Source organism: Nocardioides ultimimeridianus (assembly GCF_054777895.1).
In genome coordinates this window covers 282229-338216 of the sequence record NZ_BAAHAB010000021.1, presented here as the reverse complement: position 1 = coordinate 338216, position 55988 = coordinate 282229, and the positions used below count along the sequence as shown (strand labels likewise).

At 72.1% G+C, this 55988-nt stretch carries 54 protein-coding genes (2 of these 54 only partly in view); 24 read left to right on the top strand and 30 right to left on the bottom strand.

What is annotated here, in order from left to right:
* Nucleotides 1-364 carry the 3' portion of a hypothetical protein gene (locus tag ACYU8V_RS19595; protein WP_460849744.1) on the top strand. 161 nt of this gene lie to the left of the window's left edge, so only the last 364 of its 525 coding nucleotides appear in the window; its start codon lies off the left edge, out of view; the stop codon is at nt 362-364.
* Nucleotides 365-455: 91 nt separating this feature from the next.
* Here the strand turns inward: ACYU8V_RS19595 and ACYU8V_RS19590 are convergent, their stop codons facing one another.
* Together ACYU8V_RS19590 and cysD are read right to left on the bottom strand one after the other, a co-directional pair.
* A complete protein-coding gene (locus tag ACYU8V_RS19590) occupies nt 456-1712 on the bottom strand; it encodes a sulfate adenylyltransferase subunit 1 (RefSeq protein WP_460849743.1) in 1257 nt (418 codons plus the stop codon).
* Nucleotides 1712-2626: a sulfate adenylyltransferase subunit CysD gene (gene cysD, locus ACYU8V_RS19585; RefSeq protein ID WP_460849741.1), complete on the bottom strand. Its 915-nt coding sequence runs from the start codon at nt 2624-2626 to the stop codon at nt 1712-1714. Before cysD ends, ACYU8V_RS19590 begins: the two co-directional genes overlap by 1 nt.
* A gap of 139 nt (nt 2627-2765) precedes the next feature.
* On the opposite strand from cysD, the gene ACYU8V_RS19580 reads away from it, so the two are divergent.
* Both ACYU8V_RS19580 and ACYU8V_RS19575 read left to right on the top strand, forming a co-directional pair.
* Nucleotides 2766-3506: a DUF4143 domain-containing protein gene (locus ACYU8V_RS19580; RefSeq protein ID WP_460849739.1), complete on the top strand. Its 741-nt coding sequence runs from the start codon at nt 2766-2768 to the stop codon at nt 3504-3506.
* Between the two features lie 51 nt (nt 3507-3557).
* The gene (locus ACYU8V_RS19575; RefSeq protein ID WP_460849738.1) at nt 3558-5018 is read left to right on the top strand and encodes a hypothetical protein; all 1461 of its coding nucleotides are present in this window, start codon (nt 3558-3560) and stop codon (nt 5016-5018) included.
* Here ACYU8V_RS19575 and manA read toward each other — a convergent pair whose 3' ends face one another.
* A complete protein-coding gene (gene manA / locus ACYU8V_RS19570; protein ID WP_460849736.1) occupies nt 5019-6200 on the bottom strand; it encodes a mannose-6-phosphate isomerase, class I in 1182 nt (393 codons plus the stop codon).
* Between the two features lie 101 nt (nt 6201-6301).
* Between manA and ACYU8V_RS19565 the strand changes: the two genes are divergently transcribed.
* Nucleotides 6302-7468, top strand: a complete 1167-nt coding sequence (locus ACYU8V_RS19565) for a nucleotide sugar dehydrogenase (RefSeq protein WP_460849734.1) — start codon at nt 6302-6304, stop codon at nt 7466-7468.
* Between the two features lie 215 nt (nt 7469-7683).
* Here ACYU8V_RS19565 and ACYU8V_RS19560 read toward each other — a convergent pair whose 3' ends face one another.
* Nucleotides 7684-8688 carry a sulfite exporter TauE/SafE family protein gene (locus tag ACYU8V_RS19560; RefSeq protein ID WP_460849730.1) on the bottom strand — a complete coding sequence of 335 codons (1005 nt, stop codon included), beginning with the start codon at nt 8686-8688 and terminating at the stop codon, nt 7684-7686.
* A complete protein-coding gene (gene cysC, locus ACYU8V_RS19555) occupies nt 8688-10484 on the bottom strand; it encodes an adenylyl-sulfate kinase (RefSeq protein ID WP_460849729.1) in 1797 nt (598 codons plus the stop codon). The genes ACYU8V_RS19560 and cysC overlap by 1 nt, the downstream gene beginning before the upstream one ends.
* Before the next feature lie 125 nt (nt 10485-10609).
* Between cysC and ACYU8V_RS19550 the strand changes: the two genes are divergently transcribed.
* The 3 genes from ACYU8V_RS19550 to ACYU8V_RS19540 all read left to right on the top strand — a co-directional run bounded on the left by ACYU8V_RS19550 (nt 10610) and on the right by ACYU8V_RS19540 (nt 12090).
* Nucleotides 10610-11068 carry a helix-turn-helix domain-containing protein gene (locus ACYU8V_RS19550; protein WP_460849727.1) on the top strand — a complete coding sequence of 153 codons (459 nt, stop codon included), beginning with the start codon at nt 10610-10612 and terminating at the stop codon, nt 11066-11068.
* Between the two features lie 5 nt (nt 11069-11073).
* The gene (locus ACYU8V_RS19545) at nt 11074-11700 is read left to right on the top strand and encodes a hypothetical protein (protein ID WP_460849726.1); all 627 of its coding nucleotides are present in this window, start codon (nt 11074-11076) and stop codon (nt 11698-11700) included.
* A 72-nt stretch (nt 11701-11772) separates the two neighbouring features.
* A complete protein-coding gene (locus ACYU8V_RS19540; protein WP_460849725.1) occupies nt 11773-12090 on the top strand; it encodes a DUF2516 family protein in 318 nt (105 codons plus the stop codon).
* 65 nt (nt 12091-12155) lie between these two features.
* Here the strand turns inward: ACYU8V_RS19540 and ACYU8V_RS19535 are convergent, their stop codons facing one another.
* The 3 genes from ACYU8V_RS19535 to rfbB form a co-directional block, all read right to left on the bottom strand.
* A complete protein-coding gene (locus tag ACYU8V_RS19535) occupies nt 12156-13172 on the bottom strand; it encodes a hypothetical protein (protein WP_460849723.1) in 1017 nt (338 codons plus the stop codon).
* A gap of 99 nt (nt 13173-13271) precedes the next feature.
* Entirely contained in the window at nt 13272-14657 is a 1386-nt protein-coding gene (locus ACYU8V_RS19530; RefSeq protein WP_460849720.1) for a sugar nucleotide-binding protein, read from the bottom strand.
* A complete protein-coding gene (rfbB, locus tag ACYU8V_RS19525; protein ID WP_460849719.1) occupies nt 14657-15655 on the bottom strand; it encodes a dTDP-glucose 4,6-dehydratase in 999 nt (332 codons plus the stop codon). The genes ACYU8V_RS19530 and rfbB overlap by 1 nt, the downstream gene beginning before the upstream one ends.
* A gap of 19 nt (nt 15656-15674) precedes the next feature.
* Between rfbB and rfbA the strand changes: the two genes are divergently transcribed.
* Together rfbA and galE are read left to right on the top strand one after the other, a co-directional pair.
* Entirely contained in the window at nt 15675-16544 is an 870-nt protein-coding gene (rfbA, locus tag ACYU8V_RS19520; RefSeq protein ID WP_460849718.1) for a glucose-1-phosphate thymidylyltransferase RfbA, read from the top strand.
* Nucleotides 16545-16567: 23 nt separating this feature from the next.
* Complete coding sequence (gene galE / locus ACYU8V_RS19515) at nt 16568-17572, top strand: UDP-glucose 4-epimerase GalE (RefSeq protein WP_460849717.1); 1005 nt, start codon at nt 16568-16570, stop codon at nt 17570-17572.
* On the opposite strand, the gene ACYU8V_RS19510 is transcribed toward galE, so the two are convergent.
* On the bottom strand, nt 17563-19395 hold the full coding sequence (locus ACYU8V_RS19510) for an O-antigen ligase family protein (protein WP_460849716.1): 1833 nt from the start codon (nt 19393-19395) through the stop codon (nt 17563-17565). The genes galE and ACYU8V_RS19510 overlap by 10 nt on opposite strands.
* 215 nt (nt 19396-19610) lie before the next feature.
* Between ACYU8V_RS19510 and ACYU8V_RS19505 the strand changes: the two genes are divergently transcribed.
* Complete coding sequence (locus ACYU8V_RS19505) at nt 19611-23723, top strand: carboxypeptidase regulatory-like domain-containing protein (protein WP_460849714.1); 4113 nt, start codon at nt 19611-19613, stop codon at nt 23721-23723.
* 23 nt (nt 23724-23746) lie between these two features.
* The gene (locus tag ACYU8V_RS19500; protein ID WP_460849713.1) at nt 23747-24601 is read left to right on the top strand and encodes an N-acetylmuramoyl-L-alanine amidase family protein; all 855 of its coding nucleotides are present in this window, start codon (nt 23747-23749) and stop codon (nt 24599-24601) included.
* A 3-nt stretch (nt 24602-24604) separates the two neighbouring features.
* Here the strand turns inward: ACYU8V_RS19500 and ACYU8V_RS19495 are convergent, their stop codons facing one another.
* The 3 genes from ACYU8V_RS19495 to ACYU8V_RS19485 form a co-directional block, all read right to left on the bottom strand.
* Nucleotides 24605-24757 (bottom strand): hypothetical protein, encoded by a 153-nt coding sequence (locus tag ACYU8V_RS19495; protein WP_460849712.1) that lies wholly within the window; start codon nt 24755-24757, stop codon nt 24605-24607.
* Nucleotides 24758-24859: 102 nt separating this feature from the next.
* The gene (locus ACYU8V_RS19490; RefSeq protein ID WP_460849711.1) at nt 24860-25762 is read right to left on the bottom strand and encodes a dihydropteroate synthase; all 903 of its coding nucleotides are present in this window, start codon (nt 25760-25762) and stop codon (nt 24860-24862) included.
* On the bottom strand, nt 25759-26496 hold the full coding sequence (locus ACYU8V_RS19485; protein ID WP_460849710.1) for a dihydrofolate reductase family protein: 738 nt from the start codon (nt 26494-26496) through the stop codon (nt 25759-25761). The genes ACYU8V_RS19490 and ACYU8V_RS19485 overlap by 4 nt, the downstream gene beginning before the upstream one ends.
* A gap of 126 nt (nt 26497-26622) precedes the next feature.
* Here ACYU8V_RS19485 and ACYU8V_RS19480 point away from each other — a divergent pair, with 126 nt between their 5' ends.
* From ACYU8V_RS19480 to ACYU8V_RS19470, 3 genes are read left to right on the top strand one after another with little or no spacing between them, the layout of a single operon-like run.
* Nucleotides 26623-27123, top strand: coding sequence for a sigma-70 family RNA polymerase sigma factor (locus ACYU8V_RS19480; RefSeq protein ID WP_460849709.1), 501 nt, complete (start codon nt 26623-26625; stop codon nt 27121-27123).
* Nucleotides 27120-27752 (top strand): anti-sigma factor family protein, encoded by a 633-nt coding sequence (locus tag ACYU8V_RS19475; protein WP_460849707.1) that lies wholly within the window; start codon nt 27120-27122, stop codon nt 27750-27752. Before ACYU8V_RS19480 ends, ACYU8V_RS19475 begins: the two co-directional genes overlap by 4 nt.
* 34 nt (nt 27753-27786) lie before the next feature.
* A complete protein-coding gene (locus ACYU8V_RS19470) occupies nt 27787-28536 on the top strand; it encodes an enoyl-CoA hydratase-related protein (protein ID WP_460849705.1) in 750 nt (249 codons plus the stop codon).
* A 3-nt stretch (nt 28537-28539) separates the two neighbouring features.
* On the opposite strand, the gene ACYU8V_RS19465 is transcribed toward ACYU8V_RS19470, so the two are convergent.
* The 3 genes from ACYU8V_RS19465 to typA form a co-directional block, all read right to left on the bottom strand.
* Nucleotides 28540-29544 carry a TIGR03617 family F420-dependent LLM class oxidoreductase gene (locus ACYU8V_RS19465; protein ID WP_460849704.1) on the bottom strand — a complete coding sequence of 335 codons (1005 nt, stop codon included), beginning with the start codon at nt 29542-29544 and terminating at the stop codon, nt 28540-28542.
* Between the two features lie 48 nt (nt 29545-29592).
* Nucleotides 29593-31488: a hypothetical protein gene (locus ACYU8V_RS19460; RefSeq protein ID WP_460849703.1), complete on the bottom strand. Its 1896-nt coding sequence runs from the start codon at nt 31486-31488 to the stop codon at nt 29593-29595.
* Between the two features lie 387 nt (nt 31489-31875).
* Complete coding sequence (gene typA / locus ACYU8V_RS19455; protein WP_460849701.1) at nt 31876-33792, bottom strand: translational GTPase TypA; 1917 nt, start codon at nt 33790-33792, stop codon at nt 31876-31878.
* A gap of 75 nt (nt 33793-33867) precedes the next feature.
* On the opposite strand from typA, the gene ACYU8V_RS19450 reads away from it, so the two are divergent.
* Nucleotides 33868-34557, top strand: coding sequence for an aspartate/glutamate racemase family protein (locus tag ACYU8V_RS19450; RefSeq protein WP_460849699.1), 690 nt, complete (start codon nt 33868-33870; stop codon nt 34555-34557).
* A 13-nt stretch (nt 34558-34570) separates the two neighbouring features.
* On the opposite strand, the gene ACYU8V_RS19445 is transcribed toward ACYU8V_RS19450, so the two are convergent.
* The 3 genes from ACYU8V_RS19445 to ACYU8V_RS19435 are packed head-to-tail and all read right to left on the bottom strand — an operon-like array spanning nt 34571 to nt 36157.
* On the bottom strand, nt 34571-34849 hold the full coding sequence (locus ACYU8V_RS19445; protein ID WP_460849697.1) for a PqqD family protein: 279 nt from the start codon (nt 34847-34849) through the stop codon (nt 34571-34573).
* 6 nt (nt 34850-34855) lie between these two features.
* Nucleotides 34856-35743, bottom strand: a complete 888-nt coding sequence (locus ACYU8V_RS19440; RefSeq protein ID WP_460849696.1) for a phosphoenolpyruvate carboxykinase (ATP) — start codon at nt 35741-35743, stop codon at nt 34856-34858.
* A gap of 9 nt (nt 35744-35752) precedes the next feature.
* Nucleotides 35753-36157: a lasso peptide biosynthesis B2 protein gene (locus ACYU8V_RS19435; protein WP_460849826.1), complete on the bottom strand. Its 405-nt coding sequence runs from the start codon at nt 36155-36157 to the stop codon at nt 35753-35755.
* A 290-nt stretch (nt 36158-36447) separates the two neighbouring features.
* Here ACYU8V_RS19435 and ACYU8V_RS19430 point away from each other — a divergent pair, with 290 nt between their 5' ends.
* On the top strand, nt 36448-37629 hold the full coding sequence (locus tag ACYU8V_RS19430; RefSeq protein WP_460849695.1) for a nucleotidyltransferase family protein: 1182 nt from the start codon (nt 36448-36450) through the stop codon (nt 37627-37629).
* Here the strand turns inward: ACYU8V_RS19430 and ACYU8V_RS19425 are convergent.
* Nucleotides 37583-38323 (bottom strand): SDR family NAD(P)-dependent oxidoreductase, encoded by a 741-nt coding sequence (locus ACYU8V_RS19425; protein WP_460849693.1) that lies wholly within the window; start codon nt 38321-38323, stop codon nt 37583-37585. The genes ACYU8V_RS19430 and ACYU8V_RS19425 overlap by 47 nt on opposite strands.
* A gap of 101 nt (nt 38324-38424) precedes the next feature.
* Between ACYU8V_RS19425 and mshA the strand changes: the two genes are divergently transcribed.
* Nucleotides 38425-39687, top strand: coding sequence for a D-inositol-3-phosphate glycosyltransferase (gene mshA / locus ACYU8V_RS19420; protein ID WP_460849691.1), 1263 nt, complete (start codon nt 38425-38427; stop codon nt 39685-39687).
* Nucleotides 39684-40199, top strand: a complete 516-nt coding sequence (locus tag ACYU8V_RS19415) for a type III secretion system chaperone family protein (protein WP_460849688.1) — start codon at nt 39684-39686, stop codon at nt 40197-40199. Before mshA ends, ACYU8V_RS19415 begins: the two co-directional genes overlap by 4 nt.
* A gap of 39 nt (nt 40200-40238) precedes the next feature.
* On the opposite strand, the gene ACYU8V_RS19410 is transcribed toward ACYU8V_RS19415, so the two are convergent.
* From ACYU8V_RS19410 to ACYU8V_RS19385, 6 genes are all read right to left on the bottom strand, one after another.
* Entirely contained in the window at nt 40239-41894 is a 1656-nt protein-coding gene (locus ACYU8V_RS19410; protein ID WP_460849687.1) for an AMP-dependent synthetase/ligase, read from the bottom strand.
* Nucleotides 41895-41913: 19 nt separating this feature from the next.
* On the bottom strand, nt 41914-43077 hold the full coding sequence (locus ACYU8V_RS19405) for an RNA polymerase sigma factor (protein ID WP_460849686.1): 1164 nt from the start codon (nt 43075-43077) through the stop codon (nt 41914-41916).
* Entirely contained in the window at nt 43077-43496 is a 420-nt protein-coding gene (locus ACYU8V_RS19400) for a YciI family protein (RefSeq protein WP_460849684.1), read from the bottom strand. Before ACYU8V_RS19400 ends, ACYU8V_RS19405 begins: the two co-directional genes overlap by 1 nt.
* A gap of 40 nt (nt 43497-43536) precedes the next feature.
* Nucleotides 43537-44478, bottom strand: a complete 942-nt coding sequence (locus ACYU8V_RS19395) for a DMT family transporter (protein WP_460849683.1) — start codon at nt 44476-44478, stop codon at nt 43537-43539.
* An 80-nt stretch (nt 44479-44558) separates the two neighbouring features.
* Entirely contained in the window at nt 44559-45236 is a 678-nt protein-coding gene (locus ACYU8V_RS19390; RefSeq protein ID WP_460849681.1) for a response regulator, read from the bottom strand.
* Entirely contained in the window at nt 45233-46375 is a 1143-nt protein-coding gene (locus tag ACYU8V_RS19385) for a sensor histidine kinase (RefSeq protein ID WP_460849679.1), read from the bottom strand. The genes ACYU8V_RS19390 and ACYU8V_RS19385 overlap by 4 nt, the downstream gene beginning before the upstream one ends.
* 123 nt (nt 46376-46498) lie before the next feature.
* On the opposite strand from ACYU8V_RS19385, the gene phoU reads away from it, so the two are divergent.
* Entirely contained in the window at nt 46499-47143 is a 645-nt protein-coding gene (phoU, locus tag ACYU8V_RS19380; RefSeq protein ID WP_460849678.1) for a phosphate signaling complex protein PhoU, read from the top strand.
* Nucleotides 47144-47239: 96 nt separating this feature from the next.
* On the opposite strand, the gene ACYU8V_RS19375 is transcribed toward phoU, so the two are convergent.
* From ACYU8V_RS19375 to ACYU8V_RS19365, 3 genes are all read right to left on the bottom strand, one after another.
* On the bottom strand, nt 47240-47989 hold the full coding sequence (locus ACYU8V_RS19375; RefSeq protein ID WP_460849676.1) for a phosphoglyceromutase: 750 nt from the start codon (nt 47987-47989) through the stop codon (nt 47240-47242).
* Nucleotides 47986-48597 carry a hypothetical protein gene (locus ACYU8V_RS19370; RefSeq protein WP_460849675.1) on the bottom strand — a complete coding sequence of 204 codons (612 nt, stop codon included), beginning with the start codon at nt 48595-48597 and terminating at the stop codon, nt 47986-47988. The genes ACYU8V_RS19375 and ACYU8V_RS19370 overlap by 4 nt, the downstream gene beginning before the upstream one ends.
* 64 nt (nt 48598-48661) lie before the next feature.
* The gene (locus tag ACYU8V_RS19365) at nt 48662-49669 is read right to left on the bottom strand and encodes a UbiA family prenyltransferase (RefSeq protein ID WP_460849673.1); all 1008 of its coding nucleotides are present in this window, start codon (nt 49667-49669) and stop codon (nt 48662-48664) included.
* Nucleotides 49670-49910: 241 nt separating this feature from the next.
* Here ACYU8V_RS19365 and ACYU8V_RS19360 point away from each other — a divergent pair, with 241 nt between their 5' ends.
* Both ACYU8V_RS19360 and ACYU8V_RS19355 read left to right on the top strand, forming a co-directional pair.
* Nucleotides 49911-50396: a CarD family transcriptional regulator gene (locus ACYU8V_RS19360; RefSeq protein WP_460787616.1), complete on the top strand. Its 486-nt coding sequence runs from the start codon at nt 49911-49913 to the stop codon at nt 50394-50396.
* A 6-nt stretch (nt 50397-50402) separates the two neighbouring features.
* Complete coding sequence (locus tag ACYU8V_RS19355) at nt 50403-50981, top strand: 2-C-methyl-D-erythritol 4-phosphate cytidylyltransferase (RefSeq protein WP_460849671.1); 579 nt, start codon at nt 50403-50405, stop codon at nt 50979-50981.
* Nucleotides 50982-50988: 7 nt separating this feature from the next.
* Here the strand turns inward: ACYU8V_RS19355 and ACYU8V_RS19350 are convergent, their stop codons facing one another.
* The gene (locus tag ACYU8V_RS19350) at nt 50989-51672 is read right to left on the bottom strand and encodes an IspD/TarI family cytidylyltransferase (protein ID WP_460849670.1); all 684 of its coding nucleotides are present in this window, start codon (nt 51670-51672) and stop codon (nt 50989-50991) included.
* Entirely contained in the window at nt 51669-52142 is a 474-nt protein-coding gene (gene ispF, locus ACYU8V_RS19345) for a 2-C-methyl-D-erythritol 2,4-cyclodiphosphate synthase (RefSeq protein WP_460849669.1), read from the bottom strand. The genes ACYU8V_RS19350 and ispF overlap by 4 nt, the downstream gene beginning before the upstream one ends.
* Nucleotides 52143-52206: 64 nt before the next feature.
* Here ispF and ACYU8V_RS19340 point away from each other — a divergent pair, with 64 nt between their 5' ends.
* The 3 genes in view from ACYU8V_RS19340 to hrpA are tightly spaced (at most 35 nt apart) and all read left to right on the top strand, a layout consistent with a single transcriptional unit that may run on beyond the window.
* Nucleotides 52207-53745 (top strand): molybdopterin-dependent oxidoreductase, encoded by a 1539-nt coding sequence (locus ACYU8V_RS19340; RefSeq protein ID WP_460849667.1) that lies wholly within the window; start codon nt 52207-52209, stop codon nt 53743-53745.
* A complete protein-coding gene (locus tag ACYU8V_RS19335) occupies nt 53742-54479 on the top strand; it encodes an SDR family oxidoreductase (protein ID WP_460849666.1) in 738 nt (245 codons plus the stop codon). The genes ACYU8V_RS19340 and ACYU8V_RS19335 overlap by 4 nt, the downstream gene beginning before the upstream one ends.
* Nucleotides 54480-54514: 35 nt before the next feature.
* Nucleotides 54515-55988 carry the start of an ATP-dependent RNA helicase HrpA gene (hrpA, locus tag ACYU8V_RS19330; protein ID WP_460849664.1) on the top strand. The gene runs 2279 nt beyond the window's last position, so the window shows 1474 of its 3753 coding nt (coding positions 1-1474); it begins with the start codon at nt 54515-54517; its stop codon lies off the right edge, out of view.

Sequence of the window (55988 nt, the reverse complement as noted above, 5' to 3'; positions counted from 1 at the left end):
GCAAGAGTTCTACCTCATCGCCTACCCCGCCGGCGTGCCCGCCGGAGTGCACCCGCTGTGCAACTCCGACTGCCCCGGCCCTCCCGGGATCCCGCCGGTGCGCGACGTCGTGCTGGCCGGCGCGCCCGGGTTCGGGATGAACGGCACTGCCAACGCCTACAACCCGATCTGGCATGTGGTCGGCCTGATGTACAGCCCGGCGTGGGTGGCGGACCCGCACTTCATGCCGGCGACCAGCGAGGCCGAGGTGGATGCCGGCGAGGCTGCCGGTCACTTCCTCCCGATCAACCAGGGCGGCGACAACGAGTTCGAGGTCGACACGGGCATCCAGTTCCTCTGCGTCCTCGTGTCGAGGAACGCCTGAGCCGCAGCGCCGCGCGGGCGCCGATCGCACGCGGCGAAAAAGCAGGCGGCGCGCTCCTGGGGGGAGCGCGCCGCCTGACTCTGGCTGTCGGTCAGCCGTTGATCATGCCGGCGCCGACGGTGACGCCGGTGGCCTCGTCGATCAGGATGAACGAGCCCGTGGTGCGGTTCTTGGAGTACGGGTCGCACAGCAGCGGCACGGTGGTGCGCAGCTGGACGCGGCCGATCTCGTTGAGCTCGAGCTTCCCGGCCTCCTGGTCGCGGTGCAGGGTGTTGACGTCGAGGCGGTACTGGATGTCCTTGACCAGCGCGCGGCCCGTGCGGGTCGTGTGCTTGATCGCCAGCTTCTGCCGGGGCTGCAGCGGGGTGTTGGTCATCCAGCAGACCATCGCGTCGATGTCCTGGCTCGGCGTGGGCGCGTTCTTGACCCGGGCGATCATGTCGCCGCGGCTCACGTCCACGTCGTCCTCGAGCCGCACCGTCACCGACATCGGCGGGAACGCCTCGGGGATCTCGCGGTCGAACAGGTCGATGCCCGCGATCTTCGAGGTCATGCCCGAGGGCAGTACGACGACCTCGTCGCCCGGCTTGAGCACGCCGCCGGCGACCTGACCGGCGTAGCCGCGGTAATCGTGGTGCTCGTCGGACTTCGGGCGCACGACGTACTGCACCGGGAAGCGGGTGTCGACCAGGTCGCGGTCCGAGGCCACGTGCACGTGCTCGAGGTGGTGCATGAGCGTCGGGCCGGAGTACCACGGCATGTTCTCGCTGCGCGTCACGACGTTGTCACCGTTGAGCGCGGAGATCGGGATGACCTCCAGGTCCGGGATGTTCAGCTTCGTGGCGAACTGCGTGAACTCGGCGTGGATCTTCTCGTAGGTCTCCTGCGAGTAGTCGACGAGGTCCATCTTGTTGATGCACAGCACCAGGTGCGGCACCCGCAGCAGGGAGAGCAGTACGGCGTGGCGCCGGCTCTGCTCGGTGAGCCCGTGCCGCGCGTCGACCAGGACCAGGCCCAGGTCGGCGGTGGAGGCGCCGGTGACCATGTTCCGGGTGTACTGCACGTGGCCCGGGGTGTCGGCGATGATGAACTTGCGGTTGGGCGTCGCGAAGTAGCGGTAGGCCACGTCGATGGTGATGCCCTGCTCGCGCTCGGAGCGCAGCCCGTCGGTCAGCAGCGAGAGGTCGACGTAGTCGTGCCCCTTCGCCGAGGACGTCGCCTCGATGGCGTCGAGCTGGTCGGCGAAGATCGACTTGCTGTCGAACAGCAGCCGGCCGATCAGGGTGGACTTGCCGTCGTCGACGGAGCCCGCCGTGGCGAACCGCAGGAGATCCATGTCGGTGCTCATCAGAAGTAGCCTTCCTTCTTGCGGTCCTCCATGGCAGCCTCGGAGAACCGGTCGTCACCGCGGGTCGCGCCACGCTCGGTGACCCGGGCGGCGGCGACCTCCTCGATGATCTCCTCGATCGTGGACGCGGTGCTCTCGACACAGCCGGTGAGCGTGATGTCGCCGCAGGTGCGGAACCGGACGGTCCGCTCCTCGACGACCTCGCCCTCGCGGCACGGGTTGAGCGGGGTCTCGCTCATCAGCATGCCGTCGCGCTCGAACACGCGACGCTGGTGGGCGAAGTAGATCTGCGGGATCTCGATGCCCTCGCGGCCGATGTAGTCCCAGATGTCCAGCTCGGTCCAGTTGGAGATCGGGAAGATCCGCATGTGCTCGCCCTCGTGGATGCGCCCGTTGTACAGGCTCCACAGCTCGGGGCGCTGCATCTTCGGGTCCCACTGGCCGAACTCGTCGCGGTGGGAGTAGACGCGCTCCTTGGCGCGGGCCTTCTCCTCGTCACGACGCCCGCCGCCGAAGGCCGCGGTGTAGCCGCCCTCCTCGAGGGCGTTGAGCAGGGTGCCGATCTGCATCCGGTTGCGACTGGTCTTGCCGTCGTCGACGATCACGCCGTTGGCGATGGCGTCGTCGATGCTCGCCACGTGCAGCTTCACGCCGAGTCGGTTGACCCAGTTGTCGCGGGTCGAGATGACCTCGGGGAAGTCCAGGCCGGTGTCGACCTGCAGCACGGGGAACGGGATCTTGGCGGGGAAGAAGGCCTTCTCGGCGAGGCGCAGCATGACGATGCTGTCCTTGCCGCCGGAGAACATCAGGACCGGCTTCTCGAACTCGGCGGCGACCTCACGGAAGATGTGGATCGACTCTGCCTCGAGCTGGTCCAGCTGGCTCAGCCGATAGTCGCTATGGGTCTGTGTCATGCGGGGTGGTGCCTTCCTTTCAACCGGTGTGAACAGAAGTCAACCGGAGGTTGAGGTCGCCCCATGGTGCCATGCGCGTCAATCCACCCGGACATCGCCGCGAGGGACGTAGACAAATCGACGAGTTAGGGTGGCGGCGATGTCGGACTTCCTCACCCTGCTCGCCTCCCGCGCCACCGTGCCGGGCGAGGTGCGCTCGACCTGGACCATCGCGGAGTACGTCGGTGCGCTGGCCGCCCGCCCGCCGCTGCCCGTCCTCGACGGCGTCGGACGGCTGGACCGCTCCCGGCTGCAGGCGCTGCTGCGGGCGCTGGCGCGCCCACCGGCGGCCGAGCTCAACCACGCACGGCTGGGTTCCGCGGCGGGGATCCCGGCGACCACGCTCCCGCCGTACGTCGCCACGCTGGAGCGCCTCGGACTGGTGCGGCTGATCCCGGGCACCCGCTCGCCGGTCGCCAAGCGGGCGATCGCCCGCCCGCGCGTCGTCTTCGCCGACGCGGCGCTCGCCCGCGAGCTGGGCGGCGCTGCCGCCCCCGACCTGCTGCAGATGGGCGGCCGTCCCCGGCTCGTGCCGCTGCTGTACGGCGTGGTGGCGGTCGCGCTGCAGGACCAGAGCCTGCGCATCACCCACCTGCGCGAGCGCAACGGCCTCAAGGTCGACCTGCTCGTGGAGCTCCCCGACGAGACGGTCTACGGCCTCGAGGTCCGGACCGCCGCCGGCGTACGACCGCACCAGTTCGCGGCGCTCGAGGCGCTCGCGACGCGGGCCGGGGAGCGGTTCCGCGGCGGGGTGGTGCTCAACACGGCGCCGGTCGGGCACGAGCACGGCCACCGGCTGTGGTCACTGCCGATCTCCTCGCTCTGGGAGGCCGAGGGCTAGCGTTCGGGTGAATCTCCTGACGGCCGGAGCCGACCTTCCTAGACTGCGCCGGTGGAGCCGAAGCGCAGACTTGCTGGATCAGCCTCGACGGTCGCCATCGTGGCGGCTGTGCTGCTGGCCCTCGTGGGTGGCTCAGCCTCGCCTGCCGCCGCCGACAGCGTGCACAAGGTGTGGCTGCACGACTTCTCCGCGATGGTCGTCGACGAGGCCCACGGCCGCGTCTTCATCAGCCAGGGTCGAGGCACGCGGCGCCTGGTCGTCACCGACCTACAGGGAAACAGGACGGCGGAGCTCAACATCGTCGGCGCCGAGGCGATGGTGCTGGCGCCCGACCACGCCAGTGTCTACGTCGCGTCGAATGCCACGGCGGCCCACCAGGGGCAGATCGTCCAGATCTCCACCGCTGATCTGTCGGTGCGTCGCTTCCGGATCGCCACGATCGCCGTCGGTGACGTCGATCCGGCCGGTGGCTGTCCGCGCGGGCTCGCTGTGCTGGATGGCTGGGTCTGGTTCACCGACCGGTGTCCGCCCCCGCAGAGCGGATCGTGGAGCGACAGCCAAGACGTCGGATCCCTGCGGGCCCTCGATCCGCGCACCGGCACGGTCACGGGTCAGCTCGCGCCAGACTGGCACTTGGCTCTTCGGGCGGATCCGAGCACCCATCGTCTCTACTCCGGTCTCGACTTCGCAGGCCCCCGCTCCGCGAACGGCTACGCGCTCACGGCGTACGACGCCACGGCTATCCCCAGCCCAAGCGTCGTGCAGCGGTGGAGGGTCGAGGTCCCGTCCGGGGGTGAGGGTTCCGGCTCCATGTCCGACTTCCGTCCGATCCTCGGAACCGGCGAGCTCGTGCTGAGCGAGGGGCAGTTGATCGACGGGGCGACCGGAGCCCTCGATGGATGGTTGTCCGGAGGGCGCATGAACCCGGGTGCGCTCTCGGTTGCGACGCGCGCCGACGGCGCGATCGCACTCGGTATCGGCGGTGACGACGGAGCGTGGTTCCCGTTGGAGACCTATCTTCCGATCTCACGCCTCCTCCAGCGCTCGTACGTCTTCAACATCAATCAGGACGCTCCCCCGATCCACGTCACGCCGTTCTGCTTCGGGAGCATGTCCTTCGGAGCGCGGAAGCTGTACGCGCTGCAGTACGTCTCAGGGCCGCCTGGTCCCGCATATCCGAGCCTGTTCCGCGTGATCAGCCCGCGTCCAGCGTCCGCGCTCCACGTGCGGATGCCGGTGGGGCCGTTCCACCGCGGACAGGTCATCCGGGTCAAGGTCCGCTTCTCCGGACCGTCATTGCCCGGCAGGAAGGTCCATCTGCAGGTGACCCGCATGAACCTGCAGACCTACGCCAGGCGGGAGAGCGACGTCAGGATCCGGCTCGGGCCCGCAGGTCGCGGATCAGTCGAGGTGACCATCACGTCGGACTTCACGAGCTTGTTCGCGTGGGTCGATGACCACACGGACACCGTCGCGGCGCCGGAGCGGCCCGTGATCGAGGTCCCGCGCTGATCAGACGAGGTCGGTCAGGACCCCGACGGCCTCGTCGCTGGGTCGGTAGGCCTGGGCGACCTCGCCGGTGCCGAAAAGGTGCAGGTCGCCGTCGGCCTCCCCGGCGTACGCGACGTCGCCGCGTTGCAGGCGCAGGGTGTCGCCGTCCCGGTTGGTGAGCGTGACCTCGCCGCCGGTGCACACGATCAGCCGGTCGCCGCGGGCCGGGAGCAGCACACCGTCGGGGTCGGCGGGGGAGCACTGGGTCAGCGAGAGCGCGAAGTCGCCCTGACCCGGGGAGAAGACGTCGGTCGAGAGCCCGAACAGCCGCGGGGTCACCCGCGCGACGCGGGACATGCCCTTGTCCAGGCAGCGCACCAGCTCGTCGGGCTGGACATGCTTGCTGGTCAGGCCGGCGCGGAGCACGTTGTCGGAGGCCACCATCACCTCCAGGCACATCCCGGACAGGTGCGCGTGGATGATCCCCGCCTCGAGGTACGCCGCCTCGCCCGGCTGCAGCGTGAGCCGGTTCAGCATCAGCGAGATCAGCACGCCCACGTCGCCGGGGAAGTGCTCGGAGATCTCGATGGCCGTCGCGTAGGCGCGCTTGACGTCGATGCCCTGGTCGAGCGCGCGGCGGCACTCCTCGACCACGGACGCCACGCCCTCCTTGCTCGGCGGCTGGTCGAGCAGTCGCTGCACGACCCGCACGATGCCGCGGAAGCCCGGATTGCGGCGCAGGTAGCCTGCCTGCGCCTGGACGACCGGCGAGGACAGCGGCGAGAGGACGCGCAGGATCTCGGCCGTCGGGCGGAAGCCCACGAGGGTGTCGAAGGTCGACAGGGCGTAGACCATCTCCGGCTTGGGCCGGGGGTCCTTGAAGACCCGCTGCGGCGCGTCCAGCGGTACGCCGGCGGCCTCCTCCTCGGCGTACCCCTGCTCGGCGCGGGAGGCCTGCGGGTGCACCTGGATCGACAGCGGCCGGGCCGCGGACAGGATCTTCATCATGAACGGCAGGTCGCCCGTGATCTCCGACAGCGGCCGTGGCCCGTCGGCGGTCAGCGCGCGGGCGGGCCCGAGCGGGTGGGTCCCCATCCACACCTCGGCGAGGGGCTCGTCACCGGCGGCGGCCCGGCGGAAGAACCGGATCCCGTCGGTCGTACCCCAGTCGTATCCCTGCGTTGCGCAGTCGAGGGCGAACATGTGGCCGGAGGCTACCGGACGGTACGGCTGTTCGTCGGACCGTCTGCCGGCGTACACCTCGAGGTGGCCGTGCCGTGCGTCTGCGTCGTCACCGTCGAACCATGAAGATCGCAGTGGTGGGACTCGGCTACGTCGGCCTCTCCAACGCCGTCATCCTCGCTCAGCACAACCACGTGTGGGCCGTCGACGTCGACGCCCGCCGGGTCGAGCTCGTGGCGAACGGCGAGTCGCCGATCGTCGACGCGGAGCTCGAGGAGTACCTCCGCTCACGACCGTTGGACCTCACCGCCACCCAGGACGCGCGGGCGGCGTACGAGGAGGCGGCGTACGTCGTCGTGGCGACGCCCACGAACTACGACCCCGCGACCAACTACTTCGACACCAGCTCGGTCGAGGCGGTGACGGCCGAGGCGCTGGCCGTGAACCCGCACGCCACGATCGTGATCAAGTCGACCGTGCCGGTCGGCTACACGAACAAGCTGCGCGACCAGCACCCCGGCGCCTCGATCGTCTTCAGCCCCGAGTTCCTGCGCGAGGGGCGGGCGCTGCACGACAACCTGTACCCCTCCCGCATCGTCGTCGGCTCCGACACCGAGCCCGGCCGGCTCTTCGCCAAGCTGCTCCAGCAGGGCACCGTCGACGGCACCGCCCCGGTGCTGTTCACCGGCTCCACCGAGGCGGAGGCGATCAAGCTGTTCTCCAACACCTACCTCGCGCTGCGGGTCGCCTACTTCAACGAGCTCGACACGTACGCCGCCACGCACGGCCTCTCGACCGCGCAGATCATCGAGGGCGTCGGCCTGGACCCGCGGATCGGCTCGCACTACAACAACCCGTCCTTCGGGTACGGCGGCTACTGCCTACCGAAGGACACCCTGCAGCTGCAGGCCAACTACCGCGACGTCCCGCAGAACCTGATCAGCGCGATCGTGGAGGCCAACACGACCCGCAAGGACTTCATCGCCGACGACGTGCTGCGGCGCGACCCGAAGGTGGTCGGCATCTACCGGCTCACCATGAAGGCCGGCTCGGACAACTTCCGGGAGTCCGCGGTCCAGGGCGTGATGAAGCGGATCAAGGCCCGGGGCGTCAAGGTGATCGTGCACGAGCCCGAGCTGCGCCAGCCGCGGTTCTTCAACTCCAAGGTCGTCAACGACCTGGAGAAGTTCAAGCAGAAGGCCGACGTGATCATCACGAACCGGCGTACCGACGCGCTGGCCGACGTCGCCGAGAAGGTCTACACCCGCGACATCCACGGCCGCGACTGACCGCCGTCGGGACCTTGGTCCCAGGAATGGCGGACCGAACGCATCCTGGAATCCGTCGGGTCGCAGGCGTTCAATGGTGGTGAGCCCTCCGGCTCACCGGCAGAAGGAGCCCGCGATGATCGTCATCGGCGCAATCGTGCTGTTCGCGCTGGCGACGGCGCTCCTCGCCGCGGTGTCGCGCGGTGCGACGCACGACGGGTGGCGCCTCGACGAGGTCAGCTCGCCGGCTCGCCTGCCCGTCGGTCGCCCGGCAGCTTCTCCAGCTCTGCCACGGTAGGCGCCCCCATCATCGGCAGCCCCTCGCTGCGCCGGATGACGCCCCAGATCAGCGGCACCAGGACGAGCATGGCGATGCCGACCAGGCCTACCAGGATCGGGTGGGTGGTGTGTGCGCCCAGCGGCTTCCAGCCCGACTTGTCGAGCAGCGCGACGCCCGACATGGTCAGCACCACGACGATCCCGCGACGCAGGTAGGACTGCGGCACCCTCGGGGCGATGCGGCTGCCGAGCATGGTGCCGGGCACCGAGCCGAGGATCAGCGGGAGCGTGATCGACCAGTCCAGGCCGTTGATGGCGATGTTGGAGATCGCGGCCGACAGCACCAGCGGGACGGCCTGCACCAGGTCGGTGCCGACCAGCTTCACCGCGGACAGGCCCGGGTAGAGCATCAGCAGCGCGATCATGATGACCGAGCCCGAGCCCACGCTGGTGATGCCGACGAGCAGGCCGCCGAGCGCGCCGACCAGGAAGGTCGGCAACGGGCGGATCCGCGGGTCGGGATCGCCGCCGTCGCCGCCGCGACGGACCCGGCGCAGGTTCAGGTACAGCCGCAGTGCGTACGTCGACGCGGCCAGCAGGAGCGCGAAGCCGATCGAGAGCTTGAGGGTGAAGTCGAGCTGATCCTCGTTGGTCGTGAAGTGGTGCACCAGCCACGGCCCGAGGAACGCCATCGGCACCGAGCCGGCGATCAGCCAGCCGGCCAGCTTGAAGTTCGGCGCACCCACCTTGGCGTGGACCAGCGCGCCGCCGGACTTGTAGATGGCGGCGGCGGTGAGGTCGGCGGTGACGATGGTGGCCGCCTCGCCGCCGCCGATGCCGAGGAAGATCAGCGCGGGCGTCATCAGGGCGCCGCCGCCCATGCCGGTGAGGCCGACGATGATGCCGACGAAGAACCCCGCGGCGACGATCGAGAGGGCGGTCCAGGTGAGGAGGTCGTGCATCAGAGGGCCTTTCCGGTGAGCCTGCTGAGGGCGATCTGCAGAAGACCGTCGATCTGGTCCGCGCAGTCGGAGGCGGCCTCGAGTCCGCGTCGGTAGGGGTCGGAGATGTCGTGGGTGGCGGTGGTCATGGCCCGGCTGTGGCCGATGGACGCGACCAGGTCGTGGCCGGTGAGGCCGGGGTCGATGCGCCCGAGGGACTCGGCGAACTGGCCGAGGGTGAAGACCTTGCGGAACGCGCCGGGCTGCTCGTCGAGCAGGAACTCGCGGTGGCTGGCCTCGGCGGTCAGGACGAGGTCGGCCTCGGCGAGGATCGCGGCGTCGATCCGGCGGCTGCGGAAGGCGTCGATGGCCGCGCGGTCGATCCCGCGGGTGCGCATCACGTTGGCCATCGTCCGGTCCGCGTGGGCGCTGTCGAAGCCATGCGTGCCGGCGCTGGTGAACCGCACCGCGGGGTCGTCGCCGACCATGGCCTGCGCCTTGAGCAGCATGTACGGCGACCGGCAGATGTTGGCGGTGCAGACGAACAGCACGTTCACCGGGCGGCCCGGGTTCGGGGCGAGCACCTCGACCGGCGCGGAGTCCTCGGGGAGCGCGAGGCCGAGGTCGAGGTAGCCGGCCCGGTGCAGCCCCTCGATCACGTCGTCGAGCGCGTCCTCGATGGTGCGTCCCGTGGTGTCGACGCGGACGTCGGCGTCCTCGGGCTCCTCGTACGGCGAGGAGATGCCGGTGAACTCCGGGATCTCGCCGGCACGCGCCTTGGCGTACAGGCCCTTGCGGTCGCGGCGCTCGCACTCCTCGAGCGGGGTCGCGACGTGCACCAGGAAGAACGCGCCACCCGCGTCCTCGACGTACCTGCGGACCTGCTGGCGGGTCTCGTCGAAGGGTGCGATCGGGCTGCAGACCGCGATGCCGCGGTGCCGGGCGATCTCGGCGGCCACCCAGCCGATGCGGCGGATGTTGGTCTCGCGGTCGGCCTTGGAGAAGGTCAGGCCCGCGGAGAGGTTGCGGCGTACGACGTCGCCGTCGAGGCTGGTGATGCTGCGCCCGCCCTGCTCCAGGATCCGGTCCATCAGGGCCCGCGCCAGGGTGGACTTGCCGCTGCCGGACAGGCCGGTGAAGAAGAGGACGAGCCCCTGCTCGCTGCGGTCCGGGTACTCCTCGGCCACGATGTCGGCGAGCTGCGGGAGGGGCTGGCCGCCCGGGTCGAGGTCGAGGACGGGGTCGTCGTCGGCGTAGTTCTCCACGACCAGGGTGCGCAGCTGCGGGTCGGACCGGCCGTGCGAGGCGAGGGGTACGGCGACCACGACCGCGTCGAGGCCCTCGACCGCGCGCAGCGTCGCACGCAGCAGACCGACCGGCGACATGGCGGGGGTGCCGGCGCCGACCAGGGCCAGCACGACCACCGGGCCGGCCTGCTGCACCTGGGCCAGCTGGCGGTCGCTCAGGACGTCGGCGACCGGGACGAACGTGCGCCCGGCGTACTGGTCGCGGACCTGGGCGGGGTTGAGGTAGAGCCGCCGGAACGGGCCGTACTGCGCGTGGGTCAGGGCGGTGACGGTCAGGCTGTGGTCGGCGGCGCGGGTGACCCGGGCGAGGGGGAGACCCTCGGGGTCGACCAGCTCCACGCTGCGGCCGGCGTCCAGGTCGGCGTCGGCCGCGGGCGGGAGGGTCAGCGTGATCGGGCTGCCGAACTCGTCGAACCCCTCGATCGGGGAGAACGCTCCACCGGTGAGCAGCTCGAGGTCGTCGAGCTCGCGCGGGGTGGGGCAGTGCTGCAGATCGGCCACGGGGAGCATCCTGCCAAACAAACCTGAATTACCCCTGTTTGGTCGGCGGATCTCGACACTCGGCCACTGTCGTGTGAGGGGCTTCACCCGGCCCCCGCTTGCTATTGCAAGCACCAGTTAGCAACAATGGGGTCATGGCAATAGGGAAGGTCGGGAAGACCGTCGAGTCACTGGGTGACTACCTCAAGGAGCAGCGCACCGGTGCGCGTCTGTCCTTGCGGCAGCTCGCCGACCTCGCGGGCGTCTCCAACCCCTACCTCAGCCAGATCGAGCGAGGGCTACGCAAGCCGTCCGCCGAGGTGCTCAACCAGATCGCCAAGGCGCTGCGGATCTCTGCGGAGCAGCTCTACGTCCGGGCCGGGATCCTCAACCCGGCAGACGGGGCGGGCGGTTCAGTCGAACTCGCCATCCTCGGCGACACCGGCCTCACCGAGCGACAGAAGCAGTCGCTGCTCGATGTATACGCGTCGTTCCTGGCGCTCAACGCCGCCGACGAGTCCGAGGGCTCACCCGAGCCCGAGGTGGCGACCGAAAGCGGGCAGGAGCACGCCGGTGCCCCGTCCGAGATCCACCCCAACACCATCGAAGGATGACAACAATGCCGAAGCTCGAGCTCCCGAAGATCGACATCAAGTCCATCGACCTGCCCAAGGTCGACCTCAAGTCCCTCGACCTGCCCAAGGTCGACTTCAAGTCCATCGACGTCCCGCCGGTCGTCGAGAAGCCCCTGTACGCCGGTGTCGGCGCCGCTGACCTCGCCTACGAGACCGCCAAGGGCTACGTGACCGAGGTCCAGGCCCAGGCCAAGACCCGCATCGCCGACGCGCAGAAGGCCGTCAAGGGCATCGAGGTGCCCCAGCCGAAGTCGCTGCAGGGCAAGGCCCAGGCCCGCCTCGCCGAGCTCCAGGCCGACGCCAAGAGCCGCTTCGCCGAGCTGCAGGCCGACGCCAAGGCCCTCCCGGCCAAGGTCCAGAGCACCGTCAAGACCGCCGTGGACGAGAACCGCGCCCAGGTCACCTCGACCTACGCCGACCTGGCCAAGCGTGGCGAGGCCGTCGTCGTGAAGTTCCGCTCGGGCGAGGCCCCGGCCGCGAAGAAGGCCACCCCGGCCAAGACCACCGCCAAGAAGGCCCCGGCCAAGAAGGCCCCGGCCAAGAAGGCTCCGGCCAAGAAGGCCGCCGCCAAGAAGGCTCCCGCGAAGAAGGCCCCGGCCGCCAAGGCCTGATCCTCCCCGCACCACCGAAGGCCCCCGGGATCTCCCGGGGGCCTTCGTGCTGCCTGGCCGTAGGATCGGGGCGTGGATTTCGTGCCGAGCGGCGACAACCTCCTGGTGTTCACCATCGAGGGCTGGGTCGGCGTGGGCGTCTTCGCCGTGCTGCTGATCATCAAGATCTTCGCCCTGGTCTGCTCGCTGCTCTACTCCAACGAGTCCTACCTGGCCGCCGACAAGCGCAACAAGGCGACCTGGAGCGCGTTCCTCGCCGTCGCCGTGGCCATCCAGCTGCTGCCGTTCAACGCGCCGGGGATGTCCCTGGTGCAGATGGGCCTGCTCGTCGCGGCGTGCGTGTTCCTCGCCGACGTACGCCCGGCGCTGTCGAGCCTGCGGCGCCGCTGATCCGTCCCCGGAGGCGTCAGAAGCGTCATCCGGCGCCTGATCGAGGCGCTTCCCACGACTCGGCGTCAGGTGGGCAGTCCCCAGGCGTCCAGGATCTCGTCCGCGGTGAACGGGCGGGCCCGGCCCTGCGGTGGATCGAGCGTCCAGCGGCGGTCGGAGGCGGGACGCCGGAGCGCCCGCCCGCGCGCCGCCGCCATGCGGTCGAGCTGCACCTGGGGGCCGTCGCCCGCGACCACCACGAATCCCTCGAGGCCGTGCTCCCGGAGTCGCTCCATCCGAGCGACGTCGCTGCGGTAGCGGTCGCGCGCACGGTGGAGAGCGCCGTTGTACTCCCCGAAGACACCGTGCACCGGATCCATCAGGTCCGGGCGGCCGATGAACCGGCCCTCCAGATCGAACACGTCGCGGTTGACCTGCGGCGCCGGCCAGCCCGCATCCAGCGTCCAGGTCATCCGCATCTCGACCTCGGGTGGGGAGACGGCGTGCTCGCTGGCGTGGGCCAGAGCGGTGCGGACGCGCCGGGACACAGGGCCGCGCCGGTCCAGCCACTCACCGAACCGTCGTAGCGACGTGACCGGGGCGGCGCAGGCCATGTCGATGGCGGCCACCATCGCCCGCAGCTGGTCGGTGGGTCCCTGGGCGTCGCGTCGGAGGAGCTCGGCGTACAGAGCGGCCGCGGGAGAGACCACCCGGACGCCCGCGACGATCCAGATTCCGGTGGCTGCAGCTCGTGAGGCCGTGCTGTCCGGGGTGTCGGCGAGGTGGTGGGATGAGACGAGCGGGACCGGGAGCACGGCGGCGCCGGCATGCGTGGTGCCGTCGAAGAAGGCCGCGCCCCACATCCGGAGCGCTGCCCAGCCGGTCACCGCACCATCGGCGGCGACCCGCCCGGCCTGCTCGACGATCCGCTGCTCCACGCGCGAACGATCGGTGCCCGCGGGGACGTAGAGGTTGTGGGCGACGCGCTCCCACCGGCCGCGACGAGCCTGGTGGCGGGTCGGGCCGGCCTGCCCGGCCGGGTCGATGGCCGCCGGCGCGACCAGGTCGCGTGGCGGTGTGCAGCGAGGGCGCCAGTCGTTCATGGCATCCGCCTGCCCGGTGGATCCGTGGGCCAACCACGCCGCTGCGGCGCCTGTGGAGAGTCGTCAGAAGCGCCGGCTCGAGCCCGCCGGAGGCGCCTCTCACGCCTCCGCGGGCAGGGCCGAGAGGTAGGCGGCGAGGGCGGTGTCGGCGTCGGTGCTGACGAAGCCGGTGGCGGCGAGCTTGGACAGGTCCAGGGCGGAATGGGCGGGACGGGGCGCGAGGGCCCGGCCGGCGGCGTACTGCTCGGTGGTGGTGGGGGTGACGTCCTCGGGGCTCCGGCCGGACAGCTCGAACACCCGTCGTGCGTACGCCGCCCACGACCGGACCTCGCCCGCGTTGGTGCAGTTGTAGGTGCCGTACGCCGCCGAGCCGTCGACCAGGTGGCGGATGGCGCGGGCGAGCTCGTCGGTGAACGTGAGACGGCCGAGCTGGTCGTCGACCACGGAGGGCGACACGCCGTCCATCGCGAGCCGCCGCATGGTGCGCACGAAGTTGGAGCCGTCGCCGATGACCCAGGACGTGCGCACGACGTAGTGCCGCGGCACGGTGGAGACGGCGATGTCGCCGGCGGCCTTGGACTGCCCGTAGACGCTCAGTGGCGAGAACGGCTCGTCCTCGCTGTGGAGCTCGACGGTGCCGTCGAAGACGTAGTCGCTGGACACGTGGACGAGCGTGAGCCCGTGCGCGATCGCGGCCCGAGCGAGATGGGCGGGGGCCGCGGCGTTCGCGGCCCAGCAGGCCGGGCGGCGCTCAGCGGTCTCCGCGGCGTCGACGGCGGTGGAGGCGGCGGCGTTCAGGACCAGGTCGTGGTCGCGCCACGGCCACGCCGCGACGGCGTCACCGTCGGTGACGTCGAGCTCGGCGAGGTCGACCAGGTCGGCCTCCGGGAACTCCGCCTGCAGGGCGCGGCCGAGCTGGCCGTGGGCGCCGACGATCAGGGTCCGCTTGGCCCGCATCGGGGTGACGTCGGCCAGGCGCGGGTTGGCACGGTCCTTCTCCGAGATGTCCGCGGCATCCAGCGGGATCACCCACGGGATGGCGACGGTCGGGTCGGCCAGGTCCAGCGCGGGATACGCGTGTCCCGGCTCGTAGTGGTCGTTGACCAGGTAGGAGTAGACGGTGCCGTCCTCGAGCGCCTGGTAGGAGTTGCCGACCCCGCGCGGCACGAAGACGGCGACCGACTCGTCGATCTCGGTCCAGTACGTCGCGCCGTACGAGGCGCCCTCCCGGAGGTCGACCCAGGCCGCGAACACGCGGCCGGTGGCGACCGAGACCAGCTTGTCCCACGGCTCGGCGTGGATGCCGCGGGTGGCGCCCCGGTGCGCGTTGAGGCTCATGTTGTTCTGCACCGGGCCGAAGTCGGGCAGGCCGAGGTCGACCATCTTGGCGCGCTGCCAGTTCTCCTTGAACCAGCCGCGGGAGTCGCGGTGGACGGGGAGACGCACGACGAGCAGGCCGGGGACGGGCGTCTCCTCGATCTCCATCACTGGCCCCGGGTGGCGTACTTCGCCTCGGTGGCCGCCTTGGCGGGGCGCCACCAGTCCGCGTGCGTCCGGTACCAGTCGATGGTGCGCTCGAGTCCGGCGTCGAAGTCGGCGTACCGCGGCCGCCAGCCGAGCTCGCGGCGCAGCTTGTCCGCGTCGATGGCGTAGCGGCGGTCGTGCCCGGCGCGGTCGGTGACCCACTCGATGTCGTCCTCGGGCCGCCCGAAGTGGCGCAGGACGGCGCGCACGACGTCGACGTTGGACCGCTCGCCGTCGGCACCGATCAGGTAGGTCTCCCCGATCCGGCCGCGCTCGAGGATCGCCAGCACTGCGGAGGAGTGGTCCTCGGTGTGGATCCAGTCGCGCACGTTGAGGCCGTCGCCGTAGATCCGCGGCCGGCGGCCGTCGATCACCTCGGTGATCTGGCGGGGGATGAACTTCTCGACGTGCTGCCAGGGCCCGTAGTTGTTGGAGCAGTTCGAGATCGTCGCGCGGACGCCGAAGGAGCGCACCCAGGCCCGGACCAGGTGGTCGGAGCCGGCCTTGGTGGCGGAGTACGGCGAGGAAGGCCGGTACGCCGTGTCCTCGGTGAACCGCTCGGGGTCGTCCAGGTCGAGGTCGCCGTACACCTCGTCGGTGGAGACGTGGTGGAAGCGCACGTCGTGGCGACGTACCGCCTCCAACAGCGTGAACGTGCCGACGATGTTGGTGTGGACGAACGGTGCCGGGTCGGCCAGCGAGTTGTCGTTGTGCGACTCGGCGGCGTAGTGGACCACGACGTCGTGCGCGGCCACGAGGCCGTCGACGAGCACGGCATCGGCGACATCGCCCTCGACCAGCCGGACCCGGTCGTCGGGCAGGCCCGCGATGGCGTCGGGGCTCGCGGCGTACGTCATCAGGTCGAGGACCGTCACCGCCGCGTCGGTGTGGCGGACGAGGTGGTGGACGAAATTGGAACCGATGAAACCGGCTCCGCCCGTGACCAGGATGCGTTCCACGTGCGGCAGTCTAGGGAGCATGCGCGGAATCATCCTGGCGGGCGGCACGGGCAGCCGGCTGCATCCGATCACCCACGCGATCAGCAAGCAGCTGATGCCCGTCTACGACAAGCCGATGATCTACTACCCGCTGTCGACCCTGATGCTGGCCGGGATCGACGACGTCCTGGTCATCACGACGCCGCACGACGCGGACCAGTTCCGCCGCTTGCTGGGCGACGGCTCGCAGCTCGGGGTGTCGCTGACCTACGCCGTGCAGCCGTCCCCGGACGGCCTGGCCCAGGCCTTCCTCATCGGCGAGGAGCACCTCGCCGGGGGTGCCGCCGGCCTGGTGCTGGGCGACAACATCTTCTACGGCACCGGCCTGGGCACCCAGCTGCGCCGCTTCGCGCAGCTCGACGGCGCGGCGGTGTTCGGCTACCGCGTGGCGGACCCGTCGGCGTACGGCGTGGTGGAGTTCGACGCCGCGGGCCAGGCGATCTCGCTGGAGGAGAAGCCCGCGAAGCCGCGCAGCCGTTACGCGATCCCGGGCCTGTACTTCTACGGCGACGACGTCGTGGAGAAGGCGCGGGCCCTGAAGCCGTCGGCGCGCGGCGAGCTGGAGATCACCGACCTCAACCGGCGCTACCTGGAGGAGGGCCGGCTGCAGGTCGAGGTCCTGCCCCGCGGCTCGGCCTGGCTCGACACCGGGACCTTCGACGACCTCAACGAGGCCGGCAACTACGTGCGCGCGCTGGAGAAGCGGCAGGGCATGAAGCTCGGCGCGCCCGAGGAGGTGGCCTGGCGGATGGGCTTCATCGACGACACACGGCTCGCCGAGCTCGCCGAGCCGCTGGTCAAGTCCGGGTACGGGCGCTACCTGCTGGACCTGCTGGAGCAGGGCCGTTGAGCGACCCTCGGTAGGGTCGCGGCATGAAGGTCCTCGTCACCGGCGGCGCCGGCTACATCGGGTCGGTCACCTCCAAGGCGCTCGAGCAGGCCGGGCACACCCCGGTCGTGCTGGACAGCCTGCTCTCCGGCCCGCGGCAGTACGTCGGCGACCGCATCTTCTACGAGGGCGACATCGCCGACCGCGCGCTGCTGCGGCGGATCGTGGACGAGCACCCCGACCTCGACGCGACGATCCACATGGCCGCGCGGATCGTCGTACCGGAGTCGGTGGAGCTGCCCTACGAGTACTACCGCGACAACGTCGCCAAGTCGCTGGAGATGTTCGACGAGCTGACCGCCCTGGGCAAGACGCGGATCCTCTTCTCCTCGACCGCGTCGCTCTACGCGCTCACGCCGGAGTTCGAGGTGCGCGAGGGCGACCCCGTTGCGCCGTCGTCGCCGTACGCGCGCACCAAGCGGATGATGGAGCAGGTCCTCGACGACATGTCGGCGGCGACGCCGCTGCGCGCGATCATCCTGCGCTACTTCAACCCGATCGGCGCCGACCCCGACCTGGAGACCGGCTACCACCTCAAGGACGCGACCCACGTCGTGCCGCTGATGGCCCAGGCCGCGCTCGGGCTGCGGGACGTCTTCACCCTCACCGGCACCGACCTGCCCACCCGTGACGGCACCGGCATCCGCGACTACATCCACGTCTGGGACCTGGCGAAGGCGCACGTGGCGGCGGTAGAGCGCTTCGACCAGGTGCTGGCGACGACGGGGGAGACCTCGACGTACCTCAACATCGGTGGGGGCGACGGGGTCACCGTGCGCGAGCTGCTCGCGGCCGTGTCGCGCGTCGTCGGCCGGGACGTCCCTGTCGTCGAGGCGCCGTCGCGGCCCGGCGACGCGGTGGGCGCGTTCGCCAACGCCGACCGGGCGCTCGAGCTGCTCGGCTGGCGCACCGAGCTCAGCCTCGACGAGGCCATCCGCTCCGCGCTGGCGTGGGGCGAGAAGCGCCGCTCGATCCTCGGCTACGACTGAGCGATCGGGGCCGCCGCGGATCGCGCCAGGCGGGCCTCGATCGAGCGGAGCACCTGGCGCGCGGTCCGGTCACCCAGGCCGATCGCGGTGCGCAGGTCGCTGCGCGCACCCGCCACGTCGCGCAGCCCGAACCGGACGATCGCGCGCTGCGTGTAGGCCTTGGGCCGCAGCGGGAAGTCCGTGATCGCACCGTCGAGCGTGTGGAGGGCGGCAGGCAGCCGGTCCTGGACCCGCAGCGCGACCCCCAGCGCGACCCGTGACTCGTACGTCGCCGGGGTGGCGTCGAGGCTGCGGTCGGCGTACTGCTCGGCGGCGGCAGCCGCGGGCACCCGCCCGTTGGCGGTCCCGTCGGCGAGCGCGGCCAGTGCCTGCGCGGCGATCATGTCGACGTCGGCGTCGCCGGGCCGCAGGTGCCGCACGGTGTCGAAGTCCGCGCGGGCGGCCTGGATCCTGCCCTGGCCGGCCGACGCGAGCCCACTCTGCAGGTAGATCTCCGACACGCAGACCAGCAGCAGGGCCGCCGTCGCGATGCCGGCGATCCCGATGGCCGCCCACCGGCGTACCGCCGGCTCCGGATGCTCCGCAGGCGTCGGGACGGTCAGCAGACAGCCGGCGAGGAACGCGGCGAGGCAGGTCGAGGACGCGATGGTGAAGTTCGCCAGCATGGCTGCCCCGTAGCCGGCCACTGCGGCGAAGACGCCCGCCAGCTCGGGCCGGACCCGCAGCGCCGCCCAGGCACGCCGTGCGGTCACGACGACCAGGGCCAGTGCGCAGAGCAGCAGCGGGATCCCGCCCGCGAGGGTGACCTGCAGCAGCCAGTCGTGCGGCGAGTCGGGGGCCGTGCGGGTGCCGGCCCAGTCGATCCAGGACCGCGTCTCGTAGCGGCCGACCGCGTCGACGTACCTGCTCGGACCGAAGCCGAGCAGGGGCTTGTCGCCCACCATCGGGAGGGTCAGGTCCCAGGCCAGCAGGCGGCCCTTGACGGTGTGCGCGTTGAGCAGGCGGTCACGGGCCTGGGGGAGGGCGAGGACGGCGACGACGAGCAGGCCGACCGCGACGAGCGCCGGCCGCAGCAGGGACCGGGCGCGGCCCAGGCCCGCGGCGGCGAGCACCACCAGGGTGATCGCGATGGCGAACCGCGACCCGGACAGCACGACGGTCGTCATCGCCGCCGCCAGGCCGATCAGGTGCAGCTCGCGGCGCGACTCCCACGCCGGCCGGACCAGGATCGCCACCGCCATCATCGCGACCAGGCCCTGGTCGGTCGCGTTGCCGAGCAGCGAGCCGTCGCGGACCTGGTCGGCGGCGCCGAGCGGGCTCCAGCCGATCGCGTCCAGGATCGAGAAGGCGCCGAGCGTGCACGCCATCGCCGCGGTCGCGCCGGCCAGCCGCTCCACCCGCGGCCGGGTGTCGACGAGGCGGGCGCCCAGCCACGCGCTGGCGGCGTACAGGCCCAGGACGGGGAGGCCCTCGTAGCGGGGCCAGCGCCCGATCAGCGAGGCGAGCGGGGTGTCGCCGGCGAGGGCGGCCACCGTGAACACGACCGCGCCGACGGCGAGCAGGACCGCCACCACGCGCGGGAGCCGGGAGCGGGCCGAGACCGTCGCGCCCACCACGCAGGCGATCGCCATGACGAGCAGCTTGGCCGCGACGAAGCGGCTGAACCCGTTCGGGATCCAGGCCAGCGGGGAGAAGACCGCGAGCCAGATCGCAGCGGTACGACGGCGCTCCTCGACCAGGTCGCGCGCCGCGGCGGCGGCCTCGCGAGCGACGGCCGCCGGGTCCCGTCGTACCTGCCGTGCTGCCGGCCCACGCTTCGCCACCGGGCATGTCTAGTCGTCGCGCGCGCGGCAGGTGGGCGTTTCGCCGGATCCCGGCCGAAACGGGCCGAATCGCCCCCGTGGACGACCCAATGGTCTAGTCGGCTCGGGCAAACAATCGGCGTTCTGCAGCCGACATCGCGATCCCGCTGACAGCATCACGCCCGCTGTGCCGGACGTGGATCCGGCTCCTGGACGAACTGGATGAAGAGGTCCCCGTGGGTGGTCCCCTGTCGCGTGCGCGCACTCCGCGCCACGCCCTGCTCGCCGTGCTGTGCTCGGCGGCGCTGCTGTTCGGCATCGCACTCGGTACGGCGGCCCCGGCCGTCGCCGACACCGCCAGGGGGACGATCAGCGGCACGCTGACCGTCGCCGGCGAGGTCCCGAAGGAGTGGGGCTACGTCGAGGTGATGCGGTACGACGACGCGCGGGACCAGTACTTCGAGGTGCGCTCGGCCCGGATGGACCCCGTCGACGGCAGCTACAGCCTGCAGGTCGCCCCGGGCACCTACCGGCTGCACTTCGTCGCCCTGTGGGCGGTCGGGGAGTACTTCCCGGACCAGTCGAGGGTCTGGACGGCCGACGACGTCGTCGTCGCGCCCGACGGGACCGTGTCGGCCAGCGCCGACCTCGCTGCGCGCACCGGCATCTACGGCACGCTCGCGGACCCCGTCAGCGGCCGGGTCGGCTACTCGGCGCGCGTCGTGGCGGTCAACACCGCCACCCACCTGCACGCGACCGCCGAGCGGCTCTCCGACGGCAGCTACTTCGTCGGCGGGCGCCGGACCGGCATCCGCGGCGGCATCCCGACCGGCACCTACCGGCTCGACCTCAACCACGTGAGCGGGCACAGCAGCTACGTGGCGCAGTACTTCCCCGAGGTGCCGGAGTCCGATGGGCCGGGCGCCGCGGCGACCATCGACTACACGGTCGGTGACGTCGTGACCGGCAAGGACGCGACCGTCCACGCCGGCTCCACGCTCGCCGGTCAGCTGACCACGTCCTCCGGCGTGGGGGTGCGCTGCCAGCTCAGCGCCCAGCGGGTCGGTCCCGACAGCTACGTCACCCGCACCGCGCGCTCGACGTACGCCGGCAAGTTCTCGATCACCGGACTGAACCCCGGTGACTACCGGCTCACCGCGACCCGCTGCTACCTCGGCGACGCCTACGACACCACGTTCTCCTACGACGGCGACGCGACCCTCACCGCCGATCCGGCCACGGCGGTCATCACCGTCGGCGTCGACCAGACGCTGACCCTGCCGGACACGCTCGTGCTGCCCGTCGACGGGAGCACCTCCGGCACCTACGTCCAGGTCAGCGGGCACGTCGCGCGTCCCGCCGGCTCCGGCCAGGTGACGGTCCAGATGTACCGGGTGCTCGACGGTGGCGGCTACGACTACGCCGGCGGCACCCGCGTCGGATCCAGCGGGAACTACGGCCTCGACGTCCTCGCCGGGGGCACCTACGTCGTCGCCTTCCAGCGGCTGACCGCCCAGACCCTGCTCGCCGCCCAGGTGTACGACGGCAAGGCCGACGCGGCCGGTCTCGACGGCGGCACCCGGGTCCCCGTGGCCGACCAGGACGTCCAGCTCACCGACGCGACGCTCGTCGCCGGAGGCCACCTCACCGGCCAGCTGACCAGCTCGGGCAGCGTCCCGCTCGCCAACTGCCGCGTGTACGCCGCCCCGGTCGTGACCGGCATGGCCGGCCGCTCCGCGGTGAGCGCCGACGACGGGTCCTTCGACATCGCGGGCCTGTCCACCGGCGACTACCAGCTGCGCGTCGCGCCCGGCGGCGGGTGCTCGCGGTCGTGGGAGTACTACGACGGCGACGGCACCCTGACCCGCAAGCACGGCCACGCGACCGCGATCCCGGCGATCATCGGCCAGACCGTCGCGCTCGGTGGGCTCGTCGAGACGCTCGGCGGCAGCATCAGCGGGCACGTCACCCTCCCCGCGGACGCGAACGGTCGCGACCACACCGTCCAGCTGATCAACCTGGCCACCGGCCGGGTCATCCGCTGGACCCAGGTGGCCGACGACGCGTCGTACAGCTTCAACCGGATCGGGCCCGGCTCGTACGCCGTCGCCTTCGCCCGGGTCAGTGGCACCACCCTCGCCGCGCAGTACTGGCACCGCCGCGACGAGTCCGTCGGCCTCGGTGGCGCCGACCCGATCGCCCTCGCGATGAGCCAGGACGTCACCGGTGTCGACGCCATGCTGACCGCCGGGGCGACGCTGTCCGGCACCGTCACCAACAGCGCGGGCACGCCGCTGGCCGGCTGCCGGGTGCGGGCGATGGATCCCGCCGGCGTCCTGCACGGCACCCACGCCCGCACCGACGACACCGGTGCGTTCGCCCTGACCGGCCTGAGCACCGGAGCGTTCCGGATCGTGGTCAGCGGCGGCGCGACCACCTGCCCGCGGGCCGGTGACCAGTGGCTGCAGAGCACCGACGGCACGCTGGGCAGCTTCGCCACGGCCATCGCCGAGCCGGTCACCGCCGGCCAGGCCGACGCCCTGCCGACCGCGCTGGTGTACGCCGATGCCGCGACCATCACCGGCGCGATCAAGATCGCCGACGACCTGCCGACCAACCACTGCTGGTCCTGCTACGTCTTCAGCGCGCACCTCAGCGTCATCGACACCGCGACCGGCCGGGTCGTGGCCCGCCGCTTCTACGACAAGCTCGACGACGACGGTCGCACCTTCACCGTCACCGGCCTCGCGCCGGGCAGCTACCGGCTGGACTTCAACCGGTCGAGCGAGTCGAGCTGGCTGGCGCCGGCGTACTTCGCCAACGTGCCGGAGCCTGCGGGCGCCGACGCGGCCCAGGTGGTCACCGTGGCCGCCGGTGCGACCTTCCACGGCGGCACCCAGACGATGCAGGTCGGCGGGACCATCAAGGGTCACGTCGTCGACGCGAACGGCGACCCGCTCGACTGCATGGTCGTCGCCTTCGCCGCGGACGGATCGCTCTCGTCGCGGACCGCCTACAGCAACCTGCGTCACTACCCGGGGCTGTTCGAGGACCACGGCCTGGCCACCGCCGGCTACGACCTCGGCGTGCGCTGCTACACCGACGCGGGCTACTACGGCTGGATGTACTACACCGGCCCGTCCGGTCAGCTGACTACCGACGTGACCCGCGCGATGCCGATCTCCTCGACGCTGGGCCAGACGGTGACGCTCGCGAACCCGCTGGTCTACGCGCCCAACGCGACGCCGGTCATCGCCAACACCGTCGCGCCGGTCGTGAGCGGCACGGCGCGGGTCGGGGCGGTGCTCACCGCCGACGCCGGCAGCTGGCTGCCGAGCCCGGACGGCGTCAGCTACCAGTGGCTGCGCAACGGCACGCCGATCGACGGGGCCACCGCCTCGACGTACACGGTCGTCTCCGCGGACCTCGGCGCCACGATCGGTGTGCAGGTGACCGCGCACAAGGCCGGGTACGACGACGCGGCGATGTCCTCGGCGCCGACCGGAACCGTCGTGGCCGGCTCCCTGACCGCCACCGCGGCGCCGGGGATCACCGGCACCGCGCGGGTCGGCGCGACCCTGACCGGCTCGACCGGGACCTGGGCGCCCGCCCCCGACGGCTTCGCCTACCGCTGGCTGGCCGACGGCACCGCCATCGCCGGCGCGACCGGGACGACCTACGTCCCGACCGCGGCGGAGGCCGGCAAGGCCATCACCTTCGAGGTGACCGCGTCCAAGGTGGGCTTCACCGACGCGGTCGCGACGTCCGCGGCCACGTCGGCGGTCGCCGAGGGCACGATCACCAACACCGTGCTGCCCAAGGTCACCGGCACCGCCAAGGTCGGGTCGACGCTCACCGCGTCGTCCGGCACCTGGAGCGTGACGGGCCTGACCCTGGCCCACCAGTGGACGCGCGACGGCAGCCCCATCGCCGGCGCGACCGGGGCGACGTACGTCCTCAAGGCGGCCGACGCCGGGACCTCGGTCGCGGTGAGGGTCACGGCCAGCAGGACGGGCTACGCCAGCAGCACCGCCACCAGCGCGGCCGTGACGGTCGCCAAGCTGCCCTCGCGGACCCGGGTCGGCGGGCCCAAGACGCCGAAGGCCGGCCACAAGGTCTCCTTCACCGTCACCGTCGGCGGCACCGGCGTGGTGAACCCGACCGGCCGGATCGTGATCAAGGACGGCTCGCGCAAGGTCGCGACCCTCACCCTGACCGCGGCCAAGCACGGCAAGGTCGTGGTGAGCCTGGCGTTCAAGAAGGGACGGCACAAGCTGACCGCGTCGTACCTCGGCAACGGCCACGTGGCGGCCTCGAAGTCGTCGGCACTGGCGGTCACCGCGGGATAGGGACGCCCGGTTAGTGTCGTGGCATGAGGCTCCTCGGCGCCGCGGCCGTGGGGACCGCGCTCATGGCGGTCACCGCGGCCTGCGGGAGTGCGGGTCCTCCCGCGCCGTCGGCAGGTCCACCGGGGGTCGCGTCGACGACGGTGACCGAGCAGGCTGAGCCCTCCGACCCCCCGATGCCCCGGCGGCCGGCACGACGCCCGCTCGCCGGCAGGGTCGTCGTGATCGACCCCGGCCACCAGCTCGGCAACCACAACTTCCCCGCGCAGGTGCGCGCGCCGGTCGACGCGGGCGGCTTCGAGAAGCCCTGCAACACCACCGGCACCCAGACCGATGCGGGCTATCCGGAGGCGACCTTCGCCTGGCGCGTCGCCCAGGACGTACGCCGGATGCTGCGCCGCCAGGGGGCACGGGTCGTGCTGACCCGGACCAGCAACAGCGAGTCCGCGTGGGGGCCCTGCGTGGACCGTCGCGGACGCTTCGGCAACCCGGGCGGGCCGGGGCCGACCGCCGACCTGAAGCTCAGCATCCATGCCGACGGCACCTACGCCGCCGGGGCGCACGGCTTCCACGTGATCGCTCCCGGTGTGGCCGGGCTCGGTGGACGCCCGCGGCTCGAGCGGCGCGATGTCGCGCTGACCCGGCTGGTGCGCGACTCGATGGTGGCGGCCGGGTTCGCCACCTCGACGTACCTCGGCGTGCGGGGGATGGTCGTCCGCAACGACCTCGGGACGCTCAACTGGTCGCGCATCCCGGCGGCGATGATCGAGTGCGGGAACATGCGCGACGCCGGCGACGCGGCGGTGCTGACCTCGGCGCGAGGGCAGCACCGGATCGCGCGGGCGCTGGCGGCGGCGGTGGGCGACTACCTGCAGCGGTAGCGGTCAGTGGGCGACGTGGCGGCCGTTCAGCTGCTCGGGCGCGGTGCCCAGGCGCTTCTTCTTGCTCCGCGGGCGGCGCAGCGAGTGCCGTTCGATGTGCGGGCAGCGCGTCCCGTGCTTGAGGTGGCAGCGAATGCTGCGCCTCAGTCTGCTCATGCCGGCCATGGGGGAGCTCCATGTGACGATCGAAGAGGAATGGGGGCACCCGAGTGTGCGGTCAGCCTAGTCACCGAGGCGCCGGTTGTCTTTACCTTTCCCTCACCTGTCGCCGTCGATCGTGAACTCCGCGAGCGCGTCGAGGACGGCCCGCACCCGGGGCACCTCGTGCACCCGGTAGACGCCCGTCATCCCGAGGTGGGCGAGCACCGTGAAGAACCCCTCGCCGCTGCGGAACTGGTCCTCGAACACGTCGAACGCGTGCGGAAGCGCATGACAGACCGGTACGCCGAGGCGGCGCAGCCGGAACGTGTTGAGCAGCGCCGCCGCCTGGTAGCGCGCCCGTGCCCGCTGGTCGGAGAGGCTGAAGCCGAAGCCGAGACCGGGGTCGACCGCGATGCTCCCGGCGCCGAGCTCGCGCGCGCGGGCGATCCGCGCGCCGAAGGTGTCGATCATCCGCGGCACCGGGTCGGTCTCGACCTCGGAGCCGTCCAGGGCGCGGGCGTGCGGGCCGAGGACGTGGCAGAGCACCAGCCCGGCGTCGTACTCCGCGGCGAGCTCGAACATCTCCTCGTCGACGTGCGACCCGGTCAGGTTGATCACCGAGGCGCCTGCCTTGAGGCCCGCCCGGACGACCGTGGGGTCGTAGCCCTCGATGGAGGTGGGGATGCCGTCGGCGGCCAGCTGCTCGATGACGGGGACGACGCTGCGCGCCTGGTCCTCCGCCGCCACGGCGGCCGCCGTCGCGCGGCTGGACTCCGCGCCGATGTCGATCAGGTGCGCCCCCTGCGCCGCCTGGACGCGGGCCTTGCGGATCGCGGTCTCGGGCGAGACCGCGATCGACTCGCGGTAGGTCGAGTCGCGCGACAGGTTCACCACGCCCATCAGGACGGGCTCGCGGTCGGTGTCGAAGGACCGCCCCGCGATGGTGAACGGCGCGACGGGCCGGTCGAGGTCCTCGGCGTACGTGGCGGCGAGGCGGACCAGGTCGGCCAGGCCGATCATCGGGCCTCCCGCACGTAGCGGGTCATCAGGAACCCCTCGCTCTCGATGACGTGGGTCAGCGTGAAGCGCACGGCCTCCTCGAGCACTCCCGTCGCGGGGGTCCTGCCGGTGCCGGCGAACAGCGGAGCGATCGTGATGTCGACCTCGTCGACCAGCCCCGCGGCGGTCAGGTCGTGCAGCAGGCGCGGCCCGCCCTCGCAGACGATCCGGCGCAGGCCGCGGTCGGTGAGCGCGCCCAGGATGCTCGCCGGCGACGTGTCCGGCAGCTCGAGGACCTCCGCGCGCGCCTCGGCCACCTCCCGGGGGCCGCTCGGCGCGGTCGGGTCGGTGACGACGATCGGGCGGTGGGCGGAGTCCGCCCAGATGGGCAGGTCCCAGGGCAGGTCCAGCGACCGGCTCGCCACGACCACGACGGGGGCCGGCAGCTGGCCGGCGGCCGCACGGGCCTCGGCGTCCTCGGGCTTGGCGACCATCGGGGTGTACTGCTCGGCCCGCAGCGTCTCGGCGCCGATGAGCACCGCGTCGGCATGCCTCCGGGTCGTCCGGAAGACCCGCTGGTCGGCCTCCGACGACACCGATCCGCTCAGCCCGTCGGGCCCCGCCGCCGCGCCGTCGAGCGTCGTGACCATCATCGCCCGCACCCAGCGGCCCTCGGCGGGCCAGGGGTAGGCCGCGAGCAGCTCCTCGTCGGTGACCCGTTCGGACGGAGCGCTCAGCCGGTGGAGATCAGACACAGGGCCGACGTTACCGGCCCGACCTGGTCCGATCCCGCGGCGGCCACGCCCGGGATGGGCGCATGATGGTGGGGAGGCAGGTGAACCGGACGGCCCCGGTTCTCGTGTCATCGGCGGAGGTGGAGGATGCCGGGCGACCCGGAGCTGATCGAGGTGCTGCACCGCGAGCACGCGGCTGCGCTGGAGAGGTACGTCGTGAGGCTGGTCGGCGACCGGGACCGGGCCGCCGACGTGGTGCAGGAGACGCTGCTGCGGGCGTGGACCCACGAGGTCGCCGACGACGGCCGAGGGTCGGTGCGGGCATGGCTGTACACCGTGGCCCGGCACCTGGTCGTCGACGAGGCGCGATCGGCGCGCGCCCGGCACGAGACGAGTGCGGCCGAGCCGCCGGAGGCCGCCGAGCCGGACCGGGTCGACGCGCTGTTCGACGCCCTCCTGGTCGGCCAGGCGCTGGCCGGGCTCTCCGCCGAGCACCGCGCGGTGGTGGTGCGCGCCTACTACCTGCGGCTCAGCGTCGGCGAGATCGCCGCGGCCCTCGAGATCCCGCCCGGCACCGTCAAGTCGCGGCTGCACTACGGGCTGCGAGCGCTGCGCCTCGCGCTGCAGGAGAGCGGGGTGACCCGATGAGGGACGACTACACCGAGTGGGACTCGGCCTACGTGCTGGGCGCGCTGTCGAGCGCGGAGCGCCGGGAGTACGAGGACCACGTCGACCACTGCCCCCGGTGCGCGGCGGCGGTGGCCGAGCTCGGCATGCTCCCCGGTCTGCTCCGGCTCGTGCCTGATGCGGATGCCGCGGCGTACCTCTCGGCGACGGAGCCGGCGACCCCGGTGCCGGCGACCGGCCCAGCGCGCCGGCGGCTCCCCACACGGGCCCTGGCGCTCGTCGCCGCCGTGCTGCTGATCGCCGGCGTCGGCACCGCGGTCGTCCTCGGACGGGACGCGCCCGGCGAGCGGACGGTCACCCTGAGCGCCGTCACCGCCAACCCGCTGCAGGCCGCCGTGAGCCTCACCCCCGAGTCCTGGGGCACCGAGATCGCGATGACCTGCACGTACGCCGGGGAGTACGGCGGGCGCCACGACTACACGCTCTACGTGGTCGATGCCGCGGGCCATCGCCAGCTCGTGTCGAGCTGGCGGGCGGGCCCCGGCGACACCGCGCGCACGACCGGAGCCACCGACCTGACGCCCGCCGAGATCGCGAGGGTCGAGCTGCGCACCGGCGACGGCCGCCTGCTGCTCGCCCGCTCCCTGTGAGGTGCGGGCGACGCGCGGCTGGGATGATCGGCGCGTGAGCGAGCTGATCATCGACCGCGAGCGCGCGGGCGTCGTGACCGTCACCTTCAACCGTCCCGAGCGCCGCAACGCCTTTACCCAGGCGATGTACCAGCGGATGCGCGAGCTCTGGGAGGAGCTGGCGGAGGACGCGTCCGTGCGCGTCGTCGTACTCAGGGGCGCGGGCGGCAAGGCCTTCGCCGCCGGCAACGAGATCTCCGACTTCCTGGCCGCCGACGCGGTCGACTACGAGACCTGGATCCGGGAGATGTTCGACCGGCTCTGGGCCCTGCCGCAGGTGGTCATCGCGGCGGTGGACGGGGTCTGCGTCGGGGGAGGGCTGGCGGTCGCCACCTACTGCGACCTCCGCGTCGCCACGGCGTCCTCGCGGTTCGGCTACCCGATCGCGCGCACCCTGGGCAACGCGCTCTCCTCGCCGGTGCTGCTGCGCTGCGCGACGGTGTTCGGCGAGTCGCTGACCCGCGAGATGCTGCTCGCGTCCCGTCTCGTCACCGCCGACCGGGCGTACGCCGCCGGCGCGCTCACCGCCGAGGTCGCGGACGCCGCGGCGCTCGATGCCGAGGTCGAGGAGCTGGTGAGCGGCATCCTGCAGGCCTCCCCGGTCACGATCCGGGTGACCAAGCAGCAGCTGCGCGGCCTTCCCGAGGACGAGGAGGCACTGCTCCGCGAGGTGTACGGCGGCCCCGACTTCGCCGAGGGCGTGCGGGCCTTCCTCGCCAAGGAGAAGCCCGCCTTCACCGGCTGAGCCCTACCGCAGCGCGGTCGCGAGGGCGGCGATCTGCTCGGTCGCCGGGTCGTAGCCGGGGAAGTAGCAGCAGACCCGATCCGCCACGTCGGCGTACCGCGAGCGGATCCGGGTCGCGCACTCCTCCGGTGTCCCGGTGACCGCGATCGTGCGCACCATCTCGTCAGTTACCAGTGTCAACATCGCCGCGACGTCGCCGGTCTTGGAGAGCCGGTTGAGCTCGGGCTGCAGCCCGTCCCACCCCTCGGCCTCCAGCACCGGGAGGTACGCCGGCGTCGACCCGTAGAACGCGAGCAGCCCCCGTGCCCCGGCCGTCGCCGCGGCCAGCTCCTCCTCGGTGCGGCCCATCGCCACGATCACCGACGGCAGGATCGCCAGGTCGCCGGGTGCCCGTCCCGCCCGGGCCAGTCCGTCCGCCACCGCCGGCAGGGTCCGGGTGCGGAAGTGCCGGTCGCTGTTGAACGGCATCACCAGCAGGCCGTCGGCCACCTCGGCGGCGGCGCGGGTCATCAGCGGCCCGAGCGCGCCGAGCAGCACCGGCGGCGGACCGTGCGGGTTCGGACCGGGGACGAAGGTCGGCGGCATCAGCGTGTGCGTGGTGTGCTCGCCGCGGAAGTCCAGGCGCTCGCCGCTCTGCCACGACGCCAGGATCGCCTTCACCGCGAGCACGATCTCGCGCATCCGCGCCGCGGGCGGCGACCAGCGGGCGCCGTACCTCTTCTCGATGTGGGGCCGGATCTGCGACCCCAGTCCCAGCCGGAACCGGCCGCCCGACATCAGCTGCAGGTCCCACGCCGCGTGCGCGAGGTGCATCGGCGAGCGCGGCATCGCGATCGCGACGTTGGTCATCAGGTCGGCGTCGACCTGGCCGGCGATCGCCGCGAGCGGCAGGAACACGTCGTGCGGTCCCTCGAAGGTGAAGACGCCGGTTGCCCCGGCCTCCACCAGCTCCCGCGAGCGGGAGAGGGCGGAGGCGGGGCTTCCGTCGAGCTGGAGGTCCAGGAGCACGCCGCCGATTCTGCAGCAAACCGGCGGCGTGCGGTCCGGATCAGCGGGTCACGGGCTGGTGACGGACGAACCGTTGCTGACCGTCAGCGAGGACACCTCCTGGCAGCTGGTCGGGATGTCGCGCTGGGCCGGGTTCGTGCTGGCGTAGGACACCTTCCACGAGTAGGTGCCGGCGGGCACCGCGGTGGTGTTGGTGGTCGACACGACCTGTGGCGAGGCGCCGGCGACCGACTTCTGCTGGGCCGCGAGGACCGGCGTACCGGAGCAGGTGTTGCCCGGGTAGAGCGTGAACGTCACCGTTCCGGCGAGGGCGCCGCCGGCCGGGGCCGACAGGCTCGCCGAGTCGTTCGGGACCCAGCTCTGCGTGGTGCCCAGCGTCACCGCGACGCTGGTGACCGACACGTCCTCGGAGGTGTCGTCGCAGGCCGCGTTGTGGGTCGTGCCGGTGTTGTTGACGGTGCCGTCGTAGGTCGCGACCCAGTGGTAGTTCCCCACGGTGGCGGGCTGGAACTGGGGAGCGGGCGTGCCGTAGCTGCCGTCGCCGCTCACGTTCACCGCGGCCGTCGTGGTCTGCAGCGTGCCGCAGCCGGTGTTGCTCGGGCCGTAGAGCTTGAACGTGATGTGGCCACCCGCGGCCGGACCGGGATCGCCGGTCAGGTTGATCACCGGGTCCGCAGGGTCGGTGACCGTGCCGGTGAGCGACGCGGTGTCGGACACCGTCCCGCCGAGGACGACGTCGGCGCCGGCGCTGGTGGTCAGGCCCGGGGTGGCCGGGGTGACCGTGAAGCACTCGCTCGCCGGTGCGTCGGTGACCGCGGTGGTGCCGTTGACCGAGTCGTCGGTCGTCTCGGATCGCCAGCAGTAGCGGCCTGCCGAGGTGACGTACGCCGTCGGCGAGTTCAGCTCCACCGGGTACGGGCCCGACAGCGGGACCGTGCCGACGAAGGTGCCGCCGGTGTCGCAGACCCCGGGTGCGTCCACCTTGCACAGGTGGAACGTGATCGTGCCCGAGGCGTTCGCGGAGCCGCCGGTGAGGCCGACCACCGCGTGGTCCTCGACCGGCACGACGCCGGTGCCGATGCCCGTCGTACCGCCCGGAAGCGCGACGCCGTTGCCGTCGGACGGGGTGGTGGTGACGGTCTGCACGCAGCTGCTCAGCGGCGGGATGTTCTGCAGGACCGTGTCCTTGTAGTCCGCCGTGTCGCTGTTGCCGGTGACCGTGCTCGGGATGACGTTGGCCAGCGTGATGCACTGGGAGACGCCGCCGTAGATCGCCTGGGTCAGGTCCAGCGCGGCCTCACCGCGGTAGCCGTCGGGGCTGTACTTCGCCTCGGCCTGCGCGAGCGGGATCGCCACCGGCGCGCCCAGGGTCAGGTGACCCGGCGTACCGCTCCAGATCCGCTTGTAGAGGGTGTTGCTGCTGCCCTGCTGGTCCCACAGGATCATGAAGTCGCCGGCGGCGCGGTTCTTCCACGGGTTGCAGGAGGCGGTCAGCTGGGCCGCGGTGTTGGAGTAGTTGCACGCCGCCGGTGCGGCGTTGTGCATGAACTCGAAGGCGATGAAGCCGCTGCCGGTGTTGGCGTCGCGCTGCCAGGCGAAGTAGAGCCAGTCGTCGCCGCCCGAGCGCTGCATCTTCAGCCAGGTGTTGGCGAGGTCGACCTGGGCGTTGGGGTTGGTGAGGCCGAGCATCGGGGACGGCGCGTCCTGGATGACGGCGATCTTGGTGTTGCTGGCGTTGACCGGGCCGAGCTCCTTGACGCTGCCGTCCTGGTCGGCCAGCAGCGTGGTGCCGGGGTCGGGAACGTTCCCGTCGATGGAGTAGGGGCCGGAGGCGGCCTGGGCGGAGCTGCCGACCGACACGGCTGCGGCCGAGCCGATCACGAGACAGGCCGCGAGCGTCGCGATCCGGGGGCGCCGGATGCGTTGGGCGAGTGAATGGGACATCGCAGATCCTCGGGAAGCGGAGGTGTTGATGGCGCCCCGAGTGCAACCCTGATGACACGGCTCCGCGGTTCGACCGACGTACTGGATGACGGCTGACCCCCGATAGCCGATGACCCTCATCAGACGCCCGGCCCCCGGGGTCGTCAACCGGAATGCAGATTCCTTTACCCAGGGGCTAGACAGGCTGTCGGAAAAGAGGGTCGCCGAATGCGGCGAAGGCCGCAGATCCGTCGGATCTGCGGCCTTCTCGCGAGGGACGGCGTCGTGCTACTTGCTCGCCTTGCGAGCGCGCGACGCCGTCAGCCCTCGCTTCGCTCGGGCGACAGCTTCGCCTCGCAGAAGATGAGCAAGGAGCCCACCCTCCGCTCGTTCCTCGCTACGGGCGAGCTACTTGCTCGCCTTACGCGCTCGGCTCGCTGTCTTCGCCCGGTCGTTGGCGTTGAGGACGACCTTGCGGATCCGCACCGTCTCCGGGGTGATCTCCACGCACTCGTCCTCGCGGCAGAACTCCAGGCACTGCTCGAGGCTGAGCTTCTTCGGCGGGATGAGCTTCTCGAAGTTGTCGGAGGTGGCGGACCGGATGTTGGTCTGCTGCTTCTCCTTGGTGATGTTGACGTCCATGTCGTCGGCGCGGGAGTTCTCGCCGACGATCATGCCCTCGTAGACCTCGGTGGCCGGCTCGACGAAGAGCGTGCCGCGCTCCTGCAGCGAGGTCATGGCGTACGCCGTGGCAGCACCGGCGCGGTCGGCCACCAGCGAGCCGGACTGGCGGGAGCGGATCTCGCCGGCCCACGGGAAGTAGCCCTCGGAGATGGAGTGCGCGATGCCGGTGCCGCGGGTCTCGGTGAGGAAGTCGGTGCGGAAGCCGATCAGGCCGCGGGCCGGGACGATGAACTCCATCCGCACCCAGCCGGTGCCGTGGTTGGTCATGCCCTCCATCCGGCCCTTGCGGTTCGCGAGCAGCTCGGTGATGGTGCCGAGGAACTCCTCCGGCGCGTCGATGGTCAGGCGCTCGAACGGCTCGTGGACCTTGCCGTCGACCTCCTTGGTGACCACCTGCGGCTTGCCGACGGTCAGCTCGTAGCCCTCGCGGCGCATCTGCTCGACCAGGATGGCCAGCGCCAGCTCGCCGCGGCCCTGCACCTCCCAGGCGTCGGGACGCTCGGTCGGGAGCACGCGCAGCGACACGTTGCCGACCAGCTCGGAGTCGAGGCGGTCCTTGACCAGGCGGGCGGTGACCTTGTGGCCCTTGCCGCCCTTGCCGACCAGCGGGGAGGTGTTGGTGCCGATGGTCATCGAGATCGCCGGCTCGTCGACGTGGATGAGCGGCAGCGCGACCGGGTTCTCCGGGTCGGCGAGGGTCTCGCCGATGGTGATGTCCGGGATGCCCGCGACGGCGACGATGTCGCCGGGGCCCGCGGACTCGCCGGGCTTGCGCTCGAGGCCCTCGGTGATCAGCAGCTCGGTGATCTTGACGTTCTTGACCACGCCCTCGCGGTTGATCCACGCGACGTTCTGGCCCTTGCGCAGGTTGCCCTGCTTGATCCGCAGCAGCGCCAGGCGACCCAGGAACGGGGAGGCGTCGAGGTTGGTGACGTGGGCCTGGAGGGGCGCGCCGTCGTCGTACTCCGGCGCCGGGATGGTGTCCAGGATCGTGCGGAACAGCGGCTCCAGGTCCTTGCCCTCGGGCAGCGTGCCGTTCTCCGGCTTGGTCAGCGAGGCGATGCCGGCCTTGCCGGAGGCGAAGACCACCGGGAAGTCCAGGGCGTCCTGGCTGTGGTTCTCGTCGAGCAGGTCCATGAACAGCTCGTAGGTCTCGTCGACGACCTCGTCGATGCGCGCGTCGCCGCGGTCGGTCTTGTTGACGACCAGGATCACCGGCATGTCGGCGTTGAGCGCCTTGCGCAGCACGAACCGCGTCTGGGGCAGCGGGCCTTCGGAGGCGTCGACCAGCAGCACGATGCCGTCGACCATCGACAGGCCGCGCTCGACCTCGCCCCCGAAGTCGGCGTGACCGGGGGTGTCGATGATGTTGATGACCATCCCGCCGGCGGAGTCGGCGCCGAGCAGCTCCTGCGCGGACGGGCCGCGGTAGTGCACCGCGGTGTTCTTCGCGAGGATGGTGATGCCCTTCTCGCGCTCGAGGTCGCCGGAGTCCATGACCCGGTCGGCGACGCTCTCGGCCTGGTGCTCGGTGAAGGCACCTGCCTGACGCAACATCGCGTCCACGAGGGTGGTCTTGCCATGGTCGACGTGGGCGACGATGGCGACGTTGCGGAGATCGGTACGACGAGTGCTGGACACGGGCCACGATCCTATCGGCGCGAGCCTGCTGCTCCCTCATCCTGAACGGCCCCGGGCCTGTGGCATCCTGGGCCGATGCAGACCATCGGGCTCATCGGCGGGATGTCCTGGGAGAGCAGCGCGGCCTACTACGAGCTGCTCAACCGCGGCGTGGAGCAGCGCCTGGGCGGCTTCCACTCGGCCAGGACGGTGATGGCGTCGGTCGACTTCGCCGAGGTCACCGCGCTCCAGGAGAACGAGGACTGGGACGCCGTCGCGGAGATCCTCGCCGCCGCCGCGCAGTCGGTCGAGCGGGCCGGTGCCGACTTCCTGCTGATGTGCACCACGACCTTCCACCGGGTCGCCGAGCAGGTGCAGGACGCCGTGCAGATCCCGCTGCTGCACCTCGGTGACGTGGTCGCCGAGGCGGCCAAGGCGGAGGGCGCCACCTCGGTGGCGCTGCTCGGGACCAAGTTCGCGATGTCGCGGGTCTTCTTCACCGACCGGATCGCGAGCCACGGGCTCGAGGTGCTGGTGCCGGACGAGAAGAACTTCGACGAGCTCAACCGGATCATCTACGACGAGCTGGTGCACGGGAAGGTGCTCGACTCCTCGCGGCGCACCGTCGTGGCGATGATCGAGGGGCTGTGGGACGCGGGCGCCGGTGGCGTCATCCTCGGCTGCTCGGAGCTGGAGCTGCTGGTCAAGCAGGCCGACAGCGAGCTGCCGGTCTTCCCGTCGACCAGCCTGCACGTGGCGGCGGCGCTGGACCGGGCCCTGGCCTGAGCGGCCGCGGCTGTCAGGCGGAGGGGAGCACCATCCGCCGGTCCTGGAGCTGGGCGAGGAATGCGGCGACGTCGGGGCGGCAGCGGTCCGCGGTGACGTCGTACTCGTCCGCGACCAGGTCGCACAGCTCGCTCAGCGAGCGCGGCCGGGCGAGGTGGCGCCAGACCGAAGCGGCGACGCCCCGCAGCGCGTAGTACTCACCCTGGTCGACGCCCATCATCACGAACTCGCCGTCCATCTCGACGGCGTTCAGGGCCTGGTCGCGGACCCACTGCTGGTCGGTCGCCTGCATGGTGGATCAACGACCGGGCACGGCCGAGGTGACGTCGGCCAGGATGGCGTCGGCCGAGGCCACGACCGAGTCGACCCCGGTCGGCCGCTCGACCCGGACGAACCGGGCCTGTGCGGCGAGGGTGGCGCTGCGCGCGAAGTGGGTACGCCGCAGCTCGCCGACCAGCACCTCGTTGCGGTAGCCGTGCTCGTGCAGGCAGGCGAAGACCTCCGCGCCGGTGATCGGGCTGAGCCGGAGCGGGCCGTCGTACCGGTCCAGCAGGTAGACCCAGCGCACCGGCAGCGGCTCGAGGACCGCGTGCTCGATCGGGACGTGGAACTTGTCGTGCGCGGGGGCGACCCGCGCGAGGTCCGCCGACGGGCGGCCGAGCCGGTCCAGGGCGTCCTGCCAGAGCTTGATCCGCGCCCAGCCGGGGATCGCGTTGCCGTCGGCGTCGACGGGCACGACGTCGTCGCTGAGCACCGCGTGGCCGCGGCGATGCATCTCGGCGGCCATCGTGGACTTGCCGGCACCCGAGTGCCCGAGGACCACCGCGCAGCCGTCGCCCACGCGGAAGGCGTTGCCGTGCAGCACCAGGTGCCCGCGCTGCGCCAGCGCGATGCCGAGGGCCGAGCCGAGGAGGAACAGCCGCATCGCGTCGTCGGTGGCACCGGGCTCGGGCTGCACGGTGATCAGCCGGCCGTCCTCGCAGCAGTAGCGGCCGACCTCGGGCACGTCGATCCCGACCCGCTCGCCGTCGACCCACAGGCCGAGCGGGAGGACCGTCGTCGCGGGCGACGGCGGGGCGACCGGGCCGAGACGGATCCGGAGGTCGGGCTCGGCCGCGGACGGATCGAGGTCGGGCAGCTCGAGCTCGCTGGCGAGGGTGAGCCCGTAGGCGGCGTACGTCGGCATCGCGGGCGCTCAGGGTGCCCAGGCGAAGCTGGCGACACCGGTCCAGGCCTCCGCCGAGCCGCCGGTGACGGTCAGGTCCCCGCAGGTCACCCACGCGTGGGCGCGCAGCTCGCCCGCGTCGTCCCGGCGTACGCCGAAGGTGACGGTGTGGGGGACCCGGAGGGCGCGCAGGGCGATCCGGGCGGCGAGTGCCTGCGGGTAGCAGTCCGAGCGCCACGGGGTGTGGGCGGCGGCGCCGGTGATCGCGCGACCGACGCGCGCGGCCCGGGCGGTGGCGCGGGCGTCAGGCGACGCGGCGACCGGGTCGCCGGGCGATGCGGTATCGCCGAGCAGGCGGCGTACCAGCGAGAAGGGGGCGAGAAGAACCACCAGCCGCGTGGACGCCAGGAGCGTCCACGCGGCTGTGCGTGCGATGTGGGCTCGGAGCGTCAGCTGCCGAGTCCGAGGGTGACGCTGACGCCTACCCCGACACCGGTGTCGTGGGTGGCCTTCAGGCTCAGGTTCTCGAGGACGGGGGCTTCGTAGGTGGGCTTCATCGTGGAGCTCCTGTTCGTGGTTACGGCGGTCCCGGACCTCGCCACGCTTCTGACACCGGAATCATGCGCCAGCAGCTCGGCCGTTGCGTGCCGAATCCGGAAAACTTTGCCGAGCGGGAACTTTGCCTTTCGGCCGCGTCCGGCCCGGCGCTGTGCCACGCTCACGCCGTGGCCGTCGATCCCGCCGCCTTCACCGCGCTGTGCCGCCTGGTGCGCCAGGCGCTCGCGGTCGAGGAAGGAGCCGCCGCGCGGCCCGTCGACCTGACCGGCACGGCGCCGGCCGCCCTGCTCGATGCCGTACGGCGCCACCGGGTCGGCGACCTGCTCCACCAGCACCCCGACACCCTGGGCCTGCCCGAGGACGTCGTGCGCGAGCTGCGGGCCTGGCACGACTACGCCCGGCCCCGGCTGGTGGTGCAGGCGATGGAGACGGTGCGGGCCTGGCGGGCGCTGACCGATGCCGGGATCGACGCGCTGGTGATCAAGGGCCTGCCGCTGGCCGTCCTCACCACCGGCCGCACCGACGCGCGCGGGGCGGGCGACGTGGACCTGTTCATCGACCCGCGCTCGGTCGTCGAGGCGCACCGGGTGCTCAACGCGCAGGGCTGGCACGTCCCGGAGACGGGCCCGGTCGAGCCGGGGCTGTGGGCCTGGCGCCACCTCGTCCGGTGGGGCAACGCGCTCACCTACGAGGGCGCTGCCGCCGACGCGGACCTGCACTGGCGGCTGGAGGTCACCCCCGGCACGCACCCCGGGTTCGCGGCGTTCTGGGGGCGACGGGTCGAGGTCGACCTGGGCGTGGGGAGGGTGCCGACGCCCGCGGCCGGCGACGCCCTGCGCCACCTCGCCGCGCACCGCGAGGGGGCGACCTGGCTGCGGACCCTGGTCGACCTGCGCCGGCTCGCGCGGGATCCCGCGGTGTTCGGCGAGGAGCTGCCGGAGCTCCCCGAGCTGGCCGTGGGCTACCTCGCGGTCGCCCGGGAGACCGTGGGGCTGCCGGAGGGCGTGCCGGAGTCGGTCGTCGAGCGGCTGGACGGGGTCACGCCGCAGCTGCTCGCGCGTGCCCGCCGGCGCCAGCTCGACGACGTACGACGCGACTTCGGGGGTGGTGCCGGGTCGCTGCGCTCGCTCGCCGACAACCGTGCGCTCAGCACCGACCGGACCGACCTCGCCTACGCGGCGATGGCCCTGGTGCTGCCCGTGCACACGGCGCTGCCGGTGCGCGCGAGGACGGCGTGGACCGGCGTACCGACCGCATTGGTACGCCGGGCGCGGGCCCTGCTGAAGGCGCTGTGGGGCCGGGTCAGACCCGGTGCACCTTGTGCTGAGCGGCCTGGGCGCGGGGCTTGATCACCAGCTCGTCGATGTTGACGTGCGCGGGACGGGTCGCGATCCAGGCGATCGCGTCGGCGACGTCCTCGGCGACCAGCGGCTCCGCGACCCCGCGGTAGACCGCATCGGCCCGTTCCTGGTCGCCGCCGAAGCGGACCAGCGCGAACTCGTCGGTGTGCACCATCCCGGGCGCCACCTCGCTGATCCGGACCGGCTGGTCGAACAGCTCCAGCCGCAGGGTCTGGGTCACCGCCTTCGTGCCGTGCTTCGCGGCCGTGTAGCCCCCGCCGCCCTCATAGACGCCGCGGCCGGCCGTGGAGCCGACGTTGAGGATCAGGCCGTCGCCGGAGGCGATGAGGGCGGGGAGCAGGGCGCGGGTGACGCGCATCAGGCCGAGCACGTTGACCTCGTACATCCGGCGCCACTCGTCGACGTCGGCCTCGGCGACGGGGGAGAGGCCGAAGGCGCCGCCGGCGTTGTTGACCAGCACGTTGAGCTCGGGGCCGACCGCGTCGGTCAGACGGGCCACGTCAGCCTCGACGGTGACGTCGCACGCGATCGCCCGCCCGCCGATCTCCTCGGCCAGCGCCTCGATCCGGTCGGTACGACGGGCCGCGCAGATCACGTCGTACCCCTCCGCCGCGAGGCGGCGTGCCGTCGCCGCCCCGATCCCGCTGGACGCCCCGGTCACGACTGCCGATCCCCTGGTCATGCCTCCGAGTCTCTCAGGCCGGCAGGGTGGGTCGGGAATGCGATCGGGGTACCGGTGGTTGAGCGATTCAGGCTCGAGTCTGACCAGCGAGGAGCAGCGCAGTGACGGAGATCCGCCGTGTGGCGATGATCAGTCTGCACACCTCCCCCCTCGACCAGCCGGGCACCGGTGACGCCGGCGGCATGAACGTGTACGTCGTGGAGGTCGCGCGCCGGCTCGCGCGCCACGGCGTCGAGGTCGACATCTTCACCCGCGCCACGCGCTCCTCGCTGGCGCCGGTCGTGGCGATGGAGCCCGGCGTCACGGTCCACCACGTCCACGCGGGACCGTTCGAGGGCCTGACCAAGACCGAGCTCCCGGGTCAGCTGTGCACCTTCGCGCGCGAGGTGCTGCGCTCGGAGGCCGCGCACCCGCTCGGCCACTACGACGTCGTGCACTCCCACTACTGGCTCTCCGGCCAGGTCGGCGCCCTCGCCCGCGACCGCTGGGGCGTGCCGCTGGTCCACTCGATGCACACCATGGCCAAGGTCAAGAACGCCGCGCTCGCCGAGGGCGACTGCCCCGAGCCCTCCGCCCGCCTCATCGGCGAGGAGCAGGTGGTGGAGGCTGCCGACGTGCTGCTCGCCAACACCGACCTGGAGGCCAAGCAGCTGATCAACCTGTACGACGCCGAGGCCGGCCGCGTCGAGGTCGTGCACCCCGGCGTCGACACGGCGGTGTTCCGCCCCCGCCCGCAGGCCGCGGCGCGGGCCGAGCGCGGCATCCCCGGCGACGCGCTGGTGGTGATGTTCGCCGGACGCATCCAGCCGCTCAAGGCCCCCGACGTGCTGCTGCGCGCGATCGGCGAGCTGGTCGAGCGCCGCCCCGACCTGCGCCCGCGCCTCGTCGTCCCCATCGTCGGCGGCCCGTCCGGCAGCGGGCTCGACCGCCCGGCCGACCTCGCCGACCTGGCGGCCGGCCTCGGCATCACCGACCTGGTGCGGTTCGTCCCGCCGGTCACCCAGGGCGACCTCGCGGGCTGGTACGCCGCCGCCACCACGGTCGCCGTCCCGTCGTACAACGAGTCGTTCGGGCTGGTCGCCGCCGAGGCCCAGGCCTGCGGTGTCCCCGTGGTCGCGGCGGCCGTCGGGGGGCTGACCACGGTCGTGCGCGACGAGCGCAGCGGCCTGCTCCTCGACACCCACGACCCGCGCGCCTGGTCGCAGGCCCTGGAGCGGGTCGTGTCCGACGCCGCGCTGCGCGACCGGCTCGCCGCCGGTGCGTTGGTCCAGGCCGAGCAGTTCACCTGGGAGGAGACCGCGCGCCAGACGCTGGAGGTCTACCGGCGGGCCGCGCGGCTGATGCGAGCGGAGGGAGTGGCATGAGCACGGAGGTCTCGACCAGCAGCGCCGCGGAGGTCGTGCGGGAGCACCTCCGCGCCGCCGACATCGAGTTCGAGGAGTCGGCCGAGGGCCAGTTCTCCTTCTCGCTGCCGGGGGAGCGCAAGCTGCAGACCCCGGTCCGCGTCGACATCGGCCCGCACGCCCTCGGCATCCACGCCTTCGTCTGCCGCAGGCCGGACGAGGAGTTCGAGCGCGTCTACCGGTGGCTGCTGGAGCGCAACCTGAAGATGTTCGGCGTCGCGTTCGCCCTCGACGCGCTCGGCGACATCTACCTCGACGCCCGGCTGCCGCTCTCGGCGGTCAACCCCGAGGACCTCGACCGGCTGCTCGGCTCGGTGCTCACCTACGCCGACGAGTCGTTCAACTCGATCCTCGAGCTCGGCTTCGAGTCCTCCATCCGCAAGGAGTGGGAGTGGCGCAAGCTGCGCGGTGAGTCGACCGCGAACCTCGAGGCCTTCCGCGGCTGGCTCGAGGACGACGGGTCGTCAGGCTGAGCGAGCCGGAAACCGCACCGCTCGACCTGACGACCGCGCTCAGGCGGAGTAGAGCGCCTCGATCTCGGCGGCGTACTTGGCGTCGATCGGCCGCCGCTTCAGCTTCATGGTCGGCGTCAGCTCGTCGCCGCCCGGCAGCCAGTCGGCCGGCAGGATCGTGAACCGCTTGATCTGCTCGACCCGCGACAGGCGGGCGTTGGCCTGCTCGATCGCCTCGTCGAGGACCTTGCGGACCTGCGGGTCCTGGGCGAAGGCGTCCGGGGCGGCGTCGAGCCCGTTCTGCTCGGCGTACGCCGCCCGTACGTCGGGATCGATCACCAGCAGCGCCACGTTGTAGGGCCGCCGGTCGCCGATGACCACGGCCTGGCCGATCAGGGGATGCGCCGTCTTGACGACCTGCTCGATGTTGGCCGGCGACATGTTCTTGCCGGCCGCGTTGATGATCAGCTCCTTCTTGCGGTCGACGATGGTGATGTAGCCGTCGGCGTCGATGGTCGCGATGTCACCGGTGTGCAGCCACCCGTCGGCGTCGATCGCCTCCGCGGTCTTGTCGGGCTGGTTGCGGTAGCCGCGCATCAGGGTCGGGCCGCGGAACAGCAGCTCGCCGTCCTCGGCGAGCCGGGTCTCGACCCCGGGGATCGGTGTCCCGACGGTGCCGAGCCGGTTGTCGTGGGGCGGGTTGATCGACCCGCAGCAGGAGATCTCTGACATGCCCCACAGCTCGCAGATCGGGAGGCCGAGGTCGTCGAAGTACTGGAGCACCTCCGTGGCCACCGGCGCGGCGCCGGACACCGACCAGCGCACCTCGTCCAGCCCGAGCAGCGCCAGCACGGCCGCGCGCGTCTCCGCGTCGAGCGCTGCCGGGTCGGTGATCCCCTTGGCCTCGAGCCCTGCCTTCAGCTTCTCCCAGATCCGCGGGACCCCGCCCCAGACGGTCGGCTTGGCGTCGCCGAGGCTGGCGATGATGTTCTGCGGGTTGTCGACGAAGGTGATCTGGCAGCCGGTCACCAGCGAGCCGTAGTAGGTGGCCCAGCGGTCCGCGACGTGCGCGAACGGGAGGTACGACGTCCCGCGGTCCTCGCTCGTCACCTCGATCACCTGCTGGGTTCCGCGCAGCTGGGCGAGCATGCTGGCGTGGGTCAGCTCGACGCCCTTCGGCGGGCCGGTCGTGCCGGAGGTGTAGATCAGCGTCAGCACGTCGTCGGGGCCGACCGCCCGCCACGCCGCCTCGAAGTCGAAGGCCGGGTCGCCGGCGGCCTCCAGCTCCTCCAGGCTCATCGTGCCGTCGCCACCGTCGACGCTGACCACCGTGTCGAGCTCGATCCCGCACGCGCGGATCGTCGGCAGGAACGCCTGCTGGGTGACCACGATCCGGTTGCCGGCGTTGCCGAACAGGTGCGCCAGCTGCTCGGGCGAGGACGTGTTGTAGACGCTGAACGGCACGGCACCCAGGTGCAGCGCGGCGCAGTCGACGAGGACCGCCTCCGGCCGGTTCGGCATCATCAGCGCGACGGTGTCGCCGTGCCCGACCCCGTGCGCGGCGAGTCCGGCGGCGAGGGCGCGCACCCGCTCGGCGTACTCGCGCCAGGTGAGGGACACGGCGTCGCCCGGGGTGCGCAGCGCGACGCGGTCCGCGTGGGCGGCGGCGGTCTCCTGGAACGCCTCGCAGAGGCTGGTGGCGGTCTCGAGGCTCATGCCCGGATCGTGCCGCAGGTCACTCCGCTCCGCCAGGGTTCCCCGATTTTCCGCTGAGGTTGTGGAGCCGCGCGGCCTCCTTGGTCAGGTGGTCGCGCTCCTTGGTGGTCGTCGCCGCGGCAGCGGCGGCGGCGTAGCAGCGCGCGGCCTCGGCGGTGTCGCCCGCCGCCTCGTGGAGGTACGCCGCCACGGCGTCGCGCCGCGGCACGTCCCCGACCTGCTCGAGCGCCCGCAGCCCGACCAGCGGCCCGTCGACCTCGGCGAGCGCGACGACCCGGTTGAGCGCGACGACCGGGGACGGGTCGAGGCGTGCCAGCTCGTCGTACCACTCCAGGATCTGGGGCCAGTCGGTCTCCGCGTGGCTGGTGGCGTCGTCGTGGAGGGCGGCGATCGCGGCCTGCGCCTGGTAGGGGCCGAGCCGGTCGCGGCGCAGCGCGGCCTGGAGGATCGCGACGCCCTCGGCGATCAGCCGCGTGTCCCAGAGGCTGCGGTCCTGGCGCGGGAGCGGGACCAGCGCGCCGGCTGCGGTCGTGCGCGCGGCCCGTCGGGCGTGGTGCAGCAGCATCAGCGCGAGCAGGCCGTCGACCTCGGGGTCGTCGGTGGCGGCCGTCAATTGACGCGCGAGCCGGATGGCCTCCTCGGCCAGGTCGACCTCGCCGGTGAACCCCTCGTTGAAGATCAGGTAGAGCACCTTCAGGACGGCGTTCACGTCACCGGGCCGGTCGAACCGCTCCCCGCTGATCGTGCGCTTGGCCCGCGAGATCCGCTGCGCCATCGTCGCCTCCGGCACCAGGAACGCCCGCGCGATCTGGGCCGTCGTCAGCCCGCCGACCGCCCGCAGGGTCAGCGCGATCGCGGACGCCGGCGACAGCGACGGGTGGCAGCATCGGCTGAGCAGCAGCAGCGTGTCGTCGACCTGCTCGGTCGGGCCCTGCTCGGGCTCGAGGTGGTCGCTCAGCTCGCGCCGGCGACGCGCGGCCTCCGAGCGCTGCGCGTCGATCAGCTTGCGCTGCGCCACCGTGACCAGCCACGCCTTGGGGTCGTCCGGCGGCTGGTCCGGCCATCGGCGTACCGCCTCCAGGAGGGCCTCCTGCACGGCGTCCTCGGCCATCGCGAAGTCGCCTCCGCGGCGGACGAGGACACCGAGCACCTGCGGCCCGAGGTCGCGCAGGAGCTCGTCCATCAGTGCGGGCAGCCCAGGTCGACCTCGGACTCGGACATGAACGGCCGCACCTCGATCCACTCCTGGATCGGGCGCCCGCCGGGACCCGGCGCGGAGGAGAGGTACGCCGCCGCCTCGTGCGCCCGCTCCTCGGACTCGACGTCGATCACCATCCAGCCCGCGACCAGCTCCTTGGTCTCCGGGAAGGGTCCGTCGGTCACGGGCGGCCGGCCCTCGCCGTCGTACCGGACGAAGGTGCCGGTCGGGGCCACCGCCTGGGCGTCCACGAACTCGCCGCGCTCGCGCAGGTCGTCGGCGACCTTGCCCATGAACGCCATGTGGGCCTCGATCTCCTCCGGCGTCCACTGGTCCATGGGGGCGAGCGGGGTCGCGGCGATGTCGTGCGCCTGGCGGTAGTGCTTGAGCAGCAGGTACTTCACGGGATTCCTCCTCAGGTCCGAGACGGCCATCCTGCCGCCTTCACCCCTGGGACGGAGCCGTCATCGCGTCCTCGACATCGGCCGCCGAGGAATTCGCCGAGGAATTCCTCGTGACCGTGCGGCGGCTGAGCAGCACCCCACCGATGCACATCGCGCCGCCGACGAAGGCCAGCGCCGGCGGGACCTCGTCGAGCAGCAGCCATGCCATCAGCGCGGTCAGGAAGGGCACCAGGAACGTCGACTGGCTGAACCGCCCCGCGTCGGCGCGGGACAGCGCGTACGCCCACAGCACGAAGCCGACCGCCGACGGGAAGATCCCGAGGTAGCCCAGCCACGCGAGGTCCTGCGCGGACGCGTGGGCGGCGGTGTCCAAGGCCTGGCCCAGCCACGGCAGGCAGCCGACCGCGCCGACCACGGTGTACCAGAACGTCAGGTCCAGGGCCCGCATGCGGGTCAGCAGCCGCTTCTGGGTGAGTACGCCGACCGCGAAGCCCGCCGCGGCGACCAGCGCCAGCGCGATCCCGGCCAGGTCGCCGGCGTCTGAGCCGGACGCCTCGGCGATCACCGCGACCCCCGCGAACCCGACCACCATCCCGAGCACGCTCCACCGGGTCAGGCGCTCACCGAGGACCACGGTCGCGAGCAGCGCCACGAGGATCGGGCCGATCTGCACGACCAGGGCTGCCGTGCCGGCGTCGATGCGCTGCTCGGCGGCGTTGAGGGCCAGGTTGTAGATCGAGAACCACCCGATGCCGCCCGCCAGGACCAGCGGCCACTCACGGCCGGTCGGGACCTGCACGGCGCCGCGGCGCAGCAGCAGCACCCCGAGCGCGAGCGCCATGACGCCCAGCCGGCCCAGCGACAGCGCGCCCGGCGGGACCGTGCCGCCCAGGTGCCGGATCCCGACGAACGCCGACGCCCAGAGCACCAGCGTCGTACTCACCGCGGCCAGGGGGAGGACGGTCGACCGAGGTGCGCTCACGTGCCAACGCTAGGCGCGGGAGCGGGCGTCCGTCGCGCGGATTTCGGCCATCGCAGCGCGACATCCGGACGCCCGGGCGGTCACACGTCGAGCTTGTAGCCCAGGCCCCGCACGGTGATCAGGTAGCGCGGCTCGGACGGCTCGGGCTCGAGCTTGGCGCGCAGCCGCTTGACGTGGACGTCGAGGGTCTTGGTGTCGCCGACGTAGTCCGAGCCCCAGACGCGGTCGATGAGCTGGCCGCGGGTCAGCACCCGGCCGGGGTTGCGCAGGAACATCTCCAGCAGCTCGAACTCCTTGAGCGGCAGCCGCTGCTCGGAGCCGTCGACGGTCACGACGTGCCGCTCGACGTCCATCCGTACGGGGCCGGCCTCGAGGGTGTCGGGGAGCAGCTCCGGGTCCTGGCCGCGACGGAGCACGGCGCGGATGCGGGCGACCAGCTCGCGCGGGGAGTAGGGCTTGGTGACGTAGTCGTCGGCGCCGAGCTCCAGGCCCACGACCTTGTCGACCTCGTCGTCCTTCGCGGACACCATGATCACCGGCACGCTGGAGGTCTGCCGGATCGTGCGGCACACCTCGGTCCCGGGGATCCCGGGCAGCATCAGGTCGAGCAGCACGATGTCGGCGCCGTTGCGGTCGAACTCGGTCAGCGCGGCGTTGCCGTCGGCAGCCACGGCGACCTCGAAGCCCTCCTTCCGCAACAGGTAGGACAGCGCTTCGCTGTAGCTCTCTTCATCCTCGACGACGAGTACCCGGGTCACGATCGATCCTCCTGCTCTTCGGGGCGCGCGTGCTGGGGGAGGGTCAGGGTGAACGTCGACCCGTGCCCCTCCGAGGACCAGACGCGCACGTCCCCGCCGTGGGTGGCGGCGACGTGTTTGACGATGGACAGCCCGAGGCCCGTGCCGCCGGTGGAACGGTGCCGTGCCGGGTCGACGCGGTAGAACCGCTCGAAGATCCGCCCGACCTCGGCCTCGGGGATCCCGATGCCCTGGTCGATCACGGAGATCTCGACGCCGTCGTCGGTGGCCTTGCGCGTCACCAGGACCCGCGAGCTGGGGTCGGAGTAGGCGACCGCGTTGGCCACCAGGTTGGAGACGGCCGCGGCGACGAGCTTCTCGCTGCCGAGCACCTTCAGACCCTCCTCGCCCTCGGCGAGCAGGCTGATCTGCTTGGCCGCGGCACTGGTCGAGCTGGCGTCGACGGCCGAGGCGATGACCTCGTCGATCGAGACCGGCAGCGGCGAGTCGAGCGGCTCGTCGCCCTGCAGCCGCGACAGCTCGATGATCTGCTGCACCAGCCGGCTGAGGCGCTCGCTCTCGTTGTGCATCCGGGTCGCGAACCGGATCACGGCCTCGGGGTCGTCGGCGGCGTCGTGGACCGCGGCGGCGAGCAGCTGGATCGCCCCGACGGGCGTCTTCAGCTCGTGGCTCACGTTGGCCACGAAGTCACGGCGTACCGCCTCGACCTGGCGCTCACGGGTGCGGTCCTCGATCAGCGCCAGCACCAGCCGGGTGCCGAGCGGCGCGACGCGGGCGGTGACGTGCCGGTCCGGGCCCTTGGCCCGCGGCACGATCAGCTCGGTCTCGCGGATCAGGCCGTCGCGGCGTACGTCGCGGATCAGGTCGGCCAGCTCGCCGAACTGCAGGCTGGTGCCGCTCACCAGGCCCATGGCGTACGCCGGTGCGGAGGCCTTGACGACCGCGTCGGACTCGTCGACCACGACCGCGCTGCTGCGCAGGACCGACAGCACGTCGGCGACCCCGGGCGGCACCTGTGGCGCGGCGGGCGGCAGGTAGCGACGCTGCTGGCGATCACTGAGGTGCCAGGCGAGCATCGCGCTGCCGGCGACAAGGGCGCCGAGGAGCGCGGCCAGAGCGGCCTGCGTCGTCGTACCCACGCCTCGATGGTACGGCGCATTCTCCGCCCGCCTGCGAATCGCGGAACCCGACGTAGCCGATGTTCATGCTGCGTTCACCGGGTCCGCTGAGATGGTCACCTCCGGACCCTAGGCTTGGGTCTCATGCGGGAAGCGTTCGTAGACGAGCTTGATGCCACCTTCACCGACCTCGCGGCCATGTGCCGCCGGGTCGAGTCCGCGGTGCGTGACGCCACCGCGGCGCTGACCACCGGCGACTCCGCCATCGCGGAGCGCGTGATCAGCGGCGACGCGGAGATCGACGCGATGCGCGAGCGGATCGAGGAGGAGTCCTTCGAGCTGCTCTCCCTGCAGGCGCCGGTGGCCGGTGACCTGCGCCTGGTCGTGGCCGCGCTGCGGATGGTCAGCGAGCTGGAGCGGATGGGCGACCTCTCGGTCCACGTCGCCAAGATCGCCCGGCTCCGGGTGCCCGACCTCGCGGTCCCCGCGGACGTCCGGCCGACCATGGACCGGATGGCCGAGGTCGCCGAGGACATGGTCCGGCGGGTCGGCGACATCATCGCCACCCGCGACGTCGAGGCCGCGATCGCGCTCGGCCGCGACGACGAGGAGATGGACCAGCTGCGGCGCCGCAGCTTCACCGAGATGCTCGGCGACGACTGGGCCCACGGTGTCGAGGCGGCCGTCGACCTGGCGCTGCTGGGTCGCTACTACGAGCGGATCGCCGACCACGCGGTCTCGATCGCGAACCGGGTGGTCTACGTGGTGACGGGGCACAAGCCCGCGTAGCCGGATCTCGATACACCGCATCGTGACCTCGTTCCTCGGTCGCGGCGGCACTCGATCTCGCCTCGTCCCAGCGCTCGTTCCTCGCGCTCGGACGGCTCAGCGACCCTGGTTGGCGACCGCCGCAGCAGCCGCTGCGGCCGCCTCGGGGTCGAGGTACCGGCCCCCGGCCACGGTCGGGGCGAGGGTGTCCTCGTCGAGCTCGTAGACCAGCGGCTGACCGGTCGGGATGTTGAGCCCCGCGATGTCGGCGTCGCTGATCTGGTCCAGGTGCTTCACGATGGCCCGCAGGCTGTTGCCGTGGGCGGCCACCAGGACCGTCTTGCCGGCCCGCAGGTCCGGGACGATGCCGGCCTCCCAGTAGGGGAGCAGCCGCTCGATGACGTCCTTGAGGCACTCGGTGCGGGGCATCTCCTCGTCGGAGAGGTCGCCGTAGCGCGGGTCGCCGACCTGCGACCACTGGTCGTCGTCGGCCAGCACCGGGGGAGGCACGTCGAACGAGCGGCGCCAGAGCATGAACTGCTCCTCGCCGTACTCGTCGAGGGTCTGCTTCTTGTCCTTGCCCTGCAGCGCGCCGTAGTGGCGCTCGTTGAGGCGCCAGCTGCGGCGGACCGGGATCCAGTGCCGGTCGGCCGCGTCGAGCGCGAGCGCGGAGGTGTTGATCGCGCGGCGCAGCAGCGAGGTGTGCACGATGTCGGGCAGCACCCCGGAGGACTTGAGCAGCTCACCGCCGCGGACCGCCTCGGAGCGGCCCTGGTCGGTCAGCTGGACGTCCACCCAGCCGGTGAAGAGGTTCTTCGCGTTCCACTCGCTCTCGCCGTGGCGGAGCAGGACGAGCGTGAAGGTCATTCGGCCGGCGCCTCGGACGGTGACGGGTCGGTGCAGTTGTAGGCGTCGGTGTCGACCGTCGGGCTGGCGGTCGCGCTCGCCTGGCCGCTCGCCTTGCCGCTCGGCGACGCGGACGGCGTCGGCGTGGGCACCGAGGTGTACTGGTGGCAGTTCTTCACGACCGGCACGTTCAGCGTGATCGTCTGCGGCTGCCCGTCGAGGGTGAAGGTGATCTCCACACCCATCAGCACCTGGCCGGGCTCGAAGTCGCCGGAGAGGGTGATCGGGTTGTCGGCGTGCGCGCTGAGGCTGTACGCCCCGCCGTCCTGCAGCTTGATCGGCGTGAACTGCGCGACCGTCGTGCCGCCGCCGGCGACCTCGACCTTCGAGACCGTCGCGGTCGACGTGGTGCTCTCGTTCGAGAGCGCGCCGATCAGGCGGCCCTCGCCGGGCGTGCTGGTCAGGACGCGCATGCCGAGCGCGTTGACCGTCGTCGTGCGGTTGTTCTCGCCCGCGCTGATCGTGTTCACCCGGTCGGTCGGGTAGTGGAAACCGCAGGCGGACAGGGACGCGGCGAGCAGCAGGCCGACGACGGGCGCGGCGACTGCCTTCGGGCGGCGGTGGTGCATTCGGCTCTGGCCTCCGGTCACACGGGTGGTACGGGCGGCCACACTCTAGCGGTCGGCGAGGGCCTCAGCGCGACAGGCCCACCTGGGCGCCGACGATGACCATGGCGATCGCGACGAGGACCGTGTACGTCGTCGACAGGGCCAGCAGCCGGGTCGCGCCGACCCTCAGCGCGACCTTCAGCGGCAGGTACGTCCAGCCCTCCTCGTGGTCGGCCACCAGGCCCCACACCGAGCGCATGAAGTGGATGCCGACCCCGAGCAGGGCGGCGAGCACGACGATGGCCGGCTCCGGCGGCGTACCGACGAACTTGCCGCCCCAGCCGCCGTAGGACAGGTAGTAGGGGAGCAGCCCGAACGAGACCGCCCACGACCACCAGGACAGGATCCCCTTGCGGAGCGTGACGTTGCCGAGCATCCCGACCGCGACCGAGGCCAGGTACAGGCAGCCGGCGGTGATGCCGGTCGTCACCGCGAGCGGGACGAGGACCAGGGCGGCCACGACGATGGCGTACCAGACCGTGCCGGGCTCGAGCCGGCCGTCGGCCAGCGGCTTGCCGGGGGTCTCGCGGCGGTGGTCGCGCAGCCGGTCGGTGAGGTCGTTGTGCCAGCCGAGGATGACCTGGCCGGTGAGCACGGTGAGGATGACGATGCCGACCTCGCGCGCGGAGCGTCCCGAGGCCATCGCGACGCCGCCGACGACCAGGGCCGTCACGACCGCCTGCTTGAGGTGGGCGGCCTGGCTGAGCGAGAGGATCAGCGAGCCGCGCAGGCCGCGGCGCGGTCGCTCGACGACGGGGTTGTCGTCGATGGCCAGGTCGGCGTCCTCGACGGGCTCGTCCTCGTCCTCGCCGTCCGCGTCCTCGTCCGGCTCGTCCTCCGGGTCCTCGAGCTCGGCGGGGTCCTCGTCGAGGTCCTCGAGGCCGTCGTGCTCCTCGGAGCCCTGGGGTACGTCGACCTCCTCGCCCGCGGGGTCGCCGGAGTCGTCGATGAGACCGGTGTCGAGCTCCTCGTCGACCGGGGTCGTGTCCTCCCCGGCGGAGCGGCCCCGTCCCTTGCGCCGCAGAATCGCCATGCCCAGCAGTATTGACCACCGGGAGCACGGATCGGTGCCCTGGTCGGCATGTCGTCGTACCGGGGCGCCCCGGGCCGGCTCCGCGTGACACGCGGAGCGGTGAAATCCGGCTGCTGTGATCTGAGATACACATGCAACGCGTTCTGTCAAGACTGCGACAGGTGCCCTGACCTGCGAAAACGCCGCCTGAGGGTCTCCTGAGACGTGGTAGGATGGAGGCCTAGGAAGGGGAATCTTTCATATGACTTTCACCGTCGGCGAAACGGTTGTGTACCCGAATCACGGGGCAGCCGTCATCGAGAACATCGAGATGCGGACGATCAAGGGGGTGGAGCGTCAGTACCTCGTGCTGCGGATTGTCGCGCAGCAGGATCTCGTTGTGCGGGTTCCCGCGGACAACCTCGACCTGGTCGGGGTCCGTGACGTGGTCGACAAGGACGGTCTCGACCGTGTGTTCGGGGTCCTGCGTGCCGAGCACGTCGAGGAGCCCACGAACTGGTCGCGTCGTTACAAGGCCAACCTGGAGAAGCTGCACAGCGGCGACGTCATGAAGGTCGCCGAGGTCGTGCGCGACCTGTGGCGCCGCGAGCGTGACCGTGGCCTGTCGGCCGGCGAGAAGCGGATGCTGGCCAAGGCGCGCCAGATCCTCGTCTCCGAGCTGGCGCTGTGTGAGAACACCAACGAGGACAAGGCCGAGATCATCCTCGACGAGGTCCTCGCGTCCTGATCGAACGTGTTCGACGAGCAACGTCCCGCGGCATCCGGTGTCATTCTCGACGCCGACCGCGGGACGTTGCCATTTCAGCTGATCCACGGTGAGTCGCTGGTCGCGGCCGCCGCCTGGTCGGCCGGCGAGGCCGGCATCGAGCTCATCGACAGCACCCTCCCGCTCGAGGTCGTCGTCGAGCGGGACGAGCCGCTGGTCCTGCACGACCCGCTGTGCCCGATGACGCCTCCGTCGTTCCTCGCCGAGTGCGTCGAGAGCTGCGTCGCGACGGGCGCGGTGGTGATCGGCGTACGACCGGTCACCGACACGGTCAAGCAGGTCGACGGCGAGCTCCTCGGCGCGACGGTCGACCGCGACGCGCTGGTCGCCGTCTGCAGCCCGGTGGCGCTGCCGCCCGACATCCTGGCCGAGCTGATCGCCGCGGGGCCGATCCCGACCGACCTCGTCGCGCTGCTCGCCGTGCTGCGGGCGGCCCACCCGGACCGGATCGATCTGGTGGAGGCGCCCGCGGCTGCACGCCGGGTCGGGTCGGCCGAGGACATCCGGGTCCTCCAGGCGCTCACCGCACCGGCCGATTCTCGGTAGTCAGGGACTACCGCCCCGCCAGCAGCAGCTCGGCCGCCCGGAGGTCCTCGGCGTAGGTGATCTTGAGGTTGCCCGGCCCGGTCGGGACTGCGTGGATCGCCACGTCGGCATAGGCCTCGATCGTCGCGGCGGTGTCGGTTCCCTCCTCGCCGGCGCGGGCGGCCGCCCGGTAGGCCTCGAGCAGGGGCGCGGCCCGGAACGCCTGTGGAGTCTGTACGCCGACCAGGCCGGCCGGCAGCGCCGTACCGCCCGATCGCGGGGCGAGCCCGGGGAGGGCGACCGTCGGCACGGCGCCGCCGTGCTCGCGGGCGGTGCGGACGACCTCGTCGAAGAGGGCGGGCGTGGCGAGCGGCCGGGCGCCGTCGTGGATGGCGACGACGTCGATGTCGCCGTCGGCGATCCGCTCTGCCAGCGCGTCGAGGGCCGCCTGCTCGGAGCCGTGCCGCGTCGCGCCGCCCTCGACCAGCAGCACCTCGTGCTCGCCCAGGAAGGGCGTGAGGGCGTCGGCGACCGCCTGCCCCTCGCCGGCCGCGTGCACGACCACCACCACCCCCACCTCGGCGGCGTCGAGCGCCGCCAGCACCGACCAGGCCAGGATCGGCCGGTCCCGCAGCGGCAGCAGGATCTTGTTCAGCCCGGCACCCACCCGGCTGCCCGAGCCTGCGGCCAGGACCGCGACGGCTGCGGTCACGGGCCCGCCACGAGCGCGGTCGCGATCGCGGCGACGCCCTCGCCGCGGCCGGTCAGGCCCAGGCCGTCGGTGGTCGTCGCGGAGATGCTGACGGGAGCGCCGACCACCTCGGTCAGCGCTGCGGCGGCCTCGTCCCGGCGCGGGCCGAGCCGCGGCCGGTTGCCGATCACCTGGACCGCGACGTTGCCGATGGTGAAGCCGGCAGCGCTCACCCGGCGTACGGTCTCGCCGAGCAGGGCGGCGCCGGACGCGCCGGCCCAGGCCGGGTCCGACGTACCGAAGTTGCTGCCGAGATCCCCCAGGCCGCAGGCCGACAGCAGCGCGTCGCAGGCGGCATGCGCCGCCACGTCGGCGTCGGAGTGCCCCTCCAGCCGGACGTCCTCCTCAGGCCAGGTCAGGCCGGCCAGCGCGAGCGGCGGATCGCCGGCGGTGCGCGGCACGAGGCGATGCACGTCGGTGCCGATGCCCACCCGTAATCCGACTGTAAGACGTGTTGCGGTCACATCCTGATCATGCCTGAGCAACAATCGACCTGTGCAGAGGTCTCGACGCTGGTGGCCGGTCGCAGGCGCGGTCGTCGGTTTGCTGGGCCTCGCCTTCAGCTATCTGGGCGCGTCGCTGCTCCGGATCCGGGCCTCGCCCCCGGTCGCGGTCGCTGACTGGATCACCGCGCTGACGCCCGGATCCCTGGCGGAATGGGCGATCCAGCACTTCGGCACCAACGACAAGAAGCTCCTGATCCTCGGGATGCTGGTCGTCCTGGCGCTGGTGTTCGCGCGGCTCGGCGCGGCCGCCCGGCGCCGTTGGTGGGTGGCCGCCCTCGGCTTCACCCTGATCGGGGCGATCGGGCTGGTCGCGGTGCTGCGCGAGCACGGTTCCAGCGTCGTCGACGTGCTGCCGGTCGTCATCGGCGCCCTCACCTGGGCGCTCGGCTTCTCGGTCGCGGCCCTGTGGCTGCGGCGCTGGGAGGTCGTCGAGGCCGACACCGCTCCTGGTGAGCCGGAGCCGTCCCACACCCGGCGCGCCTTCTTCGTCGGCATCAGCGGCATGACGGCCGGCGTGGCGCTGGCCGGCGTGCTCGGGCGGATCGCCGGCGGCGCGCGCCGCAAGGTCGAGGAGAGCCGCCGGCTGCTGCGGCTGGAGGGCGTGACCCAGCCGCGGGTGCCGGAAGGTGCCCGGCTGGACGTCGAGGGCATCAGCTCGTGGATGACGCCGGCCGACGACTTCTACCTGATCGACACCGCCTATATCAAGCCGGCCATCGAGCCCCAGCAGTGGCGGCTGCGGATCCACGGGATGGTCGAGAACGAGATCACGCTGACCTACGACCAGCTGGTCTCGCACAAGCTGACCGAGGACTGGATGACGCTCAACTGCGTCTCCAACGAGGTCGGCGGCGACCTGATCGGCAACGCCTGGTGGAGCGGGGTCAAGCTGTCCGGGCTGCTCGCGAAGGCCAAGCCGCTCCCGGGCGCCGACGCGGTGCTGCAGACCTCCGACGACGGCTGGACGTGCGGTACGCCGCTCGCGGCCCTCACCGACGAGCGCAACGCCCTGCTCGCGGTCGCCATGAACGGCGAGGCGCTGCCGATCGAGCACGGCTTCCCGGTGCGCACCATCGTTCCCGGGCTGTACGGCTACGTGTCGGCGTGCAAGTGGGTCGTCGAGCTCGAGGTCACCCGCTTCGACCGGATCAGCGGCTACTGGATCGACAAGGGCTGGTCGGAGATGGGGCCGGTGAAGATCGCCTCGCGCATCGACGTGCCCAGCGACGGCGCGAAGGTCCCCGCCGGCTCGGTCGCGCTCGGCGGCGTCGCGTGGCACCAGGAGACCGGCATCTCCGCGGTCGAGGTGTCGGTCGACGGCGGCGCCTGGACGCGCGCGACCCTCGGCACGGTGCCGAGCCTGGACACGTGGGTGCAGTGGCGACTCACCACCGACCTGGCGCCCGGCCGGCACGAGATCCGCGTCCGCGCCGTCGACAGGGGCGGCGAGGTGCAGACCGGTGTGGTGACCGCCGTCGCGCCGAACGGGGCCACCGGGTGGCACACGATCGACGTGACCGCGAAGTGACCGCCGACTTCGGTGGACGCTCCGGCGGCGCGCTCGTCGTCGGCGGCTCCGGAGGGCTGGGCCGGGCGATCGCGGAGATGCTCCAGGAGCGTGGTGCGCGGGTCGCCGTGACCTACCGGTCGCAGCAGGTCGAGGTCGGCGAGGCGGCGTACCGGCTGGACCTGGCGGACGTCGCCTCGGTCGGCGCCGTGGTGGACGCGGCCGGGGAGCGGCTCGGCGGGCTGCACACGGTGGTGCACGCGGCCGGACCGCACGTCCCGATGGTCCACCTGTCGCGCGTGGCCCCGGGCGCGATGGCACAACAGCTCGCCGAGGATGCCGCGGGGTTCTTCGCGGTGGCCGCGGCCGCCGTACCCCACCTGCGGCGCAGCCAGGGCTCGCTCGTCGCCGTCACCACGGCCGCGACCGCACGCTTCCCGATCCGCGACGGGCTCTCCTCGGCGCCCAAGGCCGCCGTCGAGGCGATGGTGCGCGCGCTGGCGGCCGAGGAGGGCAGGTACGGCGTACGCGTCAACGCCGTCGGCCCCGGCATGCTGACCGACGGCATGGCCGAGCGGCTGATCGCCTCCGGAGAGCTGTCGCCCGACGCGCTCGACGTGACCCGGGGCAACATCCCGCTGCGCAGGTTCGGCAGCGCCGTCGACATCGCCGAGGCCGTCTGCTTCCTCGCCTCGCCGCGCGCGGGGTTCATCTCCGGGCAGAAGCTCGACGTGGACGGTGGCTACGGCGTGTGAAGTCGCTGGACCCCCGCTGAGAGGATGGGCGGGTTGTGAAGATCTCCTACCCGCCCGAGCTGCCGGTCAGCACCCGTCGTGACGACATCGCGACGGCGATCCGCGACCATCAGGTCGTGGTGATCGCCGGCGAGACCGGGTCGGGCAAGACCACCCAGCTGCCGAAGATCTGCCTCGAGCTCGGGCGCGGGGCCGACGGGCGGCTGATCGGGCACACCCAGCCGCGCCGGATCGCGGCGCGGGCGGTGGCGGAGCGCATCGCGTCCGAGCTGGGGACCGAGCTGGGCGACCTGGTCGGCTACCAGGTCCGGTTCACCGACCGTACGTCGGCCGCGGGGCGGCTCAAGCTGATGACCGACGGCATCCTGCTGGCCGAGCTGCAGCGCGACCGGCTGCTGCGCCGCTACGACACGATCATCATCGACGAGGCCCACGAGCGCTCGCTCAACATCGACTTCCTGCTCGGCTACCTCAAGCAGCTCCTGCCGCAGCGGCCCGACCTGAAGCTCGTCATCACCTCGGCCACCATCGACACCCAGCGCTTCTCCGAGCACTTCGGGGACGCCCCGGTGATCGAGGTCTCCGGGCGGACCTACCCGGTCGAGATCCGCTACCGGCCGCTCGTCGACGAGAGCCGCGACGACGAGGGCGAGCTGGTCCAGCGGGACCAGACCGAGGCTATCGTCGCCGCGGTCAAGGAGCTCTCCGCCGAGGGGCCCGGCGACATCCTGGTGTTCCTGCCGGGCGAGCGCGAGATCCGCGACACCGCCGACGAGCTGTCCGCGCTCGGCGACCGGCTCGAGGTGCTGCCGCTGTACTCGCGGCTGTCCGCCGCCGAGCAGCACCGGGTGTTCAGCCCGTCCGGCTCGAAGCGCCGGGTGGTGCTCGCCACGAACGTCGCCGAGACGTCCCTGACCGTCCCGGGCATCCGGTACGTCGTCGACACCGGCCTGGCCCGCATCTCCCGCTACTCGGCCCGCACCAAGGTGCAGCGCCTGCCGATCGAGCCGATCAGCCAGGCGTCGGCCAACCAGCGGTCGGGTCGCTGCGGCCGGGTGGCCGAGGGCATCGCGATCCGGCTGTACGCCGAGGACGACTTCGACGCGCGCCCGGAGTTCACCGACCCCGAGATCCTGCGGACCAACCTCGCCTCGGTCATCCTGCAGATGACCTCGCTCGGCCTCGGCGACATCGCCCGCTTCCCGTTCGTCGAGCCGCCCGACCGGCGCAACATCCAGGCCGGGCAGCAGCTGCTCGACGAGCTGGGAGCACTGAGCGACGGCCGGCTGACCCGGCTCGGCCGGCGCCTCGCGCGGCTGCCCGTCGACCCGCGGCTGGGGCGGATGCTGCTCGAGGCCGAGCGGCTCGGCTGCGTCCGCGACGTCATCGTCATCGTGGCCGCCCTGTCGCTGCAGGACCCGCGCGAGCGTCCGGCGGAGCAGCAGGCCCAGGCCGACCAGTCGCACGCCCGGTTCAAGGCCGAGGGCTCGGACTTCCTCACCCTGCTCA

Coding starts and splice junctions, on each gene's coding strand:
- manA (WP_460849736.1), bottom strand. CDS start 6,200: ATGTTCGCCCTCGACTGCGCAACGCAGGGATACGACTGGGGTACGACC.
- ACYU8V_RS19545 (WP_460849726.1), top strand. CDS start 11,074: ATGCCGAAGCTCGAGCTCCCGAAGATCGACATCAAGTCCATCGACCTG.
- ACYU8V_RS19445 (WP_460849697.1), bottom strand. CDS start 34,849: ATGCAGGCGACCGACCAGCAGTGGGTCCGCGACCAGGCCCTGAACGCC.
- ACYU8V_RS19365 (WP_460849673.1), bottom strand. CDS start 49,669: ATGGCGATTCTGCGGCGCAAGGGACGGGGCCGCTCCGCCGGGGAGGAC.
- ACYU8V_RS19490 (WP_460849711.1), bottom strand. CDS start 25,762: ATGATCGGCCTGGCCGACCTGGTCCGCCTCGCCGCCACGTACGCCGAG.
- ACYU8V_RS19580 (WP_460849739.1), top strand. CDS start 2,766: ATGTCGGACTTCCTCACCCTGCTCGCCTCCCGCGCCACCGTGCCGGGC.
- ACYU8V_RS19405 (WP_460849686.1), bottom strand. CDS start 43,077: ATGGACGAGCTCCTGCGCGACCTCGGGCCGCAGGTGCTCGGTGTCCTC.
- ACYU8V_RS19495 (WP_460849712.1), bottom strand. CDS start 24,757: ATGAGCAGACTGAGGCGCAGCATTCGCTGCCACCTCAAGCACGGGACG.
- ACYU8V_RS19480 (WP_460849709.1), top strand. CDS start 26,623: ATGCCGGGCGACCCGGAGCTGATCGAGGTGCTGCACCGCGAGCACGCG.
- ACYU8V_RS19460 (WP_460849703.1), bottom strand. CDS start 31,488: ATGTCCCATTCACTCGCCCAACGCATCCGGCGCCCCCGGATCGCGACG.
- ACYU8V_RS19560 (WP_460849730.1), bottom strand. CDS start 8,688: ATGCACGACCTCCTCACCTGGACCGCCCTCTCGATCGTCGCCGCGGGG.
- ACYU8V_RS19370 (WP_460849675.1), bottom strand. CDS start 48,597: ATGCACCACCGCCGCCCGAAGGCAGTCGCCGCGCCCGTCGTCGGCCTG.
- ACYU8V_RS19565 (WP_460849734.1), top strand. CDS start 6,302: ATGAAGATCGCAGTGGTGGGACTCGGCTACGTCGGCCTCTCCAACGCC.
- ACYU8V_RS19415 (WP_460849688.1), top strand. CDS start 39,684: ATGAGCACGGAGGTCTCGACCAGCAGCGCCGCGGAGGTCGTGCGGGAG.
- ACYU8V_RS19590 (WP_460849743.1), bottom strand. CDS start 1,712: ATGAGCACCGACATGGATCTCCTGCGGTTCGCCACGGCGGGCTCCGTC.
- cysD (WP_460849741.1), bottom strand. CDS start 2,626: ATGACACAGACCCATAGCGACTATCGGCTGAGCCAGCTGGACCAGCTC.
- ACYU8V_RS19425 (WP_460849693.1), bottom strand. CDS start 38,323: ATGACCAGGGGATCGGCAGTCGTGACCGGGGCGTCCAGCGGGATCGGG.
- ACYU8V_RS19500 (WP_460849713.1), top strand. CDS start 23,747: ATGAGGCTCCTCGGCGCCGCGGCCGTGGGGACCGCGCTCATGGCGGTC.
- ACYU8V_RS19440 (WP_460849696.1), bottom strand. CDS start 35,743: ATGCCGACGTACGCCGCCTACGGGCTCACCCTCGCCAGCGAGCTCGAG.
- rfbA (WP_460849718.1), top strand. CDS start 15,675: ATGCGCGGAATCATCCTGGCGGGCGGCACGGGCAGCCGGCTGCATCCG.
- ACYU8V_RS19410 (WP_460849687.1), bottom strand. CDS start 41,894: ATGAGCCTCGAGACCGCCACCAGCCTCTGCGAGGCGTTCCAGGAGACC.
- ACYU8V_RS19530 (WP_460849720.1), bottom strand. CDS start 14,657: ATGGAGATCGAGGAGACGCCCGTCCCCGGCCTGCTCGTCGTGCGTCTC.
- ACYU8V_RS19550 (WP_460849727.1), top strand. CDS start 10,610: ATGGCAATAGGGAAGGTCGGGAAGACCGTCGAGTCACTGGGTGACTAC.
- ACYU8V_RS19475 (WP_460849707.1), top strand. CDS start 27,120: ATGAGGGACGACTACACCGAGTGGGACTCGGCCTACGTGCTGGGCGCG.
- ACYU8V_RS19375 (WP_460849676.1), bottom strand. CDS start 47,989: ATGACCTTCACGCTCGTCCTGCTCCGCCACGGCGAGAGCGAGTGGAAC.
- cysC (WP_460849729.1), bottom strand. CDS start 10,484: ATGCTCCCCGTGGCCGATCTGCAGCACTGCCCCACCCCGCGCGAGCTC.
- phoU (WP_460849678.1), top strand. CDS start 46,499: ATGCGGGAAGCGTTCGTAGACGAGCTTGATGCCACCTTCACCGACCTC.
- ACYU8V_RS19360 (WP_460787616.1), top strand. CDS start 49,911: ATGACTTTCACCGTCGGCGAAACGGTTGTGTACCCGAATCACGGGGCA.
- galE (WP_460849717.1), top strand. CDS start 16,568: ATGAAGGTCCTCGTCACCGGCGGCGCCGGCTACATCGGGTCGGTCACC.
- ACYU8V_RS19450 (WP_460849699.1), top strand. CDS start 33,868: ATGCAGACCATCGGGCTCATCGGCGGGATGTCCTGGGAGAGCAGCGCG.
- ACYU8V_RS19535 (WP_460849723.1), bottom strand. CDS start 13,172: ATGAACGACTGGCGCCCTCGCTGCACACCGCCACGCGACCTGGTCGCG.